The 57,671-nt window shown below is 41.6% G+C and carries 43 protein-coding genes, 1 tRNA gene and 1 pseudogene (2 of these 45 cut by a window edge); 31 read left to right on the forward strand and 14 right to left on the reverse strand.

Annotated features, from left to right (window positions below; translation table 11 throughout):
• Both BSCG_RS14180 and BSCG_RS14175 read right to left on the reverse strand, forming a co-directional pair.
• A protein-coding gene (locus BSCG_RS14180) for a SusC/RagA family TonB-linked outer membrane protein (protein WP_032849527.1) crosses the window boundary here: on the reverse strand, nt 1-400 show its 5' portion. Its footprint begins 2,768 nt before the window's first position; only the first 400 of its 3,168 coding nucleotides appear in the window; it begins with the start codon at nt 398-400; its stop codon lies beyond the left edge, outside the window.
• Between the two features lie 18 nt (nt 401-418).
• On the reverse strand, nt 419-1,813 hold the full coding sequence (locus tag BSCG_RS14175) for an IPT/TIG domain-containing protein (protein ID WP_008776042.1): 1,395 nt from the start codon (nt 1,811-1,813) through the stop codon (nt 419-421).
• A gap of 187 nt (nt 1,814-2,000) precedes the next feature.
• Between BSCG_RS14175 and BSCG_RS14170 the strand changes: the two genes are divergently transcribed.
• Nucleotides 2,001-3,104, forward strand: coding sequence for a family 43 glycosylhydrolase (locus BSCG_RS14170; protein ID WP_008776043.1), 1,104 nt, complete (start codon nt 2,001-2,003; stop codon nt 3,102-3,104).
• 3 nt (nt 3,105-3,107) lie between these two features.
• Here the strand turns inward: BSCG_RS14170 and BSCG_RS14165 are convergent, their stop codons facing one another.
• Nucleotides 3,108-7,091: a two-component regulator propeller domain-containing protein gene (locus BSCG_RS14165; protein ID WP_008776044.1), complete on the reverse strand. Its 3,984-nt coding sequence runs from the start codon at nt 7,089-7,091 to the stop codon at nt 3,108-3,110.
• Between the two features lie 247 nt (nt 7,092-7,338).
• Here BSCG_RS14165 and BSCG_RS14160 point away from each other — a divergent pair, with 247 nt between their 5' ends.
• Nucleotides 7,339-8,685: a deoxyguanosinetriphosphate triphosphohydrolase gene (locus BSCG_RS14160; protein ID WP_008642786.1), complete on the forward strand. Its 1,347-nt coding sequence runs from the start codon at nt 7,339-7,341 to the stop codon at nt 8,683-8,685.
• Here BSCG_RS14160 and BSCG_RS14155 read toward each other — a convergent pair.
• Nucleotides 8,657-9,673 (reverse strand): GNAT family N-acetyltransferase, encoded by a 1,017-nt coding sequence (locus BSCG_RS14155; RefSeq protein WP_004315373.1) that lies wholly within the window; start codon nt 9,671-9,673, stop codon nt 8,657-8,659. The genes BSCG_RS14160 and BSCG_RS14155 overlap by 29 nt on opposite strands.
• A 26-nt stretch (nt 9,674-9,699) precedes the next feature.
• The gene (locus BSCG_RS14150) at nt 9,700-10,518 is read right to left on the reverse strand and encodes a 1-acyl-sn-glycerol-3-phosphate acyltransferase (RefSeq protein ID WP_008642784.1); all 819 of its coding nucleotides are present in this window, start codon (nt 10,516-10,518) and stop codon (nt 9,700-9,702) included.
• 258 nt (nt 10,519-10,776) lie between these two features.
• Here BSCG_RS14150 and BSCG_RS14145 point away from each other — a divergent pair, with 258 nt between their 5' ends.
• The 23 genes from BSCG_RS14145 to BSCG_RS14035 all read left to right on the forward strand — a co-directional run bounded on the left by BSCG_RS14145 (nt 10,777) and on the right by BSCG_RS14035 (nt 37,891).
• On the forward strand, nt 10,777-11,280 hold the full coding sequence (locus BSCG_RS14145; protein ID WP_004315377.1) for an RNA polymerase sigma factor: 504 nt from the start codon (nt 10,777-10,779) through the stop codon (nt 11,278-11,280).
• Nucleotides 11,281-11,742: 462 nt separating this feature from the next.
• Entirely contained in the window at nt 11,743-12,213 is a 471-nt protein-coding gene (gene mraZ / locus BSCG_RS14140) for a division/cell wall cluster transcriptional repressor MraZ (RefSeq protein WP_004315379.1), read from the forward strand.
• Nucleotides 12,200-13,114 (forward strand): 16S rRNA (cytosine(1402)-N(4))-methyltransferase RsmH, encoded by a 915-nt coding sequence (gene rsmH, locus BSCG_RS14135; RefSeq protein WP_008776045.1) that lies wholly within the window; start codon nt 12,200-12,202, stop codon nt 13,112-13,114. The genes mraZ and rsmH overlap by 14 nt, the downstream gene beginning before the upstream one ends.
• Nucleotides 13,115-13,120: 6 nt before the next feature.
• A complete protein-coding gene (locus BSCG_RS14130) occupies nt 13,121-13,480 on the forward strand; it encodes an FtsL-like putative cell division protein (RefSeq protein ID WP_008776046.1) in 360 nt (119 codons plus the stop codon).
• Between the two features lie 72 nt (nt 13,481-13,552).
• Nucleotides 13,553-15,679 (forward strand): penicillin-binding protein, encoded by a 2,127-nt coding sequence (locus tag BSCG_RS14125; protein ID WP_004315385.1) that lies wholly within the window; start codon nt 13,553-13,555, stop codon nt 15,677-15,679.
• Nucleotides 15,680-15,708: 29 nt separating this feature from the next.
• Nucleotides 15,709-17,157: a UDP-N-acetylmuramoyl-L-alanyl-D-glutamate--2,6-diaminopimelate ligase gene (locus BSCG_RS14120; protein ID WP_008776047.1), complete on the forward strand. Its 1,449-nt coding sequence runs from the start codon at nt 15,709-15,711 to the stop codon at nt 17,155-17,157.
• An 89-nt stretch (nt 17,158-17,246) separates the two neighbouring features.
• Nucleotides 17,247-18,515 (forward strand): phospho-N-acetylmuramoyl-pentapeptide-transferase, encoded by a 1,269-nt coding sequence (locus BSCG_RS14115; RefSeq protein WP_004315389.1) that lies wholly within the window; start codon nt 17,247-17,249, stop codon nt 18,513-18,515.
• A 186-nt stretch (nt 18,516-18,701) separates the two neighbouring features.
• Nucleotides 18,702-20,036 (forward strand): UDP-N-acetylmuramoyl-L-alanine--D-glutamate ligase, encoded by a 1,335-nt coding sequence (murD, locus tag BSCG_RS14110; protein WP_004298208.1) that lies wholly within the window; start codon nt 18,702-18,704, stop codon nt 20,034-20,036.
• A gap of 32 nt (nt 20,037-20,068) precedes the next feature.
• On the forward strand, nt 20,069-21,391 hold the full coding sequence (locus tag BSCG_RS14105) for an FtsW/RodA/SpoVE family cell cycle protein (protein ID WP_004315392.1): 1,323 nt from the start codon (nt 20,069-20,071) through the stop codon (nt 21,389-21,391).
• A 60-nt stretch (nt 21,392-21,451) separates the two neighbouring features.
• Nucleotides 21,452-22,570, forward strand: coding sequence for an undecaprenyldiphospho-muramoylpentapeptide beta-N-acetylglucosaminyltransferase (gene murG, locus BSCG_RS14100; protein WP_008776049.1), 1,119 nt, complete (start codon nt 21,452-21,454; stop codon nt 22,568-22,570).
• A gap of 112 nt (nt 22,571-22,682) precedes the next feature.
• Nucleotides 22,683-24,083, forward strand: a complete 1,401-nt coding sequence (gene murC / locus BSCG_RS14095; RefSeq protein WP_008642776.1) for a UDP-N-acetylmuramate--L-alanine ligase — start codon at nt 22,683-22,685, stop codon at nt 24,081-24,083.
• 75 nt (nt 24,084-24,158) lie between these two features.
• On the forward strand, nt 24,159-24,896 hold the full coding sequence (locus tag BSCG_RS14090; RefSeq protein WP_008642773.1) for a cell division protein FtsQ/DivIB: 738 nt from the start codon (nt 24,159-24,161) through the stop codon (nt 24,894-24,896).
• A 99-nt stretch (nt 24,897-24,995) separates the two neighbouring features.
• Complete coding sequence (gene ftsA / locus BSCG_RS14085) at nt 24,996-26,453, forward strand: cell division protein FtsA (RefSeq protein ID WP_004315397.1); 1,458 nt, start codon at nt 24,996-24,998, stop codon at nt 26,451-26,453.
• A 132-nt stretch (nt 26,454-26,585) separates the two neighbouring features.
• A complete protein-coding gene (gene ftsZ, locus BSCG_RS14080) occupies nt 26,586-27,896 on the forward strand; it encodes a cell division protein FtsZ (protein ID WP_004309506.1) in 1,311 nt (436 codons plus the stop codon).
• An 86-nt stretch (nt 27,897-27,982) separates the two neighbouring features.
• Entirely contained in the window at nt 27,983-28,432 is a 450-nt protein-coding gene (locus BSCG_RS14075) for a GatB/YqeY domain-containing protein (protein WP_008776050.1), read from the forward strand.
• 754 nt (nt 28,433-29,186) lie between these two features.
• Entirely contained in the window at nt 29,187-30,881 is a 1,695-nt protein-coding gene (locus tag BSCG_RS14070) for a tetratricopeptide repeat protein (protein WP_008776051.1), read from the forward strand.
• A 160-nt stretch (nt 30,882-31,041) separates the two neighbouring features.
• Nucleotides 31,042-31,410 (forward strand): DUF3244 domain-containing protein, encoded by a 369-nt coding sequence (locus BSCG_RS14065; protein ID WP_004309503.1) that lies wholly within the window; start codon nt 31,042-31,044, stop codon nt 31,408-31,410.
• 55 nt (nt 31,411-31,465) lie between these two features.
• Complete coding sequence (locus tag BSCG_RS14060) at nt 31,466-32,800, forward strand: hypothetical protein (RefSeq protein WP_008776052.1); 1,335 nt, start codon at nt 31,466-31,468, stop codon at nt 32,798-32,800.
• 12 nt (nt 32,801-32,812) lie between these two features.
• The gene (locus BSCG_RS14055) at nt 32,813-34,462 is read left to right on the forward strand and encodes an MAC/perforin domain-containing protein (protein WP_008776053.1); all 1,650 of its coding nucleotides are present in this window, start codon (nt 32,813-32,815) and stop codon (nt 34,460-34,462) included.
• Nucleotides 34,463-34,556: 94 nt separating this feature from the next.
• Nucleotides 34,557-35,666: a hypothetical protein gene (locus tag BSCG_RS14050; protein ID WP_004309496.1), complete on the forward strand. Its 1,110-nt coding sequence runs from the start codon at nt 34,557-34,559 to the stop codon at nt 35,664-35,666.
• A 54-nt stretch (nt 35,667-35,720) separates the two neighbouring features.
• Entirely contained in the window at nt 35,721-36,308 is a 588-nt protein-coding gene (locus tag BSCG_RS14045; RefSeq protein ID WP_008776054.1) for a hypothetical protein, read from the forward strand.
• Between the two features lie 27 nt (nt 36,309-36,335).
• Nucleotides 36,336-37,061 (forward strand): DUF5036 family protein, encoded by a 726-nt coding sequence (locus BSCG_RS14040; protein ID WP_008776055.1) that lies wholly within the window; start codon nt 36,336-36,338, stop codon nt 37,059-37,061.
• Between the two features lie 80 nt (nt 37,062-37,141).
• The gene (locus BSCG_RS14035; RefSeq protein ID WP_004309490.1) at nt 37,142-37,891 is read left to right on the forward strand and encodes a hypothetical protein; all 750 of its coding nucleotides are present in this window, start codon (nt 37,142-37,144) and stop codon (nt 37,889-37,891) included.
• 44 nt (nt 37,892-37,935) lie between these two features.
• Here the strand turns inward: BSCG_RS14035 and BSCG_RS14030 are convergent, their stop codons facing one another.
• The 3 genes from BSCG_RS14030 to recO form a co-directional block, all read right to left on the reverse strand.
• Nucleotides 37,936-39,162: an acyloxyacyl hydrolase gene (locus BSCG_RS14030; protein ID WP_008642757.1), complete on the reverse strand. Its 1,227-nt coding sequence runs from the start codon at nt 39,160-39,162 to the stop codon at nt 37,936-37,938.
• A gap of 22 nt (nt 39,163-39,184) precedes the next feature.
• Nucleotides 39,185-40,132 carry a hypothetical protein gene (locus tag BSCG_RS14025; RefSeq protein ID WP_008642755.1) on the reverse strand — a complete coding sequence of 316 codons (948 nt, stop codon included), beginning with the start codon at nt 40,130-40,132 and terminating at the stop codon, nt 39,185-39,187.
• A 94-nt stretch (nt 40,133-40,226) separates the two neighbouring features.
• Nucleotides 40,227-40,955 carry a DNA repair protein RecO gene (gene recO, locus BSCG_RS14020; protein ID WP_004309477.1) on the reverse strand — a complete coding sequence of 243 codons (729 nt, stop codon included), beginning with the start codon at nt 40,953-40,955 and terminating at the stop codon, nt 40,227-40,229.
• A gap of 520 nt (nt 40,956-41,475) precedes the next feature.
• Here recO and BSCG_RS14015 point away from each other — a divergent pair.
• The 4 genes from BSCG_RS14015 to BSCG_RS30000 all read left to right on the forward strand — a co-directional run bounded on the left by BSCG_RS14015 (nt 41,476) and on the right by BSCG_RS30000 (nt 44,423).
• Nucleotides 41,476-41,547: transfer RNA gene (locus BSCG_RS14015), tRNA-Glu, on the forward strand.
• 42 nt (nt 41,548-41,589) lie between these two features.
• A complete protein-coding gene (gene rpsT / locus BSCG_RS14010) occupies nt 41,590-41,844 on the forward strand; it encodes a 30S ribosomal protein S20 (RefSeq protein WP_004309474.1) in 255 nt (84 codons plus the stop codon).
• A 198-nt stretch (nt 41,845-42,042) separates the two neighbouring features.
• Nucleotides 42,043-44,001, forward strand: coding sequence for a DNA topoisomerase (ATP-hydrolyzing) subunit B (gyrB, locus tag BSCG_RS14005; RefSeq protein ID WP_004315406.1), 1,959 nt, complete (start codon nt 42,043-42,045; stop codon nt 43,999-44,001).
• Between the two features lie 212 nt (nt 44,002-44,213).
• Nucleotides 44,214-44,423 carry a hypothetical protein gene (locus BSCG_RS30000; RefSeq protein ID WP_008770429.1) on the forward strand — a complete coding sequence of 70 codons (210 nt, stop codon included), beginning with the start codon at nt 44,214-44,216 and terminating at the stop codon, nt 44,421-44,423.
• On the opposite strand, the gene BSCG_RS13995 is transcribed toward BSCG_RS30000, so the two are convergent.
• On the reverse strand, nt 44,420-45,001 hold the full coding sequence (locus tag BSCG_RS13995; protein WP_004315408.1) for a DUF3109 family protein: 582 nt from the start codon (nt 44,999-45,001) through the stop codon (nt 44,420-44,422). The genes BSCG_RS30000 and BSCG_RS13995 overlap by 4 nt on opposite strands.
• 66 nt (nt 45,002-45,067) lie before the next feature.
• Nucleotides 45,068-46,582 carry a 2,3-bisphosphoglycerate-independent phosphoglycerate mutase gene (gene gpmI / locus BSCG_RS13990; RefSeq protein WP_008776056.1) on the reverse strand — a complete coding sequence of 505 codons (1,515 nt, stop codon included), beginning with the start codon at nt 46,580-46,582 and terminating at the stop codon, nt 45,068-45,070.
• Nucleotides 46,583-46,754: 172 nt separating this feature from the next.
• Here gpmI and BSCG_RS13985 point away from each other — a divergent pair, with 172 nt between their 5' ends.
• The gene (locus BSCG_RS13985) at nt 46,755-49,205 is read left to right on the forward strand and encodes a TlpA family protein disulfide reductase (protein WP_008776057.1); all 2,451 of its coding nucleotides are present in this window, start codon (nt 46,755-46,757) and stop codon (nt 49,203-49,205) included.
• A gap of 230 nt (nt 49,206-49,435) precedes the next feature.
• Nucleotides 49,436-50,365: a magnesium transporter CorA family protein gene (locus BSCG_RS13980; protein WP_008776058.1), complete on the forward strand. Its 930-nt coding sequence runs from the start codon at nt 49,436-49,438 to the stop codon at nt 50,363-50,365.
• A 127-nt stretch (nt 50,366-50,492) separates the two neighbouring features.
• Here the strand turns inward: BSCG_RS13980 and BSCG_RS13975 are convergent.
• The 4 genes and pseudogenes from BSCG_RS13975 to BSCG_RS13960 form a co-directional block, all read right to left on the reverse strand.
• A pseudogene (locus tag BSCG_RS13975) lies at nt 50,493-52,035 on the reverse strand (DUF5723 family protein).
• 180 nt (nt 52,036-52,215) lie between these two features.
• Nucleotides 52,216-52,818, reverse strand: a complete 603-nt coding sequence (locus BSCG_RS13970) for a ribonuclease HII (protein ID WP_004298244.1) — start codon at nt 52,816-52,818, stop codon at nt 52,216-52,218.
• 90 nt (nt 52,819-52,908) lie between these two features.
• Complete coding sequence (locus BSCG_RS13965) at nt 52,909-55,113, reverse strand: sodium-translocating pyrophosphatase (protein ID WP_008776060.1); 2,205 nt, start codon at nt 55,111-55,113, stop codon at nt 52,909-52,911.
• 476 nt (nt 55,114-55,589) lie between these two features.
• A protein-coding gene (locus BSCG_RS13960) for a two-component regulator propeller domain-containing protein (RefSeq protein ID WP_032849528.1) crosses the window boundary here: on the reverse strand, nt 55,590-57,671 show its 3' portion. It continues 747 nt past the right edge of the window; 2,082 of the gene's 2,829 nt are visible here — the last part of the coding sequence; the start codon falls outside the window, past its right edge; it ends in the stop codon at nt 55,590-55,592.

Consider the following 57,671-nt stretch of genomic DNA (forward strand, 5'->3'; position numbering starts at 1 on the left):
CTACATTGACGGTAGTAACTGCACCCGTCACTGTCAACTTCTTCTGTGCACCGGTAGCAGTGATGACTACCTCATCCAAGGCTGTCTCCTTATTCTCTTTCATCACCACATTGACAGTATGTTCCTCTTTCACTAAAATCTCTTGAGTCTCATAACCGATGTAGGAGAACACCAAGCGGTTGTAGGGTTGCATCTTAATGGTATATTTTCCATCAATATTAGTGATAGCACCTAATCCCGGCACATTCTTTACCGTCACATTAGCACCAATCAACGGTTCATTATTGGCATCGGTCACTACACCGGACACCACAATTTGTTTTTGGTTATTCTGCTGGGCAGTTATTCCTAACATAAAACAATATAGAAAAGCTATGATAGCCCATAGTTTTTGTTTCATAATTTACAGGATATTTTATTATTCAACAATAATCTGACGAATACGGTGGTTATACTGATCACCTATATAAAAGATTTTATTTTCTTCATCGAATGCAATACTGTGCGGACCATTGAACCGAACTTCCTTAAGCAAATCACCGTCCACATAGCCCCAATGGTTACCATCCATGGCCGTGCTTCCACGACCGGCATAGCGGATAACTTCAGCTGTAGGAGTGACCCGCCATATCAAATCACCCGGATGTGTGCCCCATAACTCTCCGTCAGCTACATAAAAGTCATATATGTCCTCCTTATGTTGATTCGCATATTCCTCATTTTTCACAAAAGCTCCTTGCCACAAAACTCCCATATTAGCATTGGTTCCTACCCCTTCTCTATGCCCCCAATTCCAGTTTCCCGCAAAAACAGAGGGAGCTTCCAACTGATTGGTTTCTTTATCAAACTTAGATTTTAAAATAGTACCTTCACGCGGCCGAAGGATATAGGCAAAGTCGCCCGACGGATGAAAATAAGGATATACCCATATCCAAGATCCTCCTACCGTAAACATTTGTTCCACCTCTCCCGTTGATATACTATACTGATAAACGCCACCATCAGATTCTTGAGTAAAGTATATATCACCAGTTTTTGGATGGGTAATTGCCGCAATAATATGATTACGACCAGAAAGAAGTACATGTGGCTTCTTAAATTCTTCTTTTCTCAAAAGCATAACAATAGAAATCGGAGCTGCTTCCCAATCTGCCCAGTTATTCACAAATAGAGTATCACCGGTCAGACTCCAACTCAAAGTACGCGGACTCGTTATATTCATCTGCCCCACCGTTATAACAGTAGACATTTTTTTCGCTTCCACATCTATCAAACGGATACTATTCGCCTCTTCAATCATATAAATATGGTTCGGATTTTGAGGATCAATACTTAACCAAGCCGGGCAATTCAAGCCACATTCGTCGAACGAACCGTCTTTTACTTCATAACGTCCAGTCTCGTCTACATAGCCACACAATGTAGTAACCTGTGTATTCGAGATATAAGTAAATCGATCGTTAGCCATAGCGGTCTGATCACCAATAGAAATCTCGATAGTTCCCTTATTCGAATTACGAGGAACCATACAATATAGACATTCATTGTTGCAACCCACCACTTTTGTATCCACACCTCCTAATTTCAAGTGAATCAAAGAGGGGTCATCTCCGAAATTTTTTCCATAGATAAGGAGTTGCGTGCGCGAAGTAACTTCTTGAGGTTCAAAACCCACAATTTCAATAGGCAAATCGTTATTAAAAGATTGCTCTTTCTTCTTTTCATCGTCTTTACAGCCAATGAAGCACCCAAGCAAAGTAAATAAACAAAATGCCTTAACAACATTCATTCTTTTTCCTTTCCTGTTCATCATAATAATAAATTTAGTTAATATAAGATTTAATAGCCAATGGTTCCAAAGGTTTGTTGATTACAAATATAGAAAGGAGGGTATTAATTATAGGCTAATTCCTAACTAACAAACAATAAAAACTAATCAAACAGCTCCAGAATTAAATAATTTGTGCTTTCTTTGCAAGTATCTTAGCAAAGAAAGCACTATGAAATTTCAAAATTGCTTATTTTTAATATTGCTTATTGTTTGTCTATCATGCCAAAGCAAAAAGACTGATAAACAAACAGGCATTGACTCTACACTTTTCTATACAAATCCTGTCATAGGTGGAGGATCCGAACCATGGGCCATCTTTCATGAAGGAAAATATTACTATACTCAAAGTTTAGCAGACTGTATCATATTATGGGAAACTGACGATATTACACAACTGGCAGAAGCAGCAAAAAAAAACGTATATTCGCCCCAAAATGGCTCGGGTATATCTCATCTTTGGGGACCAGAGATACACTATATGGACAATAAATGGTATATCTATTGCGCTGCTGATGATGGTAATATAGACAATCGTCAGATATATGTGCTAGAAAATGAATCTCCCGATCCCATGAAAGGAGAGTTTGTCATGAAAGGAAGAATATCGACCGACAAAAATAATAACTTGGCTATTCATGCTAATCCTTTCGAGCATAATGGCAAACGTTATCTAATCTGGTGCGGATGGGAAACCAGAAGAATTTATCAAGAAACCCAATGTATCTATATCGCTGAAATGAAAAATCCATGGACACTAGCCTCAGACCGTATATTAATATCCAAACCTGAATACGAATGGGAATGTCAATGGATCAGTGTAGATGGCAATAAAACCGGTTATCCTATTCATGTGAATGAAGCTCCACAATTTTTCCGTTCCAAAAACAAAGACAAATTATTAATATATTACTCTGCAAGCGGTAACTGGACACCTTATTATTGTGTAGGGTTATTAACAGCTGATGCTAACAGCGATCTTCTCAACCCGAATTCATGGAAGAAATCTCTGGAACCTGTATTCAAACAAGCACCAGAGAATCATGTGTATGGCCCCGGTAGCCTGTGTTTCATACCTTCACCCGACAAGAAAGAATGGTATATACTTTACCACGCTCGAAACGCCCTTCGTGACATGTTCGTTTTGGACGGTCGGACAACACGCATACAAAAGATAGAATGGGATGAAAATGGAATTCCTATTTTAGGAATCCCCCAAAAGGAAAGCACCCTGCTTCAAAAGCCGTCTGGCACCCCCACGAGTGATAGGAACTAGCTGTTATCCTTTATAATCTTTCGGTAATACCCCAAACTTTTCTTTAAAACACTTTGCAAAATACGAAGAAGTAGTAAACCCTAACTGTTCGGCAACTTCAGCTATTCGTATACCACTCATGATTAGTTCAGTCGACTTATTCAACCGAAAGTTCTTTATATAATCATGAGGCGGCATACCAGACAGAGCCTTTATCTTCCGGGAAAAATTAGAACGACTCATATTCATCTGCTCTGCTAACAAATCTATCGAGCAACTCTCATCAGCAAGCAGTTCCGACAAAATCGTATTTACCCTCTCTATAAATTCTACATCTTTTTGTGAAAGAGCAAAATCCGCCAATGAAGAAGTCGGACTTCCAGAAAGATTAATCATCAACTTATGGAAGGCCAGTCGCAGTTTTAATAAGTTTTCGATTTGTTTATGGAGCTGCTTAATAGAGAATGGTTTCTCAATATATGCATCAGCACCATTTTCAAAACCTTCCGCTTTTGAATCTAACGTTGTCTTCGCTGTCAACAAGATAACGGGAATATGAGAGTAAACTAGATCTGATTTTATATAGTTGCATAGTTCAAGACCATTCATTTCGGGCATCATAATATCACTTACAATGACATCAATACTCTCACGTGAAAGTATTTCCAGTGCTTCTTTTCCATTGCAGGCAGAAAAAACTTTAAACCAATCACTTAGAGATTCTCTGGTCAAATTTAATAACTCGACATTATCTTCCACCAACAAAACAATGAATCTCTTATTTCCAAACTCCGAATCCGGCATTTTTTTTCCTTCCACATCTATCATCTGCATTTCAGCAAATTCATTCGGAATACTTTCCGTTACTACTGTTTCCAACGGCAAAGACAATATAAATGAGGAACCACCTTCCATCCTATTTTCTAATGATAAAGTTCCATGATGAGCTTCTGCCAAAGATTTGGCAAATGCCAAACCAATCCCTGTACCTGTAGACGTTGCCACCGGATCATCCGGCAATTGATAAAAAGCCTGAAATATCTTATTTTGCTGACCTTCAGGGACTCCGGGGCCATCATCACTCACTATTATATTTACCCTATCGCCCAATAATATTAGCCGCATCTCGACTTGAGATTTTGCATATTTAATAGCATTTCCTACCAAGTTTACCAAAATTTTACTAACTTTCTCCGAATCAATCATCATACTAATTTCTTCAGGAGGTAAACTAAGACAGATTGTTAACCCTTGCAAATCTGCAGAACCATTAAACTGATTGAATATATCACTCACCAACGCATTAATACTACACTCCTTCATGCTAAGTTGCAATGCCCCACTCTCCATCTTCTGAAAATCAAGTAACTGATTCGTTATTCCCAACAGATAATTTACATTCTTATCCATCACCGAAAGGTATTTTTCTTTTCTTTCTTCTTTTTCCTCTTCCCTCAACTTTTCCAGAGGGAGCCGAATCAGACTAAGAGGAGTACGTATTTCATGTACCAGATTGATAAAAAAATTGATTTTCGATTTATACATCTCTTTTTCCTTGGCAACCTGATAATCCTCCATACGACGTTTATATTTACGCTTGACATAGAGATTCCAACGCCAACCAATATAGCAAGCTGTACACAGAAATAATAGTATATACATAAAATAAGCGACACTAGTCCGCCACCAGGGCGGAGTTATCACAATCCATAAGGAAGCCGCTTTCTCATTCCAGTGATGGTCATTGTTAGAGCCACAAACTAAAAACTCATATTCCCCAGCTGGAAGATTGGTGTATGAGGCCGTATTATTAGATGAATGTATCCACTCCTTATCAATACCTTTCAACATATAAGTATAACGATTTCTGTGTGGATCTTCATAACTAAGTGCTACAAAACGTACTGTAAAACTATTATTTGTATAGGGTAATTGGATCTTATCTGCTTTATAGAAGGGCTTATCTAAACGAAGCAGCCGTTTCACTTCTTGTTCATCTGTCAAATAAGGGAAACTAATATCAGTAACATAAACAGGGGGAAGATAGGTATTATCCGTAAACTGCCCCGGTTCAAATACATTGAAACCATTGATTCCTCCAAAATAGAACTTCCCTGTGGACGATCTCAATGAAGACTGTGCGGTAAACTGATTACCTTGCAAACCATCATTTACGGTAAATAAATGAAAGTTCTTTTGAGACACGGGATTAATGCGGCATAATCCGGCATTACAGGAAATCCAAAAATCACCGGTCCGATCCTGTTCTATAGAGAAAATTACCTTATTAGGCAACAATGTATTTTCCGGGTCGAAGTCAATGAAAGTCTCCGTATCTTTGGAGAATGAGCATAATCCTCCTCCATTGGTTCCAAACCACATTGTTCCTTTCATATCTTCAAACAATGTAATCACAGAATTACTGGTAATAGTTGTTGTATCTTCACGTATATGTTCAAAATGTTCCCAACGATCGTTCACTGTATTATAACGAAAGACACCACTATTTGAGGTCGCAACCCAAAGACTATTGTACATATCCTCATAAATATCAGTTACAGAAGCCATAGAGCCGACATGAATGATTGTCACAAAATTATCCAATTGCGAATTGTAACGACATAACCCCCAACTTGTTCCAACAAAAACATCTCCTTTTCGGTCTTTAAAGAGACTCAAGACATCATTACTACAAATTGTATAGGGAATATCGCGAGAATGGACATAACTCTTTACTGCTCCAGTTTTCAGGTTTAGCACATGCAACCCTTCCGCATAGGTTCCTATCCAAAGGCGGTCGCCATCTAGCAGCAAGCTACGAATGTCATATCTCGCATCCACATTCTTTAAAGTATACTCCGAAAGTGAATGAATTTGTGTATTGAAAAAACATAACCCGTTCCGGGTTCCCACCCAGATATTTCCATTCTGGTCTTCACAAAGAGGGCCGATCTCCCTGCCAAGCTCTAATGTACCTGATAATGAGATAAGGGAATAGTAATCAAAACGCTTCAATTGCTTAGTCATGTAACTCACTCCGCCGGAGTTAGTCATCACCCAAAGTGTACCTTCGGCATCCCACATCATTGCATTAACAGTTGGATCGCCCAATGCCCGCAAGCCAAAGGGAGAATCGCCTCTACGAAATGTTTTAAGGTCGCGATTGAACAGATACAGTCCATTATCCGTACCAACTAACAATTCTTTTTCGTTATAATCCATCAAACAGAGAATAGCACCGAAATTCTGTGCAGACGCATCATAAATTTTCAAATCCGGGCTTCCTTCCTGATAACAACCTAATAAATTAGTACCTACGCCAAACCATATTTCATTCTTAATACTATAGAGACAATTGATTCTCTGACTGCCTATGTTTGAATCTGACAGAACCGGATAATTTTGCAGAAAGGTTCCCTTCTCATCAAAACAAAATAGTCCTTCCTGCATTGAAGAAACATAAATACGGGAATCTGCACTCTGACAGATATCCCAAACAAAAGAAGTATGAATACTATTCTGTGTCAGCACACCTGTCACTGGTTCATAAATAAACACACCTTGCCCCAACGTAGCAATCCAAATCAAACCGCTTTGAGTTTTTATGATTTTCTTCACCTCACTACTGACAAATACGCCATACCGTGTTGTTTCATTAAAATAAGAAAAGCGGTCAGTAGAACGGTCATAGATATAAAGTCCCGAATTTGTTCCTACCCAGATATTTTCCCCTTCTTCCAAAAGGGAACTGACGAAATTATTACCCAAAGAATATTTATTATTCAAAGCATTCCGATACACCCTGTTGCCACAACCATCATAACAATTCAGTCCATCACTTGTGCCAATCCACAAAAAGCCATAGCTATCTTGAATCGAACACCAAGTCGTATTGTGCGAAAGTCCGTCTTCCACCTGATACCTTTTAAAAGAGAAATCAGTAGAAGCGAATATGGCTTCAAAATTGAAAACGATTATACAGATAAAGGCTGTAACCTGTTTTTTCATATAAATAAGAAGTAAAAAGATTAATCCAGATCAAGTCTACCGCCGATTCAGTCAAAACCCCGAACTTATTTTATCTTTACTCGGACAGCAGATTTAACAAGCGAAAATACACATTTTGAACTGAAAAATAGTTAAGTTTGCAGTTAAATAATAAATAATGTGCTAATAAGGCAAGGTACTAATATACCAACTGTCAATTGACACATTCATCAATCATCAAATCGCAAATCGTCAAATCGTAAATAAAATGATGAATTGGAAACAACTAATATCAGCGAAACGTTTCGGGATGGAAGAATTCCATGAAGAACGACAGGAAAACCGATCCGAATTCCAACGGGACTATGACCGTCTTATTTTTTCGGCTCCTTTCCGCAGATTACAGAACAAGACGCAAGTATTCCCTCTTCCGGGCAGCGTTTTTGTACACAACCGACTTACGCACAGTCTCGAAGTAGCCAGCGTTGGGCGTTCACTCGGGGACGATGTTGCCAAAGCACTTCTGGAACGTCATCCGGAACTTCAAGATTCTTTCCTGCCGGAGATCGGTTCTATCGTCTCGGCCGCTTGCCTGGCACACGATTTGGGGAATCCGCCTTTCGGTCATTCAGGTGAAAAGGCTATTTCTACTTTTTTCTCTGAAGGAAAAGGAGTTCGCCTGAAAGAAAAGCAGCCGAACGGCGAGCAACTTTCTCCGATGGAATGGGAAGATTTGACACATTTTGAAGGAAATGCAAATGCGTTCCGAATACTGACACATCAGTTTGAAGGACGTCGCAAAGGCGGATTCGTCCTGACATATACCACTCTGGCTTCTATCGTGAAATATCCCTTTTCATCGAGCCTTGCAGGAACCAAATCGAAGTTTGGATTCTTCGTCAGCGAAGAAGAAAGTTTCCAAAAAATAGCAACTGAATTAGGACTGACCTTGCTCAACGAGCATCCTTTGAAGTATGCACGCCACCCACTAGTCTATTTAGTGGAAGCGGCAGACGATATTTGCTATCAGATGATGGATATTGAGGATGCATATAAACTGAAGATTCTCACCACTGAAGAAACCAAAGAACTATTAATGACCTATTTCAGCGAAGAGCGGCAGGAACATCTCCGGAAAACATTCCTGATTGTCAATGATGTCAACGAGCAAATCGCCTACCTGCGTTCTTCCGTCATCGGTTTATTGATCCGGGAGTGTACCCGTGTCTTTTTAGACCATGAACAAGAAATACTGTCCGGCACGTTCGAAGGATCACTAATCAAGCGCATAGCCGAACGTCCGGCAGCAGCCTACAAACACAGCGTCGAAGTATCTATCAATAAAATCTACCGTTCACGGGACGTACTGGATATCGAGCTAGCGGGATTCCGCATCATCAGTACCTTACTCGAATTGATGATAGACGCCGTAACCTCACCCGAAAAGGCTTATTCCAAACTCCTGATCGACCGAGTATCCAGCCAATACAATATAAATTCGCCTGTACTCTATGAAAGAATACAGGCGGTACTTGACTATATATCGGGAATGACCGACGTCTTTGCTCTTGATCTTTATCGTAAAATTAACGGGAACAGTCTGCCTGCGGTGTAACGACTTTAGGAGTAAAAACCTCTTCCCCTTCACAAGAAGACAATCTCAACGCATCCGGATGGCTTTCAATAAACGTCTGGATGTGTCGAATTCGTTTATCTTCAAGAATTTCGTCTACAGCAATCAGGATACCGGTTTCTTCCACATCACCGAACTCGTAATTGACAGCTGTTCCGAACATACGCATCGTAGGGCTTAAGCTCATATACGCATTTACCAACGGAGGAATATTATAGCCCAATTTACGGATTTCACAATTCAATATCTTATAGTCCTCTTTAAAAGTACTCTTGCAGAACAATGCGTTCAACTCTTCTTCGGAAGTCTCAAGTTGCAGAGGCTCAATCGGAGTAACAAGTTTCTCTTTATCATAAAAATGTTTCTTGAGGAAATGAAGAATCATATCACGGCCACGACGATGGTAGCTAGGATACATGGTCACCTTGCCAAAGAAATACTTCACATTCGGCATAACCACGGTCAACGCTCCCAACCCGTCCCACAGGTTATCCAAAGCGAACAATCCTTTGCTTCCGGCACGGGTAGACTGATATTCAAGCGTAACAAACGAACGCCCCAGCTCAATTGTCTGCGGCAGGTATTCTTTAATAAAAGCATCAGAAAAATGAAACATGTGGGAAGTAGCCAGAATTGGCGCGCCTTTTTCATCAAAACGCACGTCCGTACCAAGCAGATACCGGTAACCACCCAGAATTTCTTCCGCTTCCGGATTCCATACGATCAACTGCTTGTAGGGGTGTTCCATCGTGTCGTATTCATCAATATCCATTGACAGACCTGTACCTCCACCAGCAGCACGGAAAGCTATTTCACGCAAACGACCAATCTCTCTCATTACATTAGGAGCATTCTGATGAGTAATAATATAAATCTGATTATTACTCTTATTCGTCATTCGTAAGCGTTTGTCTTCCGTCAATTCTGCCTTCAGCAGTTCTTTGCTTACCGGTTTAATAATCTCTTCCATATTCCTTGTTATAGTTGTTCTATCAGTTACAGTTTATAAACAATATCCTTTACGTATTCAGCCCACTGCGCAGGGGTTTTCGATTTATCAAAAGTCTGCCAGGGTATGGGTTTGCCAAAAGTGACAGTAAAAGTTTTGTGGCGATTCTTAAACATTTCATCCGCAAGATACAACATAGCGATGTTAAACTTGATACCCAATGCCTTGCAAATATTTGCCAAGTTGTAGAAGAAATCAGAATTCCTACCGCCGAAATGCACGGGTATTACATCACGTTTTGCTTGTATGCTCTTTACTACAAATGTCTTTTTCCATTCCAGGTCACGAATGACTCCATTCTGACGACGCGAACACAGTCCGGCAGGGAACATTATCAGCTGGTCATCCGACTGAAATCCGGCTTCCACCATTTTCGGGAAGTCTTTTGCCTGTTTGCCGGTTTTATTAATAGGTATGCAAAGGGGAGCCAATCCGCGTAGATTCATCAACAAATCATTCACCAGGTATTTCACTTTCCCGTCATAGTGCTTTCCCAACACATAACCAAGCGCAACACCGTCCTGTCCGCCTAACGGATGATTGGACACAAAAGTATACAATCCATCCTTAGGCAAATTCTCAATGCCTTTTACGTCCACTTTCGCATCCAAAAAGCCCATACATGCCTCCAGAAAGTCCACACCCAATCTATCCTTCGACTCATTCAGGAATACATTAATTTCATCCTGATGAACAATTTTCTTCAGATAAGAAACTACGAATTTAGGGATGTACTTATAATGCTTCGGAGCCTTTGTCCGAAGTATCTTATCGACATCAATCAAAAATAAAGAGTCATCAGTCATTCTTTTCAAATAAAAATGATGGCACAAAATTAACGGTTCTTTTTTATTAATCGCAATAATTTGGTAGAAAATGCAGGATTTAAGTTCAGAAGATAAAAAAATACCACCCAAAAACTATCAAAAACAACCTAAAAACTATCCGCGGATAGTTTTCGGGCATAAAAACGTCGGATTTCCCCCTATCGGGTTTCAGAAATTCACGTAAACTTGCAACATCGAAAATAACAAACGAATATTCACCTTTAAAAAGCAACACATATGAAAAGTTTAAGCTTCAGAAAAGATTTAGTAGGAGTACAAGATGAATTACTACGCTTCGCTTATAAACTGACAACTGACCGTGAAGAAGCAAACGATTTGTTGCAGGAGACATCATTAAAAGCATTAGATAATGAAGATAAATATACCCCTGATACAAATTTCAAAGGATGGATGTATACCATCATGCGCAACATATTTATAAACAACTACCGCAAGGTAGTCCGCGACCAGACATTCGTCGATCAGACGGATAATCTTTATCATCTGAATTTACCACAGGACGGAAGTTCAGAAAGCACAGAAAGAGCATACGACCTGAAAGAGATGCACCGTGTAGTCAACAAACTCCCCAAAGAATACAGAGTTCCGTTCGCCATGCACGTTTCAGGATTCAAATACCGTGAGATTGCGGAAAAACTGAACCTCCCGCTAGGCACAGTAAAGAGCCGTATTTTCTTCACGCGCCAGAAATTACAGGAAGAATTGAAAGACTTCCGCTAGACCTTAACTATATAAATTGGTGATCTCGGATCACATACTTCTTTAATACAGATTTTAGTTTTGATAATGATTAAAAGGCAGAAATACTCCGGTATATTCTGCCTTTTCTTTTATTACTAAGATTAGTTGCACGACACCCGGGTCTCAACACCTACAACACCCGGGTCTCAATGGGTCTGACACCCGGGTGTCAGGTATGATGAGACCCGGGTGTCGTACAAGTTCCTATTGCATCAAAAGAAGTCTTCACCACCCTATTATTTAAAATTCACCTATACAGACATTTTTTCCCGTTTTACTGCCATAACTCCCCCACCAGCAGACTGCTCTCAAAGCCGCATCATTTTCAAGCAAATAGACATTTAACATTCTGTTGAAAACTTCTCTGAAAGTTTTTTATGGAAAGTTGTGGGGAATTGTGGGGAATTTCATACTTTTACGGTCGCTTATTATAATAAGGTAATGATACGTTTTTTAGGAAATATTGAAGCCAGGGCGGACGCCAAAGGAAGGGTGTTCATACCCGCTACCTTCAGGAAGCAACTACAAGCAGCTTCCGAGGAGAGGCTTATTATGCGTAAAGACGTATTTCAGGACTGTTTGACCCTGTACCCCGAGAGCGTGTGGAACGAGGAGTTGAACGAGCTTCGCAGCAGGCTGAACAAATGGAACAGCAAACACCAACTCATTTTCAGACAGTTTGTGAGCGACGTTGAAGTGGTGACACCTGACAGCAACGGACGTATATTAATCCCCAAACGATATTTGCAGATTTGCAGTATTCATGGAGATATACGTTTTATCGGCATCGACAATAAGATAGAGATCTGGGCGAAAGAGCGGGCAGAACAGCCTTTCATGTCGCCTGAAGAGTTCGGTGCAGCATTAGAAGAAATTATGAACGATGATAATAGACAAGATGGAGAAAGATGAATTGACATACCATGTACCTGTATTGCTGAAAGAAAGCGTTGACGGGATGAATATCCAACCGGACGGAACGTATGTAGACGTTACATTCGGAGGAGCGGGACATTCGCGCGAGATACTTTCACGACTCGGGGAAGGCGGACGTTTATTGGGATTCGACCAGGACGAGGACGCTGAACGGAACATTGTCAACGATCCTCACTTCATCTTCGTGCGCAGCAACTTCCGTTATCTGCAAAATTTCCTGCGTTATCACGACATCGAGCAGGTAGATGCAATCCTGGCCGACCTCGGCGTATCGTCCCATCATTTCGATGATAGCGAACGCGGCTTTTCTTTCCGTTTCGACGGAGCGCTGGATATGCGTATGAACAAGCGTGCCGGAATTACGGCAGCAGACATCGTGAATACTTACGAGGAAGAACGTCTTGCAAACCTCCTCTACCTGTACGGAGAGCTGAAGAATAGCCGCAAACTGGCTTCGGTCATCGTTAAAGCCAGAAGCGGACAGAATATCCGGACTATCGGTGAGTTTCTGGAAATCATCAAACCGCTTTTCGGTCGTGAACGCGAAAAGAAAGAGCTGGCAAAAGTGTTCCAGGCACTGCGGATCGAAGTAAATCAAGAGATGGAAGCGCTGAAAGAGATGTTGCAGGCAGCTACGGAAGCACTAAAGCCGGGCGGCAGACTGGTGGTAATCACTTATCATTCGTTGGAAGACCGCATGGTGAAAAACATCATGAAGACGGGCAACGTAGAAGGAAAAGCAGAATCCGACTTCTTCGGAAATCTACAAACGCCTTTCCGCCTTGTCAATAATAAGGTAATCGTTCCCGACGAGGCAGAAATAGAACGGAACCCACGGTCGAGAAGTGCCAAATTACGAATTGCAGAAAAGAAATAAAAAGATATGGAAGAAGAAGAAGTAGTAAATAAGAAAACAGAAGAGGGCAAGAAGAAAAACCGCACCTCGCTGAAGAGTATTCTGGGTGGAGACATTCTGGCTACCGATTTTTTCCGCCGTCAAACGAAGTTGCTGGTACTTATCATGGTATTCATCATCTTCTACATTCACAATCGTTATGCCAGTCAACAACAACAGATTGAGATAGACCGGCTGAAAAAGGAATTGATAGACATTAAATACGACGCACTGACGCGCAGCTCGGAACTGATGGAGAAGAGCCGCCAGTCACGCATTGAAGATTATATATCGAATAAGGAAAGCGATTTGCAAACATCAACCCATCCTCCTTACCTTATTAAATAAGTGGAGAGTGGAGAGTTGAGAATTGAGAGTTTTTAAAAGACAAATACTGTGGCAGTTAATAAAAAGAACATAATGACCCGTTACTTCTTCGTCATCCTGTTGATGGCGTTGATAGGAATAGCTATTGTTGTAAAAGCAGGCATCACCATGTTTGCCGAACGACAATACTGGCAGGATGTGGCTGATCGTTTCGTAAAAGAGAATGTGACGGTGAAACCTAATCGTGGAAACATTATTTCTTCTGACGGTAAACTGATGGCCAGTTCGCTACCCGAGTACAGAATCTATATGGACTTTATGTCCGGTGAGAAGGACGAAAAACGCAGACGGAAAGATCAGGCACGCCGGGACTCCATCCTCAATGCCAATATGGATTCTATCTGTATCGGACTTCACAAGATATTCCCGGACAGGAGTGCAGCCCAATTCAAAGCACACCTCAAGAAAGGACGCCAGGCAAAAAGCCGTAATTATCTGATTTATCCGAAACGTATTTCCTATATACAATATAAAGAGGTAAAGAGACTGCCCGTCTTCTGTTTGAACCGGTATAAAGGCGGATTTAAAGAATTAGCATACAATCAGCGCAAGAAACCTTTCGGTTCACTGGCTGCCCGTACGCTGGGAGATGTGTATGCAGATACAGCCAAAGGAGCCAGAAATGGTATCGAACTTGCTTTCGACACTATCCTGAAAGGACGGGACGGACTGACGCACCGCCAAAAAGTGATGAACAAATACCTGAACATTGTCGATGTGCCGCCGGTTGACGGTTGCGATTTGATTAGTACCATCGACGTAGGCATGCAGGATATTTGCGAGAAAGCATTGGTAGACAAGCTGAAAGAGCTGAATGCCAGCGTAGGCGTGGTGGTATTGATGGAAGTAGCTACCGGAGAAGTGAAAGCTATCGTTAACATGATGCAAGGCAAGGACGGCGAGTATTACGAAATGCGTAATAATGCTATCAGTGATATGCTTGAGCCGGGTTCTACTTTCAAGACGGCCTCCATTATGGTAGCTCTCGAAGACGGTAAGATCACTCCGGACTATGTGGTAGACACCGGCAACGGACAGATGCCGATGTACGGACGTGTCATGAAAGACCACAACTGGCACCGTGGAGGATATGGGAAGCTAACTGTTACTGAAATTCTGGGAGTTTCGTCCAACGTCGGTACCTCTTATATTATAGATCATTTCTATGGTAGCAATCCACAGAAATTCGTAGACGGGTTAAAACGGATGAGCATCGACCAACCGCTCCACCTACAGATTTCAGGAGAAGGGAAGCCGAATATCCGTGGTCCGAAAGAACGTTATTTTGCAAAGACCACTTTGCCGTGGATGAGTATCGGATATGAGACACAGGTTCCACCAATCAATATTCTGACGTTCTACAATGGAATAGCCAATAATGGAGTCAGTGTACGTCCGAAATTTGTCAAAGCTGCCGTGAAAGACGGGGAAGTCGTGAAAGAATATCCGACAGAGGTTATCAATCCTAAGATTTGTTCGGATAAGACTTTGGCACAGATTCGTGAAATACTTCGGAAAGTGGTTGGTGAGGGACTTGCCAAGCCTGCAGGGAGTAAGCAGTTCCACGTTTCAGGCAAAACGGGAACGGCGCAGATTTCACAGGGGGCAGCCGGATACAAAACGGGAAGAACGAATTACCTGGTTAGTTTCTGCGGATATTTTCCGTCAGAGGCACCTAAATATAGTATGATTGTCTCTATCCAGAAACCGGGCTTGCCGGCTTCGGGAGGTTTGATGGCAGGTAGTGTATTCAGCAAGATTGCAGAAAGAGTGTATGCCAAAGACCTGCGGTTGCCGCTTACCAATGCAATTGACACCAATTCCGTAGTCATTCCGAATGTAAAAGCCGGAGAGATGCGCGAAGCGCAACGGGTATTGGAGGAGCTGGAGATTAATATACAAGGTAAAGTTGCCGATTCAGGAAAAGAAGTGTGGGGGAATACGCACGTTGCTCCGCAAGCTGTGGTTCTTGAAAGCCGGAGCAATATGCAGAACTTTGTGCCGAGCGTGATAGGTATGGGAGCGAAAGACGCCGTATACTTGTTGGAAAGCAAAGGATTGAAAGTCAATCTGGTCGGGGTAGGCAAAGTGAAAAGCCAGTCGATAGCCAATGGAACCATCGTAAAGAAGGGACAAACGGTGACGCTGACGCTAAAGTAAAAATTAAAGATTAAAAATTAAATAGAGTGATGTTATTAAAGGAGTTACTGAAAGCGATCCAACCGGTAGAGGTAGCCGGAGATTCAGACATAGAAATCACCGGAGTCAATATTGACTCCCGTCTAGTGGAAGCCGGCCAACTGTTCATGGCAATGCGCGGCACGCAAGCGGACGGCCATGCCTACATACCTGCTGCCATAGCGAAAGGAGCGACTGCTATCCTCTGCGAGGATATGCCGGAAGAACCTGTTGCGGGGATCACTTATATACAAGTCAAAGACAGTGAAGATGCAGTAGGAAAGATTGCTACTACTTTCTACGGCAACCCCACTTCCAAGATGGAACTGGTTGGCGTTACCGGAACGAACGGAAAAACAACAATCGCCACCTTATTATATAATACATTCCGTTATTTCAGATATAAGGTAGGGTTGATTTCTACCGTTTGCAATTATATCGACGACGAGCCGATTCCAACAGAACATACCACACCCGACCCTATCACGTTGAACCGTCTATTGGGACGAATGGCGGATGAAGGATGCAAATATGTTTTCATGGAAGTCAGTTCACACTCCATTGCACAGAAACGTATCAGTGGATTAAAGTTTGCAGGAGGGATCTTTACCAATCTGACCCGCGACCATCTCGACTATCATAAAACAGTAGAGAATTATCTGAAAGCAAAGAAGAAGTTCTTTGACGATCTGCCGAAAAGCGCATTCAGCCTGACTAATCTGGACGATAAGAATGGACTGGTGATGACACAGAATACACGTTCTAAAGTCTATACTTATTCATTAAGAAGCCTTTGTGACTTTAAAGGGCGGGTATTGGAGTCTCATTTTGAAGGAATGTTGCTCGACTTCAACAACCATGAGTTGGCAGTTCAGTTTATCGGTAAGTTCAATGCTTCCAATTTGCTGGCAGTATTCGGGGCAGCCGTTCTGTTGGGCAAGAAAGAAGAAGAGGTGCTTGTGGCTCTTAGTACGCTTCATCCGGTAGCCGGACGTTTCGATGCGGTCCGTTCTCCACAGGGAGTTACAGCGATTGTAGATTATGCGCATACTCCGGATGCTCTTATTAATGTATTGAATGCCATACATGGAGTACTTGAAGGAAAAGGAAAAGTGATTACAGTAGTGGGTGCCGGTGGCAACCGTGATAAGGGCAAACGTCCCATCATGGCAAAGGAAGCTGCTAAAGCCAGCGACCGCGTCATCATCACTTCAGACAATCCGCGCTTCGAAGAGCCGCAAGACATCATTAACGATATGCTTGCCGGACTGGATGCGGAGGATATGAAGAAAACGGTCAGCATTGCCGACCGTAAAGAAGCGATTCGCACGGCTTGCATGCTGGCAGAAAAAGGAGATGTAATCCTCGTTGCCGGAAAAGGACACGAGAATTACCAAGAGATAAAAGGAGTAAAACATCATTTTGACGATAAAGAAGTACTCAAAGAAATTTTTAAATAATGAATAGATTGTGCAAATATGCCGACTGGCTCCGGTATTTATCCGGCAGAAGCGACATAGCAACACATCAATAAATTGGCAAATTATTTATGTTATATTATCTATTTGAATGGCTGCAAAAGCTCAATTTTCCAGGAGCGGGAATGTTCGGATATACTTCATTCCGTGCTTTGATGGCGGTGATCCTCGCGTTACTTATTTCAAGTATCTGGGGAGATAAGTTCATCAACCTACTCAAAAGGAAACAAATCACAGAAACGCAGCGTGATGCTAAAACGGACCCGTTCGGCGTCAACAAAGTAGGCGTGCCGAGCATGGGAGGTGTTATCATCATTGTAGCCATCCTGATCCCTTGTCTGTTGTTGGGTAAACTGCATAATATATATATGATACTGATGCTGATAACCACCGTATGGTTGGGATCGCTCGGCTTCGCAGACGACTATATCAAGATCTTTAAAAAAGACAAAGAAGGTTTGCATGGTAAGTTCAAGATTATCGGTCAGGTCGGTTTGGGTTTAATTGTCGGAATGACTTTGTATCTAAGTCCGGACGTAGTGATCCGTGAGAATATCGAAGTTCATAATCCGGGACAGGAGATGGAAGTGATACACGGAACCAATGATTTGAAATCGACCCAGACAACGATTCCTTTTTTCAAGAGCAATAACCTTGATTATGCCGATTTGGTTTCTTTCATGGGCGAGCATGCGCAAACAGCCGGATGGATTTTGTTCGTCATCGTCACAATCATCGTGGTTACCGCCGTATCAAACGGTGCCAACCTGAATGACGGTATGGACGGAATGGCGGCCGGAAACTCGGCCATTATCGGCGCAACGCTGGGGATATTGGCGTATGTATCGTCACATATCGAGTTCGCAGGCTATCTGAATATCATGTATATTCCGGGTTCGGAAGAACTGGTAATCTATATCTGTGCTTTCATCGGTGCGCTTATCGGTTTCTTATGGTACAACGCTTATCCGGCACAAGTATTTATGGGAGACACAGGCAGCCTCACCATTGGTGGTATCATCGCAGTGTTCGCCATCATCATCCACAAAGAGTTGCTGATACCGATTCTTTGCGGTGTATTCCTGGTAGAAAATCTGTCGGTAATCCTGCAACGGGCTTATTATAAGGCAGGAAAGCGGAAAGGTGTAAAGCAACGTTTGTTCAAGCGCACACCGATTCACGATCATTTCCGTACTTCGATGAGTCTGATCGAGCCGGGATGTACGGTGAAATTCACCAAGCCCGACCAGCTGTTCCACGAATCAAAGATTACCGTCCGTTTCTGGATTGTAACGATTGTATTGGCGGCTATAACAATTATAACGCTAAAAATAAGATAGAATGAAGGTACGGATTACACGGATTAACGCAGTGTTAACTGCATAATCCCTTAAAACCGTGAAATTCGCGTCTTCCGTGCCTTCATTAAAAATATAGAGAGCATTAACCCGATTATTAACTTTTAAAAGATGTGCGCAGCTAATAGATAAATCAATCGATTAGAAAACAAGGGCACATTATTGTAGATGAAAAGAATTGTAATTTTAGGAGCTGGCGAAAGCGGTGCAGGTGCAGCCGTACTCGCAAAAGTAAAAGGATTTGAGACGTTTGTTTCGGACATGTCCGCCATCAAGGACAAATATAAGGAACTTCTCGACAGCCATCAGATTGCCTGGGAAGAAGGACACCATACCGAAGAGCTCATTCTGAATGCCGACGAGGTTATCAAAAGCCCCGGTATCCCGAATGATGCCCCAATCATCCTGAAACTGAAAGCTCAAGGCACACCGGTTATCTCCGAGATTGAGTTTGCCGGACGCTATACTGATGCCAAAATGATCTGTATTACAGGTTCTAACGGAAAGACTACAACAACTTCCCTGATCTACCACATTTTCAAAAGCGCAGGTCTGAACGTAGGTTTGGCAGGCAACATCGGCAAAAGTCTTGCTTTGCAGGTAGCCGAAGATTACCATGACTATTATATTATCGAACTTAGCTCTTTCCAGCTGGATAATATGTATAACTTCCGTGCGAACATCGCCGTATTGATGAACATCACTCCGGACCATCTTGATCGCTACGACCACTGTATGCAGAATTACATCGACGCTAAATTCCGCATTACCCAAAACCAAACCCCGGACGATGCTTTCATCTTCTGGAATGACGACCCGATCATCAGACAAGAACTGGCGAAACACGGTCTGAAAGCTCACCTGTATCCTTTTGCCGCTGTAAAAGAAGACGGAGCAATCGCATACGTAGAAGATCACGAAGTGAAAATCACCGAACCGATTGCCTTCAACATGGAGCAGGAAGAACTGGCCCTGACAGGGCAACATAACCTATATAACTCTTTAGCCGCCGGTATCTCGGCAAACCTTGCCGGCATTGCCAAAGAAAACATCCGTAAAGCCCTCTCCGACTTCAAGGGAGTAGAGCATCGGTTGGAAAAGGTGGCACGTGTCCGCGGAATTGATTTCATCAACGACTCTAAAGCAACGAATGTCAACTCCTGCTGGTATGCTCTGCAAAGCATGACTACCAAAACGGTATTGATTCTCGGTGGTAAAGATAAAGGCAACGACTATACTGAAATTGAAGACCTGGTACGTGAAAAGTGTTCGGCACTGGTATACCTGGGACTTCACAACGAAAAACTTCACGAATTCTTCGACCGTTTCGGCCTGCCCGTAGCAGACGTACAAACCGGAATGAAGGACGCCGTAGAAGCAGCCTACAAACTGGCAAAGAAAGGTGAAACAGTATTATTGAGCCCTTGCTGCGCCTCTTTCGACCTCTTCAAGAGCTATGAAGACCGTGGCGACCAGTTTAAGGAATGTGTCCGCGCCCTATAATTTCTAATTATTAATTTTTAATTGCTACAAGATTGGATTTATTAAAGAACATATTCAAAGGTGACAAGGTAATCTGGATTATCTTCCTCTGTCTCTGCCTCATCTCTATTATCGAGGTGTTCTCGGCAGCGTCGACACTGACTTACAAAAGTGGCGACCATTGGGGACCGATTACACAACACTCCATCATCCTGATGGTAGGTGCTGTGGTAGTCGTATTTCTGCATAATGTTCCCTACAAATGGTTCCAGGTATTTCCGGTCTTTCTGTATCCGATTTCCCTGGTTCTATTGGCATTTGTCACGCTGATGGGTATCATCACAGGGGACCGTGTCAACGGAGCAGCCCGTTGGATGACCTTTATGGGATTACAGTTCCAGCCTTCGGAATTGGCAAAGATGGCAGTTATCATTGCCGTCTCATTCATCCTGTCCAAAAGGCAGGACGAATACGGAGCCAACCCGAACGCCTTCAAATATATCATGATCCTCACCGGACTGGTATTCCTGCTTATCGCACCGGAAAACCTTTCGACAGCAATGCTGCTTTTCGGAGTAGTATGCATGATGATGTTCATCGGCCGGGTGTCAGCAAAAAAGCTATTCGGAATGTTGGGGATATTGGCACTTGTGGGCGGTGTTGCCGTAGGTATACTGATGGCTATTCCCGCCAAAACGCTGCATAACACTCCGGGACTTCACCGTTTCGAAACGTGGCAGAATCGTGTTTCCGGCTTCTTTGAGAAGGAGGAAGTGCCGGCTGCCAAATTTGATATTGACAAAGATGCACAGGTGGCGCATGCACGCATCGCCATTGCTACTAGCCATGTAGTCGGCAAAGGTCCGGGAAACTCGATACAACGTGACTTCCTTAGTCAGGCATTCTCCGATTTTATCTTTGCGATTGTGATTGAAGAAATGGGATTGATCGGAGGAATATTTGTGGTGTTCCTCTATCTATGGCTGCTGATGCGAGCCGGACGAATCGCCCAGAAATGCGAGCGAACCTTCCCCGCCTTTCTCGTTATGGGCATTGCGTTGCTACTGGTGTCGCAAGCAATACTGAATATGATGGTTGCCGTCGGATTATTCCCCGTCACCGGCCAGCCCCTGCCTTTGGTCAGCAAAGGAGGTACAAGTACGTTAATCAACTGCGCTTATATCGGTATGATATTAAGTGTAAGCCGATATACCGCCCATCTGGAAGAACAAAAAGCGCACGATGCACAGATCCAACTGCAATTAGAAGCAGATGCAGCTGCAAATTCCGAGGCACAGACTGCCGCCGAACCGACAGCACAGATTCTGAACAGCGATGCCAAGTTTGAAGATGAGCATGATATTGATAAACGGTAAGTGATGAACGGTGAGTGGTGAACGAAAAACGTTGAACAACGGATAGAAAAAAGAATTAGGATGGAAAAAGAACTTAGAATTATTATCAGTGGTGGAGGAACAGGAGGACATATCTTTCCTGCCGTCTCTATCGCAAACGCTATAATAGAGCTACGCCCCGACGCAGAAATTCTCTTTGTAGGCGCTGAAGGACGTATGGAAATGCAACGGGTTCCCGATGCAGGCTACCGTATTATCGGGCTTCCGACTGCCGGATTCGACCGCAAACGTTTATGGAAAAATGTATCTGTATTGATTAAACTGATGCGCAGCCAGTGGAAAGCACGCAAAGTTATCAAGGACTTCCGCCCACAAGTGGCGGTAGGTGTAGGCGGATATGCAAGCGGCCCGACACTAAAGACTGCCGGAATGATGGGAGTACCGACATTAATCCAGGAACAAAACTCTTATGCCGGAGTGACCAATAAGCTCCTGGCACAGAAAGCAAAAGTGATTTGTGTAGCTTATGACGGAATGGAAAAGTTTTTCCCTGCCGACAAAATTATTATGACGGGGAATCCTGTCCGCCAAAACCTGACAAAGGATATGCCGTCTAAAGAAGAAGCATTGCGCTCCTTCAACTTACAGCCCGGCAAAAAAACGATTCTGATTGTAGGCGGCAGTCTGGGTGCACGTACCATCAACAATACGCTGACAGCCGGACTGGCAACCATCAAAGAAAACACGGACGTGCAATTCATCTGGCAAACGGGCAAATACTATTACCCGCAAGTGAAAGAAGCCGTAAAAGCTGCAGGTACACTTCCGAACTTATATGTAACGGATTTCATCAAAGACATGGCAGCCGCATACGCAGCAGCCGATCTTGTGATTTCCCGTGCAGGGGCAGGTTCTATTTCAGAGTTCTGCCTGTTACATAAACCTGTTATCTTAGTGCCTTCGCCCAATGTAGCGGAAGACCATCAGACTAAGAATGCCTTAGCATTGGTGAATAAACAGGCAGCGATCTACGTCAAAGACAGTGAAGCGGAAACAACCTTGATGGATGTAGCATTATCCACCGTCAATGACGAACAGAAACTGAAAGGACTGACAGAGAATATCGCCAAGCTGGCTTTGCCCGATTCTGCGAGAATCATCGCACAGGAGGTTATCAAACTGGCGGAAGCAAAGAGCTGATAAACAGAAGAAAAAACAGATAAATAGATTATCGGATTGCATACAGGTTGAAGTAGCGGTATAACTCCGGGATCAAACGACGTAATCCGTACTAAAATAAAAAACAGAAGAAATGAATATAGAAACGATAAAATCAGTCTATTTCGTAGGTGCCGGCGGCATCGGTATGAGTGCACTTGTACGCTACTTCCTCTTCAAAGGCAAGGTAGTGGCCGGTTACGATCGTACCCCTACTCCATTGACTGAAACCCTGATTACCGAAGGCGCACAAATACATTATGAAGAAAACGTCGACCTGATTCCCGAAGCCTGCAAAGACAAGGAAAGCACGTTAGTCATATACACGCCCGCCGTTCCGCAGGAACATGAAGAAATCGTTTATTTCCGCAACAACGGATTCGAAATACAGAAACGCGCCCAAGTATTGGGAACAATTACCCATTCGAGCAAAGGTCTGTGCGTCGCAGGTACTCACGGAAAAACAACCACATCGACAATGACAGCCCATTTGCTCCATCAATCGCACGTGGAATGTACCGCTTTTCTCGGAGGAATCTCGAAGAACTACGGCACCAACCTACTACTCTCTCAAACAAGCCCTTACACGGTGATTGAAGCAGATGAGTTCGACCGTTCTTTCCACTGGCTGTCGCCCTATATGACCGTAATTACATCTACCGACCCCGATCATTTGGACATCTACGGCACAGAACAAGCCTACCTGGAAAGTTTCGAGCATTATACCACGCTTATCCAACCGGGTGGCGCACTGATTATCCGCAAAGGCATCTCCCTGCAACCCAAAGTGCAGCCAGGTGTTCGTGTCTATACTTACTCACGTGACGAAGGCGACTTCCATGCAGAAAACATCCGCATCGGAAACGGAGAAATATTCATCGACTTTGTTGCCCCGGACACCCGTATCAACGATATTCAACTGGGAATTCCGGTTAGCATCAACATAGAAAACGGCGTAGCCGCCATGGCATTGGCACACCTTAACGGGGTGACCGATGAAGAAATAAAAAGAGGCATGGCAAGTTTCCGCGGAGTAGACCGCCGGTTCGACTTCAAGATCAAGAACGATCGTATCGTCTTTTTGAGTGACTACGCCCACCACCCCTCTGAAATCAAACAGAGCGTGTTGTCTATGCGCGAACTTTACAAGGACAAGAAGATCACAGCCATCTTCCAGCCGCATCTCTATACCCGCACCCGCGACTTCTATCAAGATTTTGCCGATAGCCTGTCGCTACTCGACGAAGTGATTCTGGTAGACATCTATCCGGCACGTGAAGCACCGATTCCGGGCGTCACCAGCAAGCTGATTTATGATAATCTCCGTCCGGGCATTGAAAAAAGTATGTGCAAAAAGGAAGATATACTGAACATTCTGAAAGATAAAAACATTGAAGTATTAATCACTTTGGGGGCTGGAGACATTGACAACTATGTCCCTGAAATAAAGGAACTATTAGAAACAAAAAAATTAAGAATGAATAATGAAGAATGAAGAATCTCTATCCAGCGTATTGATGCGCAGCAATTCTTCATTCTTCATTCTTAATTCTTCATTAATAAAAAAACTATGGTAAAGAGAATCCTTCTATCCATCGTCATGCTGGTGCTTATAGCCTACCTCGCCGTAGCTATCACCGCATTCAACCGCAAGCCTGCCGACCAGACCTGCCGTGACATGGAATTGGTTATCAAGGATACCGCATACGCCGGCTTCATCACCAAAGAAGAGCTGAAAGGTATCCTTCAGCACAAAGGGATCTACCCCATCGGAAAGAAGATGGAGCGCATCTCTACCAAGTCACTGGAACGGGAACTAAGCAAACATCCGTTGATTGACGAAGCCGAGTGTTACAAAACACCCAGCGGCAAAGTATGCGTGGAAGTGACACAACGTATCCCTATTCTTCGGGTGATGAGCTCCAACGGTCAGAATTACTACCTTGACAACAAAGGAACCGTCATGCCACCGGATGCAAAATGCGTCGCTCACCGGGTAATTGTCACCGGAAACGTAGAAAAGTCGTTTGCAATGAAGAATTTATATAAGTTTGGTGTATTTTTGCATAATAATAAATTCTGGGACGCCCAGATAGAACAGATCCATGTGTTGCCCGACCAGAACATCGAATTGGTGCCGCGTGTGGGAGACCATCTTGTCTATCTCGGAAAACTGGAAAACTTTGAAGATAAACTGGCACGTTTGAAGGAGTTCTACAAGAAAGGGCTCAACCGGGTAGGCTGGAACAAATACTCACGTATCAACCTCGAATTCAACAACCAGATTATCTGCACCAAACGAGAATAGATAATAAATGATAGTTGATAATTGATAGTTGACAGACGAGGAGTGAACAATCTTTTTTCAATCGTAAATTGTAAATCGTAAAATCGTAAATAAATATATATGGCAACAACAGAATTTATCGCCGCTATTGAACTTGGTTCATCGAAGATAACCGGTGTGGCCGGAAGAAAGAACAGTGACGGAAGTATGCAGGTATTAGCGTATGCCCAGGAAGACTCTTCTACGTTTATTCGTAAAGGAGTTATTTTCAATCTGGACAAGACAGCGCAAAGCCTGACCTCGATCATCAACAGACTGGAAGGTGAGTTGAAAAACTCAATTGCCAAGGTATATGTAGGCATCGGCGGACAATCACTCCGCACAGTCCGCAATGTAGTAAGCCGCGACCTGGAAGAAGAAGCCATCATATCCGAAGAACTTGTAAGCGCTATCGGTGATGAAAACATTGCCATCCCGGTGGTTGATATGGATATACTGGACGTAGCTCCGCAAGAATACAAGGTGGGCAATAATCTGCAAGCCAACCCGGTAGGTCTGGTAGGAAGCCACATCGAAGGACGTTTCCTCAACATCGTTGCCCGTGCTTCCGTACGCAAGAATCTGGAGCATTGCTTCCAGCAGGCAAAAATCGACATTGCCGACCAACTGATCGCCCCGCTAGTAACAGCCAACGCCGTACTGACAGAAAGCGAACGCCGTTCGGGTTGTGCACTGATCGACTTCGGAGCAGATACGACTACCATCTCTGTATATAAGAATAACATTCTCCGCTTCCTCACCGTATTACCTTTGGGAGGCAACAGCATCACGCGTGACATCACCACCCTGCAAATGGAGGAGGAAGAAGCCGAACGCCTGAAAAAAGCCTACGGTGACGCCCTCTACGAAGAAGACCCCGAACAAGAGGAAGAAGCTACCTGCAAACTGGAGGATGACAACCGTATCATCAAAGTGGCAGACCTTAATAATATCATCGAAGCCCGTGCCGAAGAAATCGTTGCCAACGTATGGAACCAGATTCAGCTATCCGGCTACGAAGACAAACTGCTGGCAGGACTTATCCTGACAGGAGGAGCCGCCAACCTGAAGAACTTGGACGAAACCTTGCGCAAACGCAGCAAGATAGAAAAGATACGGATGGCGAAACTTCCACGCAATACGGTCCATGCCCCCAACAATATACTAAAAAAAGACGGTTCACAGAACACATTGTTCGGTCTACTGTTTGAAGGGAACCAAAACTGTTGCCTGACTGAAACCGCCCCGCAAGCTGCTGCTCCTGTACCGCCAGTCTCCAAACCGGAGCCGGAAGTGCATAGGACCGCAGACATATTTGAAGACGACCAGGAGCTGAAGGAACAGGCCCGCCTCGCCCGCCTCAAGAAAGAGGAAGAAGAGCGTGAAGCCAAGTTAGCTGCTAAAGAAGCGGAAAAACTTCGCAAGCAAAAGGAAAAGGAAGAGAAAGAAAGACGGAAAAGAGAAGCCGGTCCGAGCTGGATTCAGCGCAAGATCGACTCGTTGACGAAAGAAATCTTCTCCGACGACGATATGAAGTGATTTATGATTTATGAATTATGAGTTATGAGTTGGCTGCGCGCTATATCATAAATCATAAATCATAACTTATAAATCAAGATTCAAAAATCAGAGTTCAGAAACCAGAAATCATAAATCAGAAATCATATTATTATGGACGAGATAGTACAATTCGATTTCCCGACAGATTCACCGAAGATCATCAAAGTGATTGGTGTAGGTGGTGGTGGTGGTAATGCTGTAAACCACATGTACCGGGAAGGCATCCATGATGTAACGTTCGTTCTTTGCAACACGGACAACCAGGCATTGGCCGAATCACCTGTCCCGGTGAAACTGCAACTGGGCCGTAGCATCACGCAAGGGCTTGGAGCCGGCAACCGTCCCGAACGGGCACGCGACGCCGCTGAAGAAAGTATAGAAGATATCAAGGCACAACTGAACGACGGCACCAAGATGGTATTCATCACCGCCGGAATGGGAGGAGGAACCGGAACAGGAGCTGCCCCGGTCATCGCCCGCATTGCGAAGGAAATGGATATTCTGACTGTCGGTATCGTCACCATCCCCTTTATCTTCGAAGGAGAAAAGAAAATCATCCAGGCACTGGACGGCGTCGAACGTATCGCCCAGCACGTTGATGCCCTATTGGTTATCAACAACGAACGCCTGCGCGAAATATACGCCGACCTTACCTTTATGAATGCCTTCGGCAAGGCCGATGACACTCTTTCCATCGCTGCCAAGAGCATTGCCGAGATTATCACCATGCGTGGTACGGTCAACCTCGACTTTGCCGATGTGAAAACCATCCTGAAAGATGGCGGAGTAGCGATCATGAGTACCGGATTCGGCGAAGGAGAAAATCGTGTGACGAAAGCAATCGATGATGCCCTGCATTCTCCGTTGCTCAACAACAACGATATTTTCAATGCCAAGAAGGTTATGTTGAACGTTTCTTTCTGCCCGTCATCCGAACTAATGATGGAGGAAATGAACGAGATACACGAGTTCATGAGCAAATTCCGCGAAGGAGTGGAAGTGATCTGGGGTGTTGCCATCGACAACTCACTGGATACAAAAGTAAAGATCACCGTATTGGCAACCGGATTCGGTGTAGAAGACGTCCCCGGAATGGACAGCCTGCATGCTGCACGCAGCCAGGAAGAGGAAGAACGCCAACTGCAACTGGAAGAAGAGAAAGAGAAGAACAAGGAACGTATCCGCAAGGCATACGGCGAAAGTGCCAGCAATATCGGAAGCAAGAGCCTCCGCAAACGCCGTCACATCTATCTTTTCAACACGGAAGATTTGGACAACGACGATATCATCGCCATGGTAGAAGATTCTCCCACGTACATGCGTGATAAGACGACTCTTACTAAAATCCGGACAAAAGCTGCATTGGAAGAAGAAGTGGCAACAGAGGAAGCTACGGATGATAACGGCGTAATTACATTCTAAACAAAGAGCTTAAGAACGAAAATTATAGTCCCACAGCATCAGGCTTCAGATCTAATTTTTAATCTTCAATTTATAATTATAATAGTATGGATTTATTCGATCAAGTCAGCGAAGACATTAAAAACGCAATGAAGGCGAAAGATAAAGTAGCCCTCGAAACTTTGAGAAATATAAAGAAGTTCTTCCTCGAAGCTAAGACAGCTCCAGGAGCTAACGATATATTGACAGATGATGCCGCTTTGAAGATTATCCAGAAACTTGTAAAACAAGGAAAAGATTCTGCTGAAATCTATATCGGACAGGGTCGTCAGGACTTGGCTGACGTAGAATTGAGTCAGGTAGCCGTTATGGAAAAATACCTGCCGAAACAAATGAGTGCCGAAGAACTGGAAGCTGCTTTGAAGGAAATCATTGCAGAGACAGGTGCTACAAGCGGTAAAGATATGGGTAAAGTGATGGGAGTTGCCTCCAAAAAGTTGGCAGGTCTTGCAGAAGGACGTGCCATTTCCGCAAAAGTAAAAGAGCTTTTGGGATAACTTCCGGAATTTCCACAGAACCTTTTAGTGTTCGATTTTATCTTGCATCTTACACTAACTAGAGTTTATCTATTTGATTAATAGCAGTATAAACCTGTGCAAGATACCGTTGCAGATGCGTGCAAGATGTTTTATCTTACACACATCTGCAACTTTTCTTTAAACATAACATTCACCTCCTTCACCACTCTGAAACATCAATGAATAAAGGGATTTCGGGTGAAGGGCTGCCTTTCACATAGGTTTCACCCGATTCACTATCCCTTTCTGCCGAATTTTGATTAATAGACTGATTCCAATCTATTAGATATAAACTTATTCTCTATTGATGCCAAACTTCCTTTTCACTAATAGAAAAGATTACTAACATTAAAGGCAATCTCTAAATGAAGCTTTTGTTTTTATAAACAAAGCTTTCATTTATAAAATCAAAAGCTTCATTTATATAATTGCAACTTGCAATTATAGATTGCGATTAATGAAAAACAAGTTTAGAATTATAGTAAAGTAATTTAGGTATTAATAGAAAGGAACTTTTCTCACTATAAATAAGAAAGAGTCTATTAATAGCTGGGAAATAATCAAATTAGATCACATGAACTTAATAAAGTAAAAGCAGATTTGAAATTAATTTAATGTATGATATAGACAGTACTAATTATTATTTCCCCGAACTAAAATAATCTCCCTATAAAAGAGCATAATATAGAAAATAAGGATTACTTTTACAACGAAACTAAACCACGACAGACAAATGAGAAAGAGTATTGCTATAATTATAACATCTATATTAGTGCTATCAGGATGCAACAAACAACAATCCGTATCTGACAGACTGCTAAATGAAGTAGAAAAAGCCATTGCCATAAATCCTGACAGTGCATCCAACCTACTAAAAGGTATATCATCTCCTGAAAAACTAGACAACAAAACCTTTGCACGCTGGTGTATGTTATCAGGAAAGATTACAGACGAAATTTTTAATAGCATCCTACCAACTTACCAATTAGAAAGAGCCTATGACTGGTATTCCTCACATGGTAGCCCTGACGAACAAGTGCAAATCTTGATTTATTTAGGTCGATCCTATTTTGCTGATGGAGATTATGATAAAGCAATGTCTATTTATACCAATGCACTGGACATTGCAGAAAAGAATAAGCTTAATAACCTCACCGGATATACATATAGCTATATAGGCGATTTATATGGAGAGAAATTCATGCGGACAGAAGCTATCAAAAGATATAAGGCTGCTGCCGAATGCTTCAAAAAAGAAAATAATACAGATAGCTATGCTTGCGCATTAAGAGATGTAGGACGCGAATATGCATGCATAGACTCGTTATCACGCGCTTTAAAAATTCTAACTATAGCTGATTCTGTAGCACGTAATACTAAAAATATCGAAGTCACTGCATCAATAGACAATGCCTTAGGGAATATTTATGCAATGCAAAATAAATATGATAAAGCTGAAGAATACTTTCTCAAAGCATTGGTAGGAAGAGAAACAATGCCCGATTATATGGCACTGATAGACTTATATATTGCATCGGGGGCTATTAACAAAGCACAAGAGCTACTATCCAAAATACCACAAGATAATCCAAAGTATACATACAGCATTAAATATTTATACTACCAAATCTATAATGAAGAAAAGAATTATAAAGAAGCTCTTACTAATCTGAAAGAATACGTCGAAATAACTGATTCAATCATATATGCTGATAACCAATCTAAGATATTGAACATAGAGTCTAAATATAATCATTTAAAGATCAGCAAAGAAGTAGATAGATTAAAAATTAAACAGCAAAGCTACATTATAGTTTTAGTTATATGCATTGGAATCCTATTATTAATAATAATAGGATATCTACTATATCGAAAGAAAGCAAAAGAGAAAATCCAAAGACAACAAGAAGAGTTGAACCGAATAAAGACAGATTTGCTTTATGTTTCTTTAGAACTGGAAAAGAAAAAAAGATTGTTAGATACATTTAAGGAGAAAAATGAGAGCTATGAGGAAATGCAGGAAGAAATAAGTCTCCTAACCACCAACTATAAACAATTGCAAAATAAAATTCTAGAGAATTCACCTTTACATAAAGAACTAATACACCTAGCCAACCAAAATAAGCCCAGAAATAACAAGCCATTAATAACAGACAAGCAATGGAAACTCATTGCAGATGAAATAACATATATTTATCCGAATTTACGTAAATACATATATAGTCGATGCCCAGATTTACCAGAGCAAGACTTTTGGTATTGCTGTTTATATATATCAGGGTTTGACACTAACACAGAAGCAAAGTTACTAAACATTACAGTCGACTCAGTAAGAAAAAAAAGACTCAGACTTAGACAAAAACTGAATATAATATTACCAGATAATAATGCTACATTGTATGATTATTTAATTGAAAACATGCACTAATATCCTCTTCTTAGGAAGAAATAATCAGCAACATAAAAGGATGTCCACGCAAAACATCATAAGCGACTGATTATCAAGCACTGTTTGTCCACGCTGAAAAACTTCTTTTATTTGCATTCCCCCTCATATCTCCATAAATTTGCAAAAAACAATCAAAGATATGAGAAAACTAAGCATTTTACTATTATTAATTGGCATTCCATTCATGATAATAGAAGCCAATAATCTATCAACACAAAGAACTAAAATTATAAGATGGCATAAATGCCAAAAAACACCAAATTCTATCCCAATAGAAGCTACCCAAGACGAAAACTCTATTGAAGTTCGTTTTCTTGAAGACATCGACGATCAAGTTACTTTCCAAGTAAAAGATCAACTGGGAAATATTATCTTCCAAGATGTGATATTAACTCCTAATGAGCAAAAAACTTATAAGATTGATTTGAAAGGCTACAGAGTCGGTCATTATGAACTTCTCTACATAGAAAAAGACATAACTTTCATTGGAGAGTTTGAAATCGAATAATCAACGATAAATAATAAAAATATCAAACTTTATAAACCCTATAAAACTAATAATTATGGGAAACATTTTTAGATTCTTATTGGTGCTGCCTTGCATCACCTTGTTATTGTACTCTTGCGAAAGTGAGATTGAAAATGAGATCCAGTCATCTACAGAAAAACTGAACTTATCAGGATTGGAATCGGATAGCCTTCAATTAGAAAGTTATGAATTGTCTGAAATGACAGATGAGCTAAAAGCATTAAAAGAAAGGATAGATGAACTAAAGAAAGCGAAGACACGATCAGTAGCTTCAAGTAACTATAGCCAATATTTTTCAGAAAATATGTGGGCTATTAGAGAGTTACCCTTCACACTTAGCACTGGAGGTGGATATTTATCATGTACTGGTTGGGGACAGAGAGTGACCTATGAGGGATATAATCCTGGCTCTTATGGTAAATTCTATGTCCAAATTCCCTCATCAATTACCGGCATACCCTATTTAATTTATTCAAACTACTCGAAAACTCGTCTAGCTGTAGGACATTATACTAGTAATCCAGAATCAAAAATATTACTTGCAATGAACAGCAATTCTACTACAGGAGCCATGGATTCTTGGGACATTATACCTGCTACTAATAATCCAGGAACTTATGTCCTCCAAAATGAATTATATATTGGTCAAGGAAGTAGTGGTTCATGGTGGGATGTATTCAATTATGTAGTAGATATACAAGCTAATAATGTTGGTTTCAGCCAATATACACAAAGAGCCCAACAGGAATTTACTATCACCCCTGATGCTGTATTCACACTGAAAAGCCTAGAATTTATCAATCCATATTCCGCAACCGTGACCCAAAGGGACAATGTCTCTATCAAACGAGCCATAACAAACTCTTCATCCCAATTTATACGAGAAAACCTCGTATTTGAAAAGACTGTACAAGAAGACTCCTATTTTAAAGAAGAAAAGGGAATAGCATTTAAGGTTCCAGCCTCAGATACGCTATTTGCACGCCCTACAGTTACATTAGGCGAAATAGATCTTGTTCCTAATGCAAGTATACCAACTGATACAAAATACCAGCCCAATGTACGCAGAGTAATGGAAAATACATTAAGGCATATAGAACCTGTCAAAGTTTCGCCACGTACAAAACTTACAGTGACCTATTATTTTAAAGAATATGATGTATCAGTAGACTATGTAGCCACAATTGAATATAAAGAAAAAGATAAAGATGCTAGAATAGCCAAATTGCCTGGACGTTGGAGCGGAAGGATTCATGTAGATGAAATATCTGATGTTGATTTTGAAGAGACAAACTTGGATACTCAACAAAGTGTAAAAAGGAAAGTGAATATCAGAAATGCAAGTCAATCATCACCAATCATATTTTAAAAATATACCTATATGAGAAAATTTACTATATTTTCATTTATCATACTGTTTGCAATAACATCATGTAATAATGAAGACGAAATAAGTAATTCTGCTTTGCTAAACAATCAGGATGATTCAACATCAGAAATCATCTTGCAAGAACGTGACCCAAACCTACCAAAAGTTTGGTCTAAAAAGATAGCACCCAGACCCAGTACTAGGGCATCATTTACCGATGCTACTGATTTTCTTGGAAATTCTTATGCCATAGAAAACGGAACATCAATTATCGGGGACTTTTCAAATGCGAGATTTCCAATTGTTAATATGGAAAAGCTACTTGAAAGATATCCTTCATATATAATTGCCAAAGAGTTAAGGACAACGTCAACAGAAGCCATGTCATACGCCAGCTTCGAACGCTTAGAAACAACTTCATCGTTTACTAAAACTGTCAAATCCGGATTCTCACTAAATATTGGTCCGTTCAAACTGGGAAGAAAGAAAACTGTAACCGATATTTTCAAGCATAACACAAGTAATTCCGAACAAGCAGTACACGGAGAACTTAGTGTTGAAGTTATTAATGGAATGATATCCTTACAAACAGCACCTAGTGCATTGAGAAGAATTTCGGCAGATTATTTGGACGAATTATTTGTAGATGCCCTTTATAATTCATCCATGGTAGAATTAATTCAAAGTTACGGAGAATTTGTCTTAACAAGCTATTATACAGGTGGGCGGGCATCGGCTTTATACTATGGTCTTGACACACAAAGTACAGATTTCAATAGTAAAGAGCGCGACATGGATAAATCAATAAACGCAACTTATTCATGGAACAAGGACTCTGTTTCAGGAGATTTTTCTGTTGGAACAAAAGATGGCAATTCTTCTACAGAGACTAAATCTTTTTCCGAATTACATGTATCTATCAAAACATTGGGCGGCGCTTATGGTTATAATGTTGCAACACCTCCTTATGACGTTAAAAGTACATCCATTAATTTAACGAGTTGGCTTCAATCATTAAATGATTCAAGAACACATACAATGATTGACATTCAAGATGGTGGGCTCTATCCAATATCGGATTTTATTTTGGAAGAAAACTTTAAGCAAAGATATAACGACACCCACATGGATTTTCAGCACCAAGAACAACTTGAAGAACCGTATATAGAAATAATGAAAGTATACGTCCGCAAAAGTAGCTCGGGAGAGAAATTATATGATATTGTACCTGTGCTAAATACAAGACAAGGAGATAAGCTCATTTTCTCAAATTCAAGTGCAGCAAGTCAATCCGATGCAGAATTAAAAGCGAACAGTGTTGCCACAACCTTTACCGAAAAAAGTAATGCTATAAAAGATGAAAAGAGCAAATATTATAAACTAGCTATCAAAGCTAATCCGAATAAAGTAATAAATCCTATCCTACAAACCACATTATCATTTTCAATAAACGATGTAGATGAGGCTGGAATGTACAAGTTTAAAAATACAAACACCAATATTTGGTATATCTACAATCCGACATCGTTATATTGTTTTGCATACTACGACGATGACTATATTCTTGATGCATACGGAATCTTAGATTGGGTAAACAGCATACCTGTAAAATCTGTTTCAATGACGACTTTATATCAACGATATAGAATATTCGGTTTGTAATGAAGAGCATTAATAGATATTCACCAATAAAAAAGACAATCCTTTTAAGGAAGAGGTAAAATACGTATCATTTATTAATTCAAATTATCCGCTTATGAAAAAATTATTGTTACCTTTGACCATTCTGCTGTTTTTCGGATTAGTCGTATCATCATGTTCTTCAGACGATGTACTTCAAAGAGAAAACAACGAACAGCCAAACATTGTAAAAAGAAACAATGAAAAAGCTCGTGAGGCTGGTATAAGATTATTAGAATCATTTGGAATGACAAAAACTCGTTCATTAAGTACTAGTGACTATCCGGACTATTATGGGGGAAGTTATATTAACGGGAATGGTAAACTTGTTGTTTTTCTTAAAGGAGAAATAGAAAGTACCAAAGCCACTCTTATAAGGTTAATAGGTGAGAATGATGTCATATATACACAAGGCAATTATTCTTATACGGAGCTGAATAATGTTCTAACCAAAATAACCTCATTTATTAGCAGTAATAAAGATTCTCAAATTGCCAAGAATATAAGATACTATTATCTGAATGATTTTGAGAACTGTGTCGTGGTAGAACTTGACAAATCTAATGAAATGGAAATAAAAGAGTTTAAATCAGAAGTAGTGAACTTTTCAGGAATTGTATTTAAACAATGCACAAGAGAATTTCAAAACCACTCATTATCGCCAGGAAGTTCTATAGGCACACCTAAAGGCACTGCGTCAATGGGATATAGAGCTACTAGATTTAACACTGACGGTTTTGTTACTGCAGGACATGCTTATAACACGGGTGACCCGGCATATTATAATAACACACTAATCGGTAGTTGTGACTTTTCAATCCAAGGTGGTTCCGTTGATGCAGCATTCATTAGTATAACTAATTTCTCCATCGTTCCCAATAATGGAAATCTTACTGGAGAAGAATATAATATTTGGGCAGGAGATAATGTAACCAAGTTAGGAGAGACTATAGCTCAATCTGAAGGTTATATTACAAGTACCAATGCAAATGTAAATGCCGATGGAATATACTATACAGATATGGGTGAAGCTACATATTTAAGTGCGTTCGGAGATAGCGGGGGACCAGTATATCTTACAGATAGTAAAAAAGTAATAGGTATACATAAAGGAAGCACAGCTTTCACATCTATATTTGTTAAGGTTGATAATATAGCATCAAAACTAAATGCTCATTTCAACTAATAATTACCAATGGATTGGATAAGTAACTTATCCAATCCATTTCATACTTAACTTATGCTCAAATTAATATCGATTTTGCTAACCAATGGAATTGTGTTATTCATGCTAATCAGTTGTCATAATAAAACAGGCAATTCTAAAAGCACTGTAAACCTTGAATATGAAAATAGTATCGACTCTCTTAATTCATATAAAATGGATATATCACATTTCATTAATTCCATCGAGCCAGGAGAAACGATTGTAGAAGAAAAACAAATGCAGGGGGAAGAATTTATTACAAGAGAAAATGAGAATATAAAAGTACGCTTTTTATTAAAAGACTCCTGCTCAAAAGACGGATTCTTGAAAACAGAAATTATTAATAATACAAACGATACAATTATCTATATTAGCAATACTTTCTTACACTATAGAGAAAGTAATAATTCATGGATTCCTTTAGTTTATCCGGATAATTATGTAAAAAATGATCTTGGATATTTAATACCTTCTCATGAAAGCGTCAAAATAAGGTTCTTTTTACCTTCTCAAGAAAAATATCCTAAAGGGAAATACAAGCTTCAACTATTATTCCGCAATACTTCAAAGAGTATTGACTATTATATCGATAAAATATTTCTAAGCAACAAGTCAAACTAAGTTCCTGATAAATTAAAAATTAAAAAAATGAATACAAAGAAAATAGTTGGGATTTTCTTATTATCCCTTTGTACTATGTGTTTCGTTAATTGTAGTGATGATGACACACCAGATGATCCGGCAGACACCATCACACTCAATATGCTTAATGAGCACAATGGAAAAACCTATTTAGGTGAATCAAATGTTTACATCAATGAAGCCAATAATTTTATCACATCTAAAAATTTCATTTCTGACGTAGGAAATGGCGCAGGAGTTGGAGCAAATATTCTGCCCTCGTTAACCAACCTCACACACGAAGTGGCGGTTACACCCGGGCATATTTATCAGATTTTTGATAAAAATACACTGATAGATTTTCCGTCAGGCAATTACGCTATTCAAGTAGAAACAAGTTATTATCAAGCCTATGTTGTATCTAAAATAGTAAATAGTGACATGAATATCGGTGCAATTGTAAAATATATATCTGTTTTCCCTAACAATAATGGACTGCCTGCATATAGGTATAATATTGGAAGCCTTTACCGCATAGGTGAAACGGTTGAATTAGCATTACCCCAAGATATTGAGTTTTTCTTAAAAGAACATAGCGCAGGTATAAAAGGATTAAATGTAACATATGCCAATAACAAATTAAGAATAACCCTAACTAAAGCACCTGACATTGTCAACGGACCTTATGGAACATTTGACCTTTATATCCGTTCAACCAATGTCTTTACGATCGTAGAAGTCCACGTGGAATAAGCAATAAAGACTTTATTAGCCAGTAAAACAAAGGGATTATCACCCATATTAGCATATATTTGCAACAAACATTTAAAGGTATGAGAATTGATAGATTTTTACTATTCGTATTATTACTGGCATCTTCGTATGGTTGCTCTGAAGAACAACCATACGAAGTTGAAAAGGAATCAGTTTCTATATGGGAAGGAGACACAAGGCATGTCATCATAGAAACAGACTTAACAGAGCACAACTATAAGTTAGAATCAGAAAATCAAGAAATTGCAACTGCAACTCTTGACGAAATGGGCGTATGCATCGCTACATACAAAAGTGGGAGCACCATGATACGACTTATCGATACTGATAATAAAAAAATAGCATGTGAAATCTACGTATATGTCAAATACTTCAACAGTCCGGAAATCATCAATTGGGGAATTCCATTAAAAGGTAACCCTGATTATCCGGGAGTAATAATAAAAGCTGTAGATCTAAAAATCCCCCCAGAAATAGAAGTTGAATTACGAGAAAAAGAGAAACCATTCATTGGTGCCACTTATACATTCAATCAGGAAACCAAGAAGTTCACAATGGAAACTGATTCGGGAATATTCAAAGAAGGTACATACGAATGGAACATTACCTCTTTAACCCTAATGTATGATAATAAAACAGAGAAATTCGGTTTTAAATTTGCCACAGGAATGTCATACGGATATATCCTACAGAGTGATAAAACAGTAGAATATCAGCAACGGTATCCTGATGCCGGTATCACAGAAGTAAAAGTTAATTATATTTGGAAGGATAATGGAATAATTCAATTAGGAGGGCTTACATTTTAATTAAATTGAAAAAAGGAAGTTATTAACAAGCGAAGATTACTCTTTCATCGCTTATCATGAAATCTATATCCAAGCCCCAACATCAGATTGTTGGGGTCTTTAAATTTGCTCAACTGATACCCCACGTGTAGAAACAAATGACGGGTGACATAAGTCTTGAGAGCCAGAACTTGATAGAACCCTTTTGTATCATCACCGCTGTATATCAGGTTCCGACCGACGCCGACATTGATAGAGAAAACAGGCATCACCAGCTCTGCCCGAAGAGATAAACCTACGGAAAACTGCTCGCGGAAAGGAGGACGATGAAACTTCAAATCGCCCGAGTAATACTCGCCCACTCTATACTCTTTAAGATTGGCACTCTCATCATATTGCGCATCGGCAGAAAACCCTGCCCGAAAATAGTTGTTGAAATTATACATCGGGGCGAAATTGACGCCCGCCACGCCAAACGAACCGGGAATCATACTCGACACATCGTCTCCAATCAGTCCTCTTTTGCGGGTGGCTCCGTAGATCACCAGATCATAGCTGACGTGAGGTTTTATAAAGAGCCGTCCGGGAGTGATGGGACCGGGTCCCTCATCCACGCCCAAAGTACGCACGATGCCGATTCTTCCTCCAATAACATTAAGACCGCCATTGGGATAATGCGTGTTTCCATTGGAAAAATGGGTGAGATCTACACCTGCCGCCAGTTTCCAGTACTTGTGAACTTGCCAGTTCAGCAAAAAGCCGAGATTGATGTACGCATTGATCTTGGAGCCAATCAGCACGTTTTGCGGATTGGATAGTTCATCATATTTCTTCCAGCCAAAAGAAGCCCCGAAGTTCCATTCGTAATCGAACGACAGACGGGGGGACAGTTGCGCGATACGTGACCCTTGAAAAGCGTATACCGACACGGGATTTCCCAATTCAGCGGGACTAAAGAAAGTATGGTAGGAAATGCCAATACCCTGATAGGTATGGGGAAAGAGCCTGCCGAGGTTGGATTCTTTGCTGAATCTGAAAGCGTACTTGAAATGGAAGGAAAGCGATTGGTCGATTTTCTTTTGCTGCGCATTGTCTCCTTGCAGAAAACTATGGGTGGAGACGATATATCCCGGACGGATGTCGAAGCCAAGCTGATGGCAGATCAGGGGATGGCTGACGCTATCGTTCCGTTGCCCAATGATTGTCTGGGCTTCCAGATTTGCGTTGATTGCCGGATGTACCAGAAGGCAAAGGAGGCACAGTAACCGTATGGCGTTCCTATTTCTAATCATTGATATATTAGTTGTTGATCGGTTAGTTGTTGAAAGGGATATCCTTGTGTGTTATGTAGTATTTTACAGGCATTTCGCTATGCAACGTGCCGGTTACGATTCGTTGTTTCTTGGTTTTGGGGTGAGAAACATAAAGGGTATATCTCGTTTCCAACCAATCATATACCATCGATAAGATGTAGTATCGAGAAGTCCTGGGAGGGATTATGTCTTTTTTCTGCTCCGTATTGGAGCAAGGCAACATTTGTTGCGCAGAAATGAATGGCGCCCGTTTACCGTTCATCCCTAAATATCCATCTTTCATGCTTGGTATTTCCACTGTCAGACCAGCTTCGCCCAGTAGTTGAAAGGCTTCGGGCACATCGCTTTTAAATCTCATAAAATGGTAAAAAGACTCGAAAGGAAAAAGCGTGTATGTAGACGAACCATCTGTTAAGTTATGAAAGGAGACGCCTTCTTTTTTCTCTATCTTGTTTTCCGGATCGTAAGAGTATGCATCCAAAGAATAAATGATACTATCCATCACATATCTGTCTGTCGGAGAAATCTCGACGCGTATCTCCTGCCACTCATACTCGTTGCTCGCCCTGAGCTGGAATTGAAAAGGAGCGGAAAGGGCATTCTCGCCCACCGTTATCTTCACTTCTTTGGGATGAACGCGTTCGATGGTGAAATCAATCATCTCTCCGGTGCACACAATCTTTCCCAACCCGTTCAGCGATGGACCTTGGTCGGTTGTTATCAGGCGATTGTCCGCATCATATATGTTATATTGAATGGGAAAATCGAAGGCTACATACATCCAATCCCAATTGGCAGCTGCAAATTGAATAGTGGCAACATCCCCGTTCCCGTCCAGCGTCAGTTCGGAATCGGAAGAACGGAAGTCGTCGACAAACACGTCTCCGTTACAACCATAAAACTTCCCTAGGATAAAAAAACAGACCGTCAGGTACAGGAATCTTTTCATATTGTTTCTCGCTTGTTCATTCTCTTTTGTTCTCTACCGACAAAAGTAACATATATTTTCAGGAACAGCATACAAACCTGCAAGAAATTACTAATTAATCAAACAGTTCTTTCAACACCTCCAATGATTTCAATGCCGGGAAGTCGGGCAGATGCAAGCGGTAATAATCATTCATAATCGTCAGGCAACGGGTACGCTCCGCACGGCTCATGCCAAAGAGATGCATTGTCTCATAGTTCATGCGCATCAGTTGACGGAGACGGGCAGCCTCTTCGGGATTGATATAGGAAGAATGCAGCTGGGGACGAATAGAAGTGAAGCAGGCATTCAATAAATCAAAGTAATCGCCGGTATGATAATCCTCCAGATTCGGATAAAGTCCCAGGAAACGGGAAAGACGCATCAGGAACACCAGATGGAAATTGGCAAAGCCGTCTCCACACTCATCCAGCCAAATGATGGAATGTTGCAGATAAGCAAATAACGGACGGTTCTCCGCCTCCTCCCGGATAGCCCTGTAAAGAAACTCCGACAGGAAAAGTGCCATCGAAGACTTATACGGATCGTATGGAATGGAAGAAAAAGGATAAAAGGATTTCGCTTCCTTCACACGATAGAGAGTTGCATTTGGGCGATAGTCGGCCTCGAACTCAATAAAAGACAACGGCTGGAAAAGTACGGATTTCACAGCCGCTTTCCGCGAACGGGGCACTGTTACAAGAAAAGAAGCCCTGCCGGACAACTCTGTATACATATCCACAATGATAGATGTATCATTGTATTTCAATGTATGAAGAACTATTCCTTTCGTTTTTTGCAGCATAACCGATATTTATCTCGTTTCCAATCCGAAGCAAAGCTACAAAAAAACACAAAATAATCGGAGACATACGGCGTTAAATATCGCTTCCACTTCCTTATCTTGCGCGTACATGAAACAAACCTTATAAATGATACGCTTATTTTGTAGCAGTATGCCTATAAATTCTTTGTTATCATTCATCGTCTCCGGTATTTGTTCCGTTAGTCGCCTAAAGAATCATTTAGTTACAAAAGAAGTTACCAATAAGCAGCTTTTTTATTTCGCTATATATAATAAGGTGGTAAGAAAAAATGCTTCCTACTGTTTTTCACAGGAGAGATTTTTTTATATAAAAATCACAACCATATATTTCACTGAATATCAGCCAAAAAGAAAGACATCTGTGAAAAAAAACACATATTCATTGAAAATTTTTCTATGAATCATTTGCCATTTTCAAAAAAGTTCCTACCTTTGCATCCGCAATCGAGAAACAAACACAGATTCGAGAAAGCAAAAAGCAGAAATGCTACAACAGGATGGCCCGTTCGTCTATCGGTTAGGACGCAAGATTTTCATTCTTGAAAGGGGGGTTCGATTCCCCCACGGGCTACAAGTTAAAAGAATAAAGAACTAAAAAAATAGATTAGTCGAGATGGCAAATCATAAATCATCACTGAAAAGAATCAGACAAGAAGAGACAAGAAGACTTCACAACAGATATTATGGTAAGACCATGAGAAATGCTGTTAGAAAGCTTCGTGCAACTACTGATAAAGCAGAAGCAGTTGCAATGTACCCAGGCATTACAAAGATGTTGGATAAGTTGGCTAAAGTGAACATCATTCACAAAAACAAAGCTAACAATCTGAAATCTAAGTTGGCTCTTTACATCAACAAGCTCGCTTAATAACAAGAATTTAACAATTCTATATAGCATCTAGGCTGAACTTTTAAGTTCGGCCTTTCTTGTTTATAACCCACTGAATATCAAACCTATTAACAATACAGAGAAACCGCCCGCATTCTTTATTTTTCACTGATTATTCTTCGTCAAGTCGACAATTTTCACTATATTTGCTCTGTTATTAAAGTTAGAAAGGCAATTATGAGCGAAGAACAAATCACTCCCAATAACGGGTCTTATTCTGCGGATAGTATCCAAGTATTGGAAGGTCTTGAAGCAGTAAGAAAACGCCCTGCGATGTACATTGGTGACATCAGCGTCAAGGGACTTCACCACTTGGTATACGAAATCGTTGACAACTCTATCGACGAAGCATTGGCCGGTTATTGCGACCACATCGAAGTAACAATCAACGAAGACAATTCAATCACAGTACAGGACAACGGACGCGGTATTCCGGTTGACTATCACGAGAAAGAAAAGAAGTCGGCACTGGAAGTAGCCATGACCGTATTGCATGCCGGAGGTAAATTCGACAAGGGTTCTTACAAAGTATCCGGAGGTTTGCACGGTGTAGGTATGTCCTGCGTAAACGCGCTGTCTACCCACATGACTACACAAGTATTCCGTAATGGCAAAATCTATCAGCAGGAATACGAGATCGGTAAACCGCTTTATTCTGTAAAGGAAGTCGGTACAGCCGACATTACGGGAACCCGCCAACAATTCTGGCCGGATGGTACCATCTTTACTGAAACGGTATACGACTACAAGATTCTGGCTTCACGTCTGCGCGAATTGGCTTATCTGAACGCCGGTCTTCGCATCTCTCTGACTGACCGTCGGGTAGTGAACGAAGACGGAAGTTTCAAGAGCGAGCAATTCTATTCAGAAGAAGGTTTGAGAGAGTTCGTGCGTTTTATCGAGTCTTCACGCGAGCACTTGATTAACGATGTGATCTATCTGAACTCCGAAAAACAGGGAATTCCTATTGAAGTGGCTATCATGTACAATACCGGATTCTCCGAAAACGTTCACTCATACGTCAACAATATCAACACCATTGAAGGTGGTACGCACTTGGCAGGTTTCCGCCGTGCGCTGACTCGTACGTTGAAAAAATACGCCGAAGACAGCAAGATGCTGGAAAAGGTGAAAGTTGAAATCTCGGGAGACGACTTCCGTGAAGGTTTGACTGCCGTTATTTCTGTAAAAGTAGCTGAACCACAGTTTGAAGGACAGACTAAAACAAAGTTGGGTAACAACGAAGTGATGGGTGCTGTTGACCAGGCAGTGGGCGAAGTATTAGCATATTATCTGGAAGAACATCCGAAGGAAGCCAAAACAATTGTCGACAAAGTGATTCTTGCCGCTACTGCACGTCACGCTGCAAGAAAAGCCCGTGAAATGGTACAACGCAAGTCGCCGATGTCGGGTGGCGGTCTGCCGGGTAAATTGGCTGACTGTTCGGATAAGGATCCTTCTAAATGTGAATTGTTCCTCGTCGAGGGAGACTCGGCAGGTGGTACTGCCAAGCAGGGACGTAACCGTATGTTCCAGGCGATCCTCCCATTACGCGGTAAGATTCTGAACGTAGAAAAAGCCATGTATCACAAGGCTTTGGAAAGTGATGAAATCCGCAATATCTACACAGCTCTCGGTGTGACTATCGGAACTGACGAAGACAGCAAGGAAGCAAACATACAGAAGCTGCGCTATCACAAGATTATCATCATGACCGATGCCGACGTCGATGGTTCTCACATCGACACACTTATCATGACGTTCTTCTTCCGTTATATGCCGCAAGTTATCCAGAACGGTTATCTGTACATCGCTACTCCCCCGCTCTACCTCTGCAAAAAGGGTAAAGTAGAAGAGTATTGCTGGACAGACGCACAACGCCAGAAGTTTATTGATACTTACGGCGGTGGTTCAGAAAATGCAATTCATACACAACGCTACAAAGGTTTGGGTGAGATGAACGCCCAGCAGTTGTGGGAAACAACTATGGACCCTGAAAACCGTATGCTGAAACAAGTAAATATTGACAACGCCGCAGAAGCTGATTATATCTTCTCTATGTTGATGGGTGAAGATGTAGGGCCACGCCGCGAGTTTATTGAAGAGAATGCAACGTATGCAAATATCGATGCATAATTTAAATAATACGTTTTTATAAACCAACCTCACATCTTACAACGAGGAAACGCCGATGGCGAAGGCACATCCTTCGATCGGCGTTTTTCTTTTATCTGAAGGGGCTTTCATGTTCGAATCGTTCAACCGCCCATCTCTTAATAAAACCTAACAGCAGAAACGTTTTCCATACAAAATCACTATCTTGCATAAAAAGCAAAGAAAACATAACTATGAAAATGAAAACTACTGCCCCCAATCCGTTATTTGCAAAGATCAGGTTGTTTCTTATTGTACTGACTTCCTGCGTGATCGCGACTTGTATCTTCTTGATTATTATCCATCCGGAAGCATGGATTATGCCGGCATGCGGAATCATAATCGCATTGTGCATTTTGCTTTATCAGCTATATTGCATACGCAAGAACCGGAAGAGAATTTAAATATATTGTTGCTTTTTCAGCTCTTCAGCAACAGTAACCAGCTCTTTGTACCATTCTTCACCGAACTTACGGATTAAAGGCTCTTTCAAAAACTGATATACGGGAAGATTCTCTTTTTTCCCCAGCAAAACTGCTGCTTTGCATACATCCCAACGATTATAATTCACCGCTTTATAGGGCCCGTAATCGCCGATCCGGATAGGATAAAGATGACAGGACACCGGTTTATAGAAGTCTGTTTTCCCCTCCCGATAAGCCTTCTCAATAGCACAGTAGCAACAGCCTTTTTCATCGTAGCAGGTAAACACACAGTCTTTATTATTAACAATAGAAGTCACCAGATCACCTTCCTCATCCGTATATACTACTCCTTGCTTTTCAATCACCGCACGTGCTTCCGGAGCCAGTTCATCCCAAATAACCGGCAAAACCTCTTCCAACTCCATCACCTCGTCCAGCTCTACCGGAGCACCGGCATCACCTTCAATGCAACAGGCCCCCTTACAAGCGCCCAAATCGCAAAGGAACTTCTCCTGAAATACATCAAGAGACACTACTACATCACCTATTTGTATCATTTTAAACCTTATGTGAGACAAAAAGGGCGGAGTTCTACTCCGCCCTCCCAATTATAGAAATCTAAATTACTTAATCAAAACGTTTCCGTCCATTTCTGCCGGAACTTCCAGTCCCATAATCTTTAAAATAGTCGGAGCAACATCTGCCAAACGACCATCTTCTACTTTCGCAGCCTTATTCTCTGTCACGTAAACACAAGGAACAGGATTCAAAGAGTGAGCAGTGTTCGGAGTACCGTCTTCGTTCAAAGCATGGTCAGCATTACCATGATCGGCAATGATAATTGCTTCGTAATCTTGTGCTTTAGCGGCTTCGATTACATCTTTCACGCAAGCATCTACAGCAATAACAGCTTTCTCGATTGCTTCATAAATACCGGTATGACCTACCATGTCACCATTAGCGAAGTTCACTACGATGAAATCATATTTGTTCTCGTTGATGGCAGCCACCAATTTGTCTTTTACTTCGAAAGCACTCATTTCCGGCTTCAAGTCGTAAGTAGCCACTTTGGGAGAAGGAACAAGGATACGATCTTCTTTATCAAACGGAGTTTCACGTCCACCATTGAAGAAGAATGTTACGTGCGCATACTTTTCTGTTTCAGCGATATGAAGTTGGCTCAAGCCTTTAGAAGCAAGATATTCGCCTAATGTATTAGATACATTATCTTTGTCGAACAGGATATGAACGCCCTTGAAAGAAGCATCGTACGGAGTCATACAGTAATATTGCAGCCCTGGGATGGTGTGCATACCTGCTTCCGGCATATCTTGTTGAGTCAATACAACAGTCAACTCTTTGGCACGGTCATTACGGTAATTGAAGAAGATAACTACATCACCTTCTTTGATTGTTCCGTCGCAGTTGGCATTCACAATCGGTTTGATGAATTCATCTGTAACACCTGCATTATAAGACTCCTGCATAGCCTGAACCATATCGGTAGCTTTCTCACCTATGCCGTTTACAAGCAGGTCATAAGCTTCTTTTACACGTTCCCAACGTTTGTCACGGTCCATAGCGTAATAACGGCCGATGATAGAAGCAATCTTGCCTGCTGATTTCTCACAGTGTGCAGAAAGTTCTTCGATAAAGCCTTTACCACTCTTCGGGTCAGTGTCACGACCATCCATGAAGCAATGGATAAATGTATTGTCAATATTATATTCTTTAGCGATATCGCAAAGTTTGAAGAGATGAACGAGTGAGCTGTGTACGCCACCGTTAGAAGTCAGCCCCATAAAGTGAACACTCTTTCCGTTTTCTTTTGCATAAGAGAAAGCAGAAACGACTTCAGGATTTTTCAGGATGCTATTGTCAGCACATGCACGATTGATTTTTACCAAATCCTGATAAACTACGCGTCCGGCACCGATATTCAAGTGACCTACTTCCGAGTTACCCATCTGCCCGTCGGGCAAACCTACGTTTTCACCGCTTGCCTGAAGTTGAGAGTGAGGATAAGTAGTCATCAGATAATCCCAGTAAGGAGTGGGAGTGTTGAAGATTACGTCATCTTTCTTTTGGTCACCTAATCCCCAACCATCGAGGATCATTAAAAGGGCTTTCTTACTCATAATATTTCAATATTTAAATTATCACTCTGATTTTCGGGCGCAAAGGTACAAAAAAGATGGTTACGTAAACGTTTAATCTATGTTAAGTTACAGGGCAGAAGTGCACCAGGCTATGAATATTTTTCTTACTTTGTAAAATTACTTTCAATATGTTGATCGAAAAACTATTATTATGAAAACAACTTTATTTTGTATCTTACTTTTGTTATCGGGTATAGTATCCGCACAAACAATCGACCATCCTCCTTTCAAAGCCCGATCAGGAAGTATTTCCAACATCACCCGCATAGAGCGCACTCCCGAGAACACAAGAGTATATATTCATGCTATCTTCCGCCCGCACTGGTGGATCATGGAGGATGGAGATACCTATCTGGAAGATGCCGCAACCGGCAAGAAATATCTGTTCAAAAGTGCTGAAGGTATCGAACTCAAAAAAGAAGTCTATATGCCGGATTCAGGAACAATGGATTATGTGCTGGTTTTCGAGCCGTTACCGTCAGAAACACAGACCATTCATTTTCTCAATCCTACTGATCCCGAAGGCAATATTTATGACATATCGCTAGTCCTGCAAAAGAAGAAAGATTCTTCTCCACTAGCCACCATCAAATGCAATTGGTTCAAGACAGACGGTTCCGGTTCATGGGAATATGGAGTTTACGACTCCATCAGCATTCTGAATAACCGGATATACATCAATGAAAATATCCGAAAAAAGGGAAAGCGGATTGAAATGACTTTAAAAGATAGAGAGAGTCAGGAGGAAATGACTTTATCATTCACCCCGCAAAAAGACGGCACGTGTAAGATTCAGCAGAAAGGAGCGGAAGAATTAGTGTACAGCAAGGAGAGAACTCCGATTACACAGGTTGCTGCAGAACCTGATTTTAAGCAATTCTTCCGCCAGGATTCAACTTATCTGCAAGGGTATATAAACGGATACGATCCTCGTTTAGGATTTGACACCGGTCTTATTTATCTGTCAAATGAACTGACCCGTGAAGATTATCCGACCGTCATCCAGATAGCCCCGAACGGTAGTTTTAGCTGTCGATTTATCATTAATCATCCGATAGAATCATCGGTAGTACTAGGACACAACTGGATTCCATTCTATATTGAACCCGGACAAACTCTCACCATGTATATCGACTGGGAAGCTGTAATGGCACGCAGCCGTGCACGCGATCATTACTTCCCTATCAGGAACACAGCATATATGGGTCCATCCGCCTCTCTCTCCTACCTGCTGAAAGACTTTGATAACCTGATAACCTATCGCTATGAGGACTTATCGAAATCACAAAAGACATTAACTCCCGACCAATACAAGGAGCACATGAAGCCTATCATTGCACAATGGAAACAGGTTGCAGACTCTGTAAGCCAAATCTATCAGCCCTCTCTCAAGGCAGTTCATCTGATAAAGAACAAGGTAGATTTGCAAGCCGGAAGTATGCTTTTTGATTTCTTGATGAGCAGAGATTATTACGCAAAGCAAGATAGCACCAATCAGGCGCTGAAAGTAAAGGAAGACGATTCCTATTACAGTTTCTTGAAAGATATGCCACTCAATGATGTAACCGTACTTGCAAACACAAACGCAAGTACATTTATCAACCGTTTCGAATATATGGACCTGTTCCGGAAAGCATATTCCGACCAGTCTTTTTCTCCATCAGACAGCATTGATTATACTTATCCGAAGAAACCTCTATTGACTTTCCTTAAAGAAAAAGGTGTGAAACTAAATAAGGAGCAGGAAGCAATAAGACTTAGACAGGAGAAGTTGGCCGGAACTACTGCCAAAATTATAATGAGGCAGTTAATTGCAGAGAACGAGAAGATGGCATCGCTCTATGAAAAAGAACAAAAACTCATACAAGAATATGTGGCATTATATTCCGAGAAAAAGGAAGAATCCCAGCAGGATAAGGATAAAATCTTTATAAAAATGAACCAGAAATATGATTTCAAGAAAGATTCCATCATTGCACAATTATATCCTACTCCCAACCCTTTGCTCTGGCAAATAGCCAAAGTGCGGAGCCTTAATTTTAATTTAGGAAATATCAAAGACAGCCAAATAGCTCATGAATATGTGGATAGCATCAAACAAATATTCACCGAACCGTTTCTCGCATCAGAAGCTGAACGAGTGCTGGAAAAGACACACCCGAAAGATAGGGCAAGATCTTATCAGTTGCCTGATGGAAAAGCGACTGAAGTATTCCGCAACATCATAAAGAATCATTCAGGTAAGGTTCTGTTTGTCGATTTCTGGGCAACGACTTGTGGCCCTTGTCGTGCAGGAATAGAGGCAACTGCCGATTTACGCAAAAAATATAAAGATCATCCGGAGTTTCAATTCATCTATATCACAAGTCAGAAAGATTCGCCCGAGAAAGACTACAAAAAATATATAGAGAAGAATCTAAAAGGAGAAGCCTGTTATTATGTTTCGGAGGCAGAGTTCAATTATCTGCGTCAACTATTCCAGTTCAATGGTATTCCACACTATGAACTTGTTGAAAAAGATGGCAGCATATCCAAAGAGCGTTTAAGCAGTTACAATATCAGGAAATATCTGGATAATCATTTCGAAGGAAAAGCAGAATAGGATCGGAGCCTCTAAATAAAGGGCACAAATAAAAGAATATCAAAAAAAGCGATACAAAGGGCGGAACCCTCTTCATTTTTCCGTACCTTTGCATCGCTTTTAAATTAAAATCATAGAAATATGGACGATTCAAACCCGCGAACGTGCACAACTAGTATTAATTAAAGCGAACAGAGTCATTGAAACCTGATGCCTCTGCTCGTGTAAAACAAACGAAAGGAGGCAATAAGATGAGAACGTATCTTTATTGTGAAGCCGGCTTTGTGGAAAAAGCTCAATGGCTTCCTAACAGCTGGGTAAATGTAGTATGCCCAAATAATGATGACTTTGAATTTCTAACTCAAACTCTCAACGTACCCGAATCATTTCTTAATGACATAGCCGATACGGACGAACGTCCGCGTACGGATACGGAAGGTAACTGGTTATTGACCATTCTTCGTATCCCTGTGCAGAACAAGCAGAACGGCAGCCTGCCCTTCGACACTGTACCGATTGGAATAATCACCAATAACGAGATTATTGTGTCCGTCTGTTATCACAACACCGATTTGCTACCGGATTTCATAGAGCATACCCGTCGAAAAGGGATTGTTGTACGCAACAAGCTGGATCTGATTTTTCGGATCATCTATTCTTCTGCCGTATGGTTCCTGAAATACCTAAAGCAGATAAACATAGACATCAGCGCCGCAGAAAAGGAACTGGAACGAAGCATCCGCAACGAGGACCTGCTCCGGCTGATGAGACTGCAGAAAACATTGGTCTACTTCAATACTTCCATCCGTGGAAATGAAGTAATGATAGGAAAATTAAGGACTATTTTCCAGGATACGGATTATCTGGACACTGAACTAGTGGAAGATGTGATTATCGAATTGAAACAGGCACTTAACACGGTGAATATTTACAGTGACATTCTCACGGGAACGATGGATGCTTTTGCCTCCATTATCTCCAATAACGTGAATACAATCATGAAACGCATGACAAGTCTGTCCATCGTCCTGATGCTCCCGACATTGATTGCCAGTTTCTATGGTATGAATGTGGATATTCATCTGGAAGAGGTACCCTTTGCTTTCTCTTTGATCGTACTATTTTCCATCGGATTGTCAACTCTTGCGTTTGTGATATTCCGGAAGATAAAATGGTTCTAATACAAAAAACAGCTTACCATCTGTGATCCTTTAGAGGATTCTAAGACGGTAAGCTGTAAATTATACGTTTTTTATTCTATAGAGAATTAATTAAAAGAGAATGTTTAGAGAGAGAAATTAAAATATCTTATCCTTCTTTACTTGCTTTTCTTCCGCCCAACGGAATAGAAACTCCAACGAATCCATTCACAGAGTTAGAGTTCTTGCCTAAGAACATATAGTCAGTTCCGACAAACAGAGGACCTAATTTCAGACCCAGACCGAAAGATTTACCGGCTGACTGGATAGCTGAGTAACTAAGTGCTACATTGAACCAGCTTTTCGGACGGTAGTTTGCAGAGAATGTTAATTCTGTAAGAGCATCAGGCTGTACAAAACGAGTGGTTGACAATACACCCACTGCTAATTTGTTATTGAAGAATCCATATTCTGCACCTAATACTAGGGTAGAAGCAAGACGAGATTTACGAGATTCTTTAGCATCGCTTACTTCGAGTTGCAACATGTCATAGTCAAGTACATCACCATTTGTTACACGGTCCATATATCCTTGAGCGTCATTCTGCAACTGATTTACAGCGTTCATAACAGTATTCGGATTATTCGGATCAACCATATTTGCATAGGTACTTCCTTTAATATCAATCGGATCCGGATTAGCAGATGCAATCTTTGTACTTGATTTTGACCAAGAGATAAAACCTAAGTCAAGAACAGAAGCAGATACAGTCAGATTATCCAATATTTTATAAGAAGCTCCTAAATCGATACCAAAACCGTACCCAGCTATACCCAATTTACCGCTATCGAAATCAAAGTCAGTTACATAATCTTTACCCTCTTCTTCTTGCAATTCCAAGCCTTTGAAAGAACTTTTCAGTTCGGCACCAACAGTCAAGTTTGCATGATAGTTATTAAACTTATCCTTTAATTCTTGTGCTGCCTGTGCTGCCTGTGAAGGGGTCATAGAATTCCAATAGCTCTCACTTGACCACTGATTTATTTGTTGATCACTAGGTAAATTAGCGCTCATTGCAACTCTATTAAGTTTCAACTCCATGTTACCAATACCCAATAAAGCTTTCACTCTAGCACCAACTGTCAAACGGCTATTAATCTGACGTGAAAGTCCTAAACCAATTTCAGTATAAGCATTAATGTTCAATTGCTGACCACTAATATCATAGTTACTATTTCTCCAGTTTTCTTCAACTGTTTCCATCTCATTCAAGAAGGTAAACATATTCTTTGTCAGGTTAGCACCGATATCTGTACGAAGACCGATATTGAATGACCAAAAGTTTTTTCCTTTATACCATCCTGCAGAAAGAATTTCTGTACTGAAGTTCACATTCAAATTTATTATTATCTTTCAGACGATTCATGAAATCCGGTTTGGTGTAGAAATCATCGCCATCATCAATAATATCAATGATATCCTGATAGCCTAACGAAGTAGAACCAACCGTTGCATTAACAGCACCGATCACTGAAAGGTTAAAGTAACCTTTAGTCGGTGTTAAAGCCGGATTCAGTTGTTGACGATAGTGAGTACCTTCCATGAAATAGGAAGTACGTAAAAACTGTGCATTTGCAGAAAGAGTGCAAACCAACATAATAAAAAATACCCCAATGAGCTTAGAAGACCATAATAGCTTGTTCGTTGCCATGATTTTAAACTTTTTAATTCTTATTATTGTTCGCAAAGATATAGCATTTCAATAACAAATAAAAGCACTAGGCAACACTTTTTTAGCCTAAACGGAACAATTTCACGGTTATCCGTAACAAAATCGTGCTTATTCTGCAAAAAAATGTAGAAAATGTGTGTAAAATGAAACAAAGCGACTTTAGAAGCTCAAAGTCAACTGGCCATCTCCCAACAGATTGAACGTCATGCGATGGTAAGGAGTAGTGCCACGTTCGGCAATGGCGGCACGATGTTTTTTAGTTGGATAACCTTTATTGTGGTCCCAGTCATAATATGGAAATTCTTCGTGAAGACGGTTCATATAATCGTCTCGATATGTTTTGGCTAAAATTGAAGCTGCTGCTATCGAAAGATATTTCCCGTCTCCTTTCACTACTGTAGTATGGGGAACACCGGGGTATTTAGTGAAACGATTACCATCGATCAGTAAATGTTGGGGACGGGTGGTCAACTGATCCACTGCACGATGCATCGCCAGAAAAGAAGCCCGCAGGATATTTATTTCATCAATTTCTTCCGGTGACACAATGCCAACCGCCCAAGCAATCGCTTCTTTCTCTATTACCTCGCGTAATGCATAACGTTGCTTTTCCGTCAGTTGTTTGGAATCATTCAACAGTTCATTTTTAAAATCTTTCGGAAGAATAACTGCAGCAGCATAAACCGCTCCCGCCAAACATCCACGACCGGCCTCATCACATCCGGCTTCAATCAGATTCTCGTTCAAATAAGGTAATAACATATTTATCGCTTCTATTTTGATACAAAGGTAATTCAAATTAAAAAAGGAGACTTGTATTGTCTCCTTTTTCTTACTTTCCCTTCTGCTTTTTTAGAATAAACTCCAGGCCACAGTAAGTCCTGCCATCACAATGGCCACCATACTCATAAGTTTTATCAAAATATTCAAACTCGGACCGGAGGTATCTTTAAACGGATCACCTACTGTATCTCCTACTACGGTTGCTTTATGCACTTCACCGCCTTTTCCACCAAAGTTACCTTCTTCCACATATTTCTTTGCGTTATCCCATGCACCTCCGGCGTTAGCCATAAAGATAGCTAATACGAAACCACTGCTCAAACCACCAATCAGTAGGCCGAGTACGCCGGGAACGCCAAAGATAAATCCTGTAAGAATCGGAGCAATAATAGCAATCAAGGAAGGAATAACCATCTCACGCTGCGCACCCTTTGTCGATATTTCAACACAACGTTCGTAATCCGGCTCGGCTTCTCCAGTCAGAATACCCTTTATGTCACGGAACTGGCGACGCACTTCGTCAACCATGTGACCTGCCGCACGTCCTACTGCATTCATTGTCAAACCACAAAACAGGAAAGCCATCATTGAACCGAGGAACATGCCCGAAAGTACTTTTGGATTCATCAAGTGTACTTCGTAATAATCCATGAAGTCGATAAAAGTGGCATTTGCTACGTTGATAGAACTTCCATCTGCAAAAGTCAGATCTACATTACCAAGACGTGTCAGACCGATTCGGATTTCTTCAATATAAGAAGCCAGCAAAGCCAGACCTGTCAGCGCAGCGGAACCGATTGCAAAACCTTTTCCCGTGGCGGCAGTTGTGTTACCCAATGAATCGAGCGCATCAGTACGTTTGCGAACTTCAGCACCCAGACCGGACATTTCCGCATTACCTCCCGCATTATCCGCAATCGGACCGTAAGCATCCGTTGCCAATGTGATACCTAAGGTAGAAAGCATACCAACAGCTGCAATACCGATGCCATACAATCCCATGCCTACATTACCGAAATCACCTGCGGAAGCCAACAGATAGGAGGCAATGATACCAATCACTACTGCAACTACAGGAATAGCTGTAGAAAGCATACCCAAACCAATACCGGAAATAATGACGGTAGCAGGACCAGTCTTACCGCTTTCACTTAGTTTCTGGGTAGGACGATAAGATTGAGAAGTATAATATTCCGTAGAACGTCCGATGATAATACCTACTACCAGTCCGACTACTACGGCACAAGAAATCCAAATCCAGTTATCTAGTTGCAAGAGCCACAGGATTAAGAATGTAGCTGCAACAATAAGCACGGAACTAAGGTTCGTACCGAAAGCCAATGAACCGAGCAAGTCTTTCATGGTCGCATTCTCTTTAGTACGGACAGCGAATATCCCTATAATAGAAAGGATAATACCAACAGCTGCAATCAACATCGGAGCAATAACTGCCTTGAATTGCATCACTGTATCTGCCGAATGGATAAAAGCAGCAGCACCCAGTGCAGCTGTTGCCAGAATCGAGCCACAGTAAGATTCATATAAATCGGCTCCCATACCGGCCACGTCACCTACATTGTCACCTACATTATCAGCAATAGTAGCAGGATTACGAGGGTCATCTTCCGGAATTCCGGCTTCTACTTTACCTACCAAGTCGGCTCCAACATCGGCTGCCTTCGTATAGATACCACCACCTACACGGGCAAAGAGTGCTTGCGTAGAAGCACCCATACCGAAAGTCAGCATGGTAGTAGTAATCACACAGAGTTTATGAGTAGGTGTCAGCGCATCAGCAGGAATCACTGCATTCAACAACAGATACCAGAAAGATATATCGAGCAATCCCAGGCCAACTACAACTAATCCCATCACCGCGCCGCTTCGGAAAGCAATCCTCAACCCTGCATTCAGAGAATTACGGGCGGCATTAGCGGTACGAGCCGACGCATAAGTCGCCGTCTTCATCCCTAAAAATCCGGAAAGCCCGGAGAAAAATCCGCCTGTAAGAAAAGCAATGGGAACCCATGCGTTCTGTACATGAAAGCCATAGGCCATAATTGAAAACAAAATAACCAATCCCAAGAATACCCAACCTACTATTTTGTATTGCTGTTTCAGATAAGACATAGCTCCTTTGCGCACAGCAGCAGCTATCTTTATCATTTGGGGTGTACCTTCGCTCTCTTTCATCATTTGCTTATGAAAGTAATAAGCAAAGCAGAGGGCTAACACGGAAGCGACTGGAACCAGCCAGAAAAGAATGTTGTCCATAGGATCAATTTTTAAAGGGTTTACGGAGGCTAAAAGTATGGAAATCAAATGAAATAAGCAAGTAAAAAAGAAAGAATTTATAAAGCTGAATTATTCTATCTTTTAATCTCTTTAAACAAAATGGGCACACTGTAGTTATTTACTTCATTCCCTCATTTCTATACGGAAATGAACTAATTTCGAGCTTGTGCAGATTTATTTTTGATACCTAATGGGGTTATGGCTAATGATACATGAATTTATTCGTCTGACAGCTGTTTCTTTTTCGTCTGACAATTGTCAGACGAAAGAACAACAATTGCCAGACGAAAGTTCAACAACTGTCAGACGAATAAATCTATATATGATGAATATTAAATCATCGCATATTACCAATTAAATCTTAGAAGAACTAAGATTAGTTCATTCCAGTACCGAAAGGAGCTAAAACCTGTTCACCACCCCATGATAAAATAACGAATAATAGCCCATAGTTACTAACCCTCTGCCATTCTCTGCTTATTTTGTTGGGCAAACTCTGTAGGAGTAACTCCGAATTGCTTCTGAAATATCTTTGCGAAGTAAGAAGGCGACTGGAAACCTACTCTGTCAGAGATTTCGTTGATGCGCAATTCTCCCTCCTGCAATAGTTCTGCCGCACGTTTTAATCGGATGATACGGATAAAGTCGAGTGAAGAAAGATCGGTCAGCGCCTTAATCTTACGATGCAGGCTGGAGCGGGACATATTCATGGCTGCAGCCAATGCTTCTACATTATAATTGGCGTCGGAAAGATTCTCACGCACTTTGGCTATCAGTTGGGACATCAGTTGTTCATCAGCCCGTGACATCGCACCCCCTTGCGGAGTACAAGCTCCGTAAGTGATCTGATTAATAAACATCTCATGCGTACGATGGGATTCACGCTCACGCGCCAGTTCTGCCAATAATTGCTGCTCACGGATCTTTTGTACTTCCCGGCGGCGATAGGCGCGAAGAGTCAAGACAAAGCTGCCGGACACTACAATGATATAGATAAGGTAAGCCCACACTGTACGCCACCAAGGTGGAAGAATACGCACTGATAAAGTAGCTTCTTCCTGATTCCAGACACCATTATTATTACTGCCCCGCACACGGAACAGGTAGTCTCCCGGCGGGAGCTGGGCATAAGACGCTGTATGCACATCAGATGTATAATTCCAGTCATTATCTATCCCTTCCATTTTGTAGGCATAGCGATTTGCACCCGGTGAGGTATAACTTAAAGCTACAAAATCAAAGCTGACGTTAGAACGGTAAGGCAGTTGCACACCATCTGCCGTGAAAGGAGTTTCACGTCCCTGCACGTACATTTCGGTGATATAGACTGGAGGCACAAAAGTATTCGGATGGACAATTTGCGGATTAAAAGAGACCAGCCCATTGATAGTTCCCATCCAAATAGTACCATCAGAGGCAGCCAAGGCCGATTTATAGTTAAACTGGTTATCAGGTAACCCGTCATTTCGGTTGAAAACTTGCAGGCTGTCTGTTTCCGGATAAAGACAAACCAGTCCACGGTCTGTTCCGAACCAGATACGATGTTGCCAGTCTTCCACGACTTTATATGTTACGTTGTCCGGAAGCCCGTCCGCTTTGGTGTATGTCCTGAATCTTCCGGTTTCGGGGTTAAAACGCAACAATCCACCCCGGTCTGTAGAAAACCAGATAAAGCCTTTACTATCCTCCGAAATACCTGTCACTTCATTCGTTCCGATAGAAGTGCTGTCCCCCGGTATACATTTATAGCTGACCATCTGATCTGTCTGCGGATGATACCGGAATATTCCACTACCCATCGTTGCCACCCATATATTGCCGGATTTATCTTCGAGAATATCACGCATATAAGCATACCCGAATTGCTCCATTTTCTCAAAAGTCTGTCCTTTGTCGGCCGAACGGAAGATGTTCCAGCCATCACCCAACCAGATTGCTCCCCCACGATCGCGGTAAAGGGCAAACACGGAACCTTCACTGATACCAAGTTGTGCGGGATAGAACGTCTGAACCTGATCTTGAGGAACAATCAGGTCGATGCCCCCTTTAAAGTAACCTGCGCCAACCAAATCATCCGAAGCGAACAGGCTTAATACATTCTGACGGTCAGGCGACTGGGGAATTTTAGTGAAAGTCTGTGTTCCCGGATTCCAGTAGCAAACACCGCCATCCTGTGTACTAACCCACACCACTCCGTCTTTTCCTTCCGCCAATTCACTGATGCGTCGTCCGCTGACTGTACCGGGCGCTCCCGGAAGATAAACCGAAAAATCGAGCGTACGTACAGGCAGATAGCTGGCTCCTCCAAATTGCGTACAGATCCAGGTTCCCCCTTCACGATCACGATAAATCTTATCGACGATAGCATCTCCAAGCCCATACTTCCCTCCGGCATCGGCAGGAATATGTTGCACACTGTTGTGTTTCTCATTAATCACATAAACGCCATTCTGCGTACCCACCCACAGCTCGTCTCCGAAGCAAACAGCGTAGCGGATAATTTTTCGATGTACTTTGGGCGCAGGGAATATACTCAC

The sequence above is a fragment of the Bacteroides sp. 2_2_4 genome, from assembly GCF_000157055.1.
Lineage (GTDB): Bacteria > Bacteroidota > Bacteroidia > Bacteroidales > Bacteroidaceae > Bacteroides > Bacteroides ovatus.

What these genes read in the sequence shown, in the direction of transcription:
- BSCG_RS14065 (WP_004309503.1), top strand. Translation starts at nt 31,042, where the DNA reads ATGAGAAAACTAAGCATTTTACTATTATTAATTGGCATTCCATTCATG.
- recO (WP_004309477.1), bottom strand. Translation starts at nt 40,955, where the DNA reads ATGCTGCAAAAAACGAAAGGAATAGTTCTTCATACATTGAAATACAAT.
- rpsT (WP_004309474.1), top strand. Translation starts at nt 41,590, where the DNA reads ATGGCAAATCATAAATCATCACTGAAAAGAATCAGACAAGAAGAGACA.
- murC (WP_008642776.1), top strand. Translation starts at nt 22,683, where the DNA reads ATGAATATAGAAACGATAAAATCAGTCTATTTCGTAGGTGCCGGCGGC.
- BSCG_RS14115 (WP_004315389.1), top strand. Translation starts at nt 17,247, where the DNA reads ATGTTATATTATCTATTTGAATGGCTGCAAAAGCTCAATTTTCCAGGA.
- BSCG_RS14125 (WP_004315385.1), top strand. Translation starts at nt 13,553, where the DNA reads ATGACCCGTTACTTCTTCGTCATCCTGTTGATGGCGTTGATAGGAATA.
- BSCG_RS14165 (WP_008776044.1), bottom strand. Translation starts at nt 7,091, where the DNA reads ATGAAAAAACAGGTTACAGCCTTTATCTGTATAATCGTTTTCAATTTT.
- BSCG_RS14050 (WP_004309496.1), top strand. Translation starts at nt 34,557, where the DNA reads ATGAAAAAATTATTGTTACCTTTGACCATTCTGCTGTTTTTCGGATTA.
- BSCG_RS13985 (WP_008776057.1), top strand. Translation starts at nt 46,755, where the DNA reads ATGAAAACAACTTTATTTTGTATCTTACTTTTGTTATCGGGTATAGTA.
- BSCG_RS14045 (WP_008776054.1), top strand. Translation starts at nt 35,721, where the DNA reads ATGCTCAAATTAATATCGATTTTGCTAACCAATGGAATTGTGTTATTC.
- BSCG_RS14175 (WP_008776042.1), bottom strand. Translation starts at nt 1,813, where the DNA reads ATGATGAACAGGAAAGGAAAAAGAATGAATGTTGTTAAGGCATTTTGT.
- BSCG_RS14150 (WP_008642784.1), bottom strand. Translation starts at nt 10,518, where the DNA reads ATGACTGATGACTCTTTATTTTTGATTGATGTCGATAAGATACTTCGG.
- BSCG_RS14055 (WP_008776053.1), top strand. Translation starts at nt 32,813, where the DNA reads ATGAGAAAATTTACTATATTTTCATTTATCATACTGTTTGCAATAACA.
- BSCG_RS14070 (WP_008776051.1), top strand. Translation starts at nt 29,187, where the DNA reads ATGAGAAAGAGTATTGCTATAATTATAACATCTATATTAGTGCTATCA.
- BSCG_RS14120 (WP_008776047.1), top strand. Translation starts at nt 15,709, where the DNA reads ATGTTATTAAAGGAGTTACTGAAAGCGATCCAACCGGTAGAGGTAGCC.
- murG (WP_008776049.1), top strand. Translation starts at nt 21,452, where the DNA reads ATGGAAAAAGAACTTAGAATTATTATCAGTGGTGGAGGAACAGGAGGA.
- BSCG_RS14030 (WP_008642757.1), bottom strand. Translation starts at nt 39,162, where the DNA reads ATGATTAGAAATAGGAACGCCATACGGTTACTGTGCCTCCTTTGCCTT.
- BSCG_RS14075 (WP_008776050.1), top strand. Translation starts at nt 27,983, where the DNA reads ATGGATTTATTCGATCAAGTCAGCGAAGACATTAAAAACGCAATGAAG.
- ftsA (WP_004315397.1), top strand. Translation starts at nt 24,996, where the DNA reads ATGGCAACAACAGAATTTATCGCCGCTATTGAACTTGGTTCATCGAAG.
- BSCG_RS14170 (WP_008776043.1), top strand. Translation starts at nt 2,001, where the DNA reads ATGAAATTTCAAAATTGCTTATTTTTAATATTGCTTATTGTTTGTCTA.
- gyrB (WP_004315406.1), top strand. Translation starts at nt 42,043, where the DNA reads ATGAGCGAAGAACAAATCACTCCCAATAACGGGTCTTATTCTGCGGAT.
- BSCG_RS14035 (WP_004309490.1), top strand. Translation starts at nt 37,142, where the DNA reads ATGAGAATTGATAGATTTTTACTATTCGTATTATTACTGGCATCTTCG.
- BSCG_RS14145 (WP_004315377.1), top strand. Translation starts at nt 10,777, where the DNA reads ATGAAAAGTTTAAGCTTCAGAAAAGATTTAGTAGGAGTACAAGATGAA.
- ftsZ (WP_004309506.1), top strand. Translation starts at nt 26,586, where the DNA reads ATGGACGAGATAGTACAATTCGATTTCCCGACAGATTCACCGAAGATC.
- BSCG_RS13970 (WP_004298244.1), bottom strand. Translation starts at nt 52,818, where the DNA reads ATGTTATTACCTTATTTGAACGAGAATCTGATTGAAGCCGGATGTGAT.
- BSCG_RS13995 (WP_004315408.1), bottom strand. Translation starts at nt 45,001, where the DNA reads ATGATACAAATAGGTGATGTAGTAGTGTCTCTTGATGTATTTCAGGAG.
- BSCG_RS14040 (WP_008776055.1), top strand. Translation starts at nt 36,336, where the DNA reads ATGAATACAAAGAAAATAGTTGGGATTTTCTTATTATCCCTTTGTACT.
- BSCG_RS30000 (WP_008770429.1), top strand. Translation starts at nt 44,214, where the DNA reads ATGAAAATGAAAACTACTGCCCCCAATCCGTTATTTGCAAAGATCAGG.
- rsmH (WP_008776045.1), top strand. Translation starts at nt 12,200, where the DNA reads ATGGAGAAAGATGAATTGACATACCATGTACCTGTATTGCTGAAAGAA.
- BSCG_RS14130 (WP_008776046.1), top strand. Translation starts at nt 13,121, where the DNA reads ATGGAAGAAGAAGAAGTAGTAAATAAGAAAACAGAAGAGGGCAAGAAG.
- gpmI (WP_008776056.1), bottom strand. Translation starts at nt 46,582, where the DNA reads ATGAGTAAGAAAGCCCTTTTAATGATCCTCGATGGTTGGGGATTAGGT.
- murD (WP_004298208.1), top strand. Translation starts at nt 18,702, where the DNA reads ATGAAAAGAATTGTAATTTTAGGAGCTGGCGAAAGCGGTGCAGGTGCA.
- BSCG_RS13965 (WP_008776060.1), bottom strand. Translation starts at nt 55,113, where the DNA reads ATGGACAACATTCTTTTCTGGCTGGTTCCAGTCGCTTCCGTGTTAGCC.
- BSCG_RS14155 (WP_004315373.1), bottom strand. Translation starts at nt 9,673, where the DNA reads ATGGAAGAGATTATTAAACCGGTAAGCAAAGAACTGCTGAAGGCAGAA.
- BSCG_RS14060 (WP_008776052.1), top strand. Translation starts at nt 31,466, where the DNA reads ATGGGAAACATTTTTAGATTCTTATTGGTGCTGCCTTGCATCACCTTG.
- BSCG_RS14160 (WP_008642786.1), top strand. Translation starts at nt 7,339, where the DNA reads ATGATGAATTGGAAACAACTAATATCAGCGAAACGTTTCGGGATGGAA.
- BSCG_RS14025 (WP_008642755.1), bottom strand. Translation starts at nt 40,132, where the DNA reads ATGAAAAGATTCCTGTACCTGACGGTCTGTTTTTTTATCCTAGGGAAG.
- BSCG_RS13980 (WP_008776058.1), top strand. Translation starts at nt 49,436, where the DNA reads ATGAGAACGTATCTTTATTGTGAAGCCGGCTTTGTGGAAAAAGCTCAA.
- mraZ (WP_004315379.1), top strand. Translation starts at nt 11,743, where the DNA reads ATGATACGTTTTTTAGGAAATATTGAAGCCAGGGCGGACGCCAAAGGA.
- BSCG_RS14090 (WP_008642773.1), top strand. Translation starts at nt 24,159, where the DNA reads ATGGTAAAGAGAATCCTTCTATCCATCGTCATGCTGGTGCTTATAGCC.